This window comes from Flavobacterium azizsancarii, from assembly GCF_027980145.1.
Taxonomy (GTDB): domain Bacteria; phylum Bacteroidota; class Bacteroidia; order Flavobacteriales; family Flavobacteriaceae; genus Flavobacterium; species Flavobacterium azizsancarii.
This window is the reverse complement of record NZ_JAMZNK010000021.1, coordinates 1-57,671: the sequence shown is the minus strand read 5'-3', so window position 1 is coordinate 57,671 and position 57,671 is coordinate 1. Positions and strand designations below refer to the sequence as shown.

Genomic DNA, 57,671 nt, shown 5'->3' with positions numbered 1-57,671 from the left:
CAAAAAGTAGGTATCTGGCAGGAGGGTGATCCATATATGTCTATCCTGGAGCCTGGACCAACTGGTATAAACCAGCAGGGAACAGTAGTAGGATCAATAAAAGTTAAATATACAGGAGATTATAATGCCGATGGATCGCCAACACGTGCAATTAATGCAAGTGATAGACAAATCATTGATACTGATCCTGATTTTCAAGGAGGATTTAATACAAATCTAACGTATAAAGGTTTTGATTTTTCAGCTGTTGGAGCCTTTAAAAGCGGTGGGGTATTAGTAAGCACCCTTTATGGAGGAGCTGGTTACCTTAATTTACTTAACGGAAGAAGAAGTAACGTAGATGTGGACTATTGGACACCAGATAATAGAGATGCTGAATACCCAAATCCAAGAGGTATCAGAAGTGGTGATAATCCAAAATATATGTCAACAATGGGTTATTTTGATGCTTCGTATGTGAAAATAAGAGCATTAACTCTGGGATACACATTAGATCAGGAGTTTATGAGGAATTTAGGAATTGAAAAGTTGAGACTTTATTTTACGGCACAAAACCCTTTTGTTCTCTTCTCTCCTTATCATAAACAGTCAGGAATGGATCCGGAAACAAATTCATACGGAGATGAAAATCAGGCTGTAGCTTCTTATCAACGTAGATTCCTGGTCATTGGTACAAATACACCTACCACGAGAAATTATTTATTCGGACTTAATTTAATATTTTAATCAAGAAGAAACATGAAACGATATATTTTTAAAAATTTAATTATAGGATCAGCAGTTTTGTTCTCCTTAGCAGGCTGTTCAGATATTTTAGAAGAAAAACCACATGATTTTTATGAGCCTGGCTATTTTAAGACGGAGCAAGGAGTAATACAGGGATTAACCTCGCATTATGCCCATTTGAGATGGATATATGGACAAGCTTATTATTATAATTCTGTTGAAACCGGTACAGATGAAGCTACTTACGGACAGCAGGCAGATGGAAATTTTAAAGATCATGATTTATCAGGAGTAGGAGTTATTAATCCTACTTCGAGCCGAGCTGATGTAGTGTGGAATAATTCATACAATGATATCAATACGGCTAGCGGAATTATAGAAAATGGTGCGGCTGTAGGGGTTGCAAGCAGCTTAATTGCTGAGTCAAAGTTTTTTAGAGCCTTTGATTATTTCTTACTTGTACAGACATTTGGAGGTGTGCCTTTAGATTTAGGAACGGGTGAACTAAAATTTAACAGCAAGCCATCGAGATCTTCAAAACGCAATACAGTAACAGAGGTGTATACTAAGGCTATTTTTCCTGATTTAGTATCAGCTGTGAATGAACTACCTGATGCTCCCAGATTAACTGGTACTGCAACTAAAACTTTAGCTCGTTTAATCTTGTCAAAAGCTTACCTGACATATGCATGGTGGTTGGAAAACCCAAATAGTATTCCAACATATCCCGATACGCCAAGAACAGATCCAGATGGTCACAATGCACAGTGGTATTTTCAACAGGCTTATAATTTAGCCTTAGAGGGTATAAATAATCCTGGATCATATGCATTATTGCCATACTATTATGATGTGAATTTAGGATCTAATGACCGTAATAAAGAATTAATGCTTTATGCAGACCATACGGAGGCAAGTGAATATTACAATGGCGCAAGTCTTACCTATGGCAGCGGAGGTTCACCTGATAATTTTGCAGGCTGGATGGGGACATTTAATTATACGGCAATAAGAAGTAAAAATGCTGCCGGAGCTGCAGTTTCTACTGTGCAGCGTGCAGCTGATCAATTTTTGGGACGTCCCTGGGTTAGAATGGTACCGCCAATTGAAGTTTTTACAAAAACGTTTGCTGATAAAACAAATGATTCAAGATATGATGGAACCTTTGCGGCCGTTTACCATGGAAACTGGAATTTGATCGGAACTGGATTAACCGATGTTCCGACATTGTATAATGCAAATGGATTACCGGTAAAACCAGGTGACGCTATTATCACTTTTCTGAACAACGAACCAGGTACACCGATTGTATATCCTTCGGGAGCAGGTGATAATGGTGTAGGTGCCGGAGTTTTACCAGGCAGAGCTGATTATGTAATCTCTCCCTTAGGAATTAACCGAATAGTATATCCGGGTTTATGGAAATTAGGACCATATCGTACTGATAATGCCGGGGGATTAGGACAGCCAAATTCCGGCAGTACCAGACCATTTCCGGTTGCTAAATTTTCAGAACTTTATTTTGTTGCCGCAGAAGCTGCAGTAAAAGGGGCTACTGGTTCCATGACAGCAAGAGATCTTGTAAATGTAATAAGATCCCGTGCAGGGAAATGGCGCTGGGATAATAATGGTAAAGTAGCAAAAAGTGCCGATAATAGTGTCTTGTTGACAAGTACAACTCCTGCTATCATTGATATTAACTATATTTTAGCTGAACGTTCCCGTGAATATTACGGGGAAGGCTATCGTTGGTATGATTTAGTAAGAACTCAAAAATGGAACGAACTTGCTGGAACCTACTCTATTGGAGGCTCAAATTACGGTGATCATACACCACAGGTAGTTACAAGAACTATAGAACCACATCATTATTTGCGTCCGATACCGCAAGGCCAGTTAGATGGTATGGAAATGTCGCAAGCAGATAAGGCCGCCTACCAAAATCCAGGCTATTAATATTAATGCTAGAGTAAATTTTACCGCAATTGTAAGTGTTGATTTTACAGAATAACTTCTGTGAGTTGGTTTATAAATTTGCTTTAGTAAGAAGCCGGGGGGTAATTCCCTCGGCTTTTAAATTATGAATTCAGTTACAATATCCAGGTCTCTTAAACTTACATTTTAGCTTTTCAGAATTTTTAACAATAAATGAACAATTACAAATGAAGCCGCAAAAAATATTTTTCTTATTTCCATTATTGTTTCTCTTGTCTTTCAAAATAATAGGTGCAAATGACACTCTTATAAAAAAACAAAATAAAAAAACTCCTGTTTTCTCTAATGTTATCTACCAGGGTAATGATAACATTTATAGAAATAATCCATTAAAACCGGACGAATTTTATTCTCCAATTCTACAGGGATGTTATCCTGATCCTGCAATAACCAGAAAAGGAGATGATTATTATATGGTATGTTCGTCATTTGCGATGTTTCCGGGCGTGCCCATTTTCCATTCTAAAGATTTAGTAAATTGGACTGACCTTGGAGGGGTATTAAATAAGGTTTCAGAATTTAATCCACATGACACCGGTATCAGTCAAGGTGTATATGCCCCAGGTATTACTTATAACCCGCACAATGATACTTTCTATATGATTGTGACAGCATTTTCAGGAGGTCTGGGCAATATTATAGTAAAAACAAAAGATCCTCTAAAAGGTTGGGGAAGCCCTATAAAGTTAGCTTTTGACGGAATAGATCCCTGCATTTTTTTTGATGATAACGGAAAAGGGTATGTCGTACATAACGATGCTCCGGATAAAGGAAAAGAATTGTATCAGGGCCATCGTGTAATCAAAGTTTGGGAATATGATGTTGAAAATGATAAAGTAATTCCGGGTACTGACAAAATTATAGTGGATGGAGGTGTAGATCTTTCTAAAAAACCAATATGGATTGAAGCACCTCATTTGTATAAAAAAGACGGACGTTATTATTTAATGTGTGCCGAGGGTGGTACAGGAGGAAACCATAGTGAAGTTGTTTTTGTGAGTGATAGCCCCAAAGGGCCTTTTAAACCCGCATCAAATAACCCGATTCTTACACAAAGATATTTCCCTAAAGACAGAGCTGATAAAGTAGACTGGGCCGGACATGCAGACTTAGTATTAGGTCCCGATAATAAGTATTATGGAGTTTTTTTAGGTGTTAGGCCAAATGATAAGGACAGAGTAAATACAGGACGCGAAACTTTTATGCTGCCTGTAGACTGGTCGGGCATTTTTCCGGTGTTTGAAAACGGATTAGTTCCTTTGGAACCAAAAATTAAAATGCCTAAAGGAGTTATTGAAAATAAAACCGGCAAAGATGGATTTTTCCCTAACGGAAATTTTACGTTTACCGAAAATTTTACCGCTCAAAAGTTAGATTATAGATGGATTGGACTCAGAGGACCGCGTGAGAGTTTTGCTTTAGTAACTAAAAAAGGATTGGAGATCAAACCCTTTGAAGTAAATATCAAAGAATTGAAACCAACATCGACACTTTTTTACAGACAACAGCACAATACTTTTTCATTTTCAGCAACAATTGATTACAAACCAGCATCTGAAAAATATTTAGCTGGTATTGTATGTTTACAAAACGAGCATTTTAATTATGTTTTTGGTGTAACAAAAAAAGGAAAAGATACCTATATCTTGTTGGAAAGAACAGAAAAAGGACAATCAAAAATTTTAGCAAGTACTAAAATTGATATTAAGAAAAACATTCGTCTTCAGGTAAAAGCAGCAGGAGACAGTTATGAGTTTAGTTATGCTCTAAACGGCAGCGATTTTGTAAACTTAGGCGCGCCAGTTTCCGGAGATATTCTGTCAACAAATGTAGCAGGAGGTTTTACAGGAGCATTAGTAGGATTATATGCTACAGCTGCAAATGACGCTCAGCCGCAATAAGACATTAGAGAAATGAATATTAATCAAACCGTCACAGCTTTTAAGGGATAGATATTAAAAAAAACTTTCATATTTGAGTTTAGGAAACCGTATGTCTAACCATCATGCACTATTTGCCAAATTCTAAATTATTATAATAAAAATAGGTAATCATGATTCCATGCAATTTGAACTTTTACAGACTAATAGTAATGCTGTTCTTAGTGACCAATGCATTTGGCCAGTCAATTAAAACAAGTGACTATAAAAGCCCTTCTCAGTATGTTTTACATCAAAAAGAAGAGAAAGCTTTTACAATTGCTTCTACTGGTAAATCAGCTTCAATTTTTGTTGATTCAAAAGATTGGAAAGGCATTATTCGTGCAGCTAAAGATTTAGGAAATGATATTGGCAAAGTAACAGGTACAACTTCTATGGTTTTTGAAAATGCCAGACCGCAAAGCAACTCCATTGTTATAGGAACCATTGGCAAAAGTGCTAGTATTGATAAATTAATTGCAGCAAAAAAAATTGATGTTTCTGAAATAAAAGGACAATGGGAATCTTTTTTAATTCAAACAGTAGATGGCCAGTTAATAGTTGCGGGGAGCGATAAAAGAGGAACCATCTATGGAATTTATGATATTTCGGAAAAAATTGGAGTATCGCCATGGTATTTTTGGGCTGATGTTCCAATTCAAAAATCAGAACAGCTTTACGTAAAACAGGGCAGGTACATTCAAAGTTCGCCAAAAGTGAAATATCGCGGAATCTTTATCAATGATGAAGAGCCTTCATTTGGACAGTGGGCAAGAGAAGCCTATGGCGGAATCAATTCTAAAATGTATGTCAATATTTTTGAATTGCTGCTCCGCTTAAAAGCCAATTATTTATGGCCGGCAATGTGGGGGAAATCCTTTAATGAAGATGATCCTCTTAATCCTGTAACGGCTGATGAATACGGAATAGTAATGGGAACTTCACATCATGAACCAATGATGCGTTCACAAAAAGAATATACAGATAGAAAAACAGAAATTGGAGAATGGAATTATGCCACAAACAAAAAAAATATTGATCAGTTTTTTTATAAAGGGATAGAGCGCAATAAAAATTTTGATAATATGATTACCATAGGTATGCGTGGTGAAGGGGATGTGGCAATGGGCGAGGGAAATGACGTTGAAAACATCAAAACACTTCAAAATGTTATTAAAGGACAGCGGGAAATCATTCAAAAAATATATAAAGACAGTCCTGAAAATCATCCGGAGGTCTGGGCTATTTTTACAGAAGTACAGCGGTATTACGATGCGGAACTTACAGTGCCCGATGATGTAATCCTTCTGTTTTGTGATAATAACTGGGGCAATATACGCCGCACTTATCCGGAAAAAGAAAAGAATAGAAAAGGCGGAGGCGGACTGTATTATCACATTGATATGAATGGCGGTCCATGGAACGATCGCTGGATCAATACCACCACAATTCCTAAATTGCAGCAGCAGTTTAATTTAGCTTACCAGTCAGGAATCGATAAATTGTGGATTGTGAATGTAGGAGATCTTAAGCCAAAGGAACTTCCTATTGATTTTATTATGCGTTTTGCCTGGAATCCAGATGGAATTACTGCTGATCAGGTATGGAATTATACTGTTGACTGGGCGGGCAGAATCTTTGGAAAAGAACATGCGGAGGAAATTGCTGATATCGTATCAAAATATACTAAATATAATCTTTGGCGCAAGCCTGAAGCCCAGACAGCTAATATTTTCAGCATTGTCAATTACCAGGAATCAGACCGGGTTTTGAAACTATGGAAAGAGGTAGCGGACAAAGCAGAAAAACTGCAGTCAAAAATACCTGCTGAGGCTCAGGATGCTTATTATCAATTAGTATTGTATCCAGCTAAAGCTTCAGCCACAGTGGCTGAAATTTATCTTGCAGCAGATAAAAATATGCTTTATGCGAAACAAGGCCGGGTTAGTGCGAATGATTTTTATAAACGTGCTCAGGACCTTTTTGAACAAGATAAAAAGTGGAGCGACTATTATAATGATTCAATAGCAAAAGGAAAATGGAAATATATGATGAGTGATGTTCATATAGGTTATAAAATGTGGTCAATGCCAAAGGCCAATGCACTGCCCGAAATGAAAGAAATAAAACCATTACCTGAACCAAAGATTGGAGTAGCTATCGAGGGAACTGAATTGTCATGGCCTGATACAGCTGAAAAAGCAATACTACCCTTATTCGACGCATTGGCTAAATCAAGCTATTATATTGATGTATTTAACCGTGGTACAGGAAGTTTTGAATTTACAGCAAAAGCAGATAAACCCTGGATTAGATTGAGCCAATTTGGTGGAATTGTTCAAAAAGAAACCCGTATTCAGGTAGCTATAGACTGGAATACTTTATTGGACGGAACCTTTAACGGTAAGATCGAAATTAGCCAGGGAAAAAAAAGAGTTGAGGTACAGGTAACTGCTGAAAAAGGAGCGGTGCCAAAAGTGGAGGAACCTTATTTTGGAAGTTTGACTGGAGAATTTTCTATACCTTCAAACAAATACAATGCAAATATAGCGGGCAAGAATGCAAAGTGGATTGTTCTCCCTGATTTAGGAAGATCAGATGCCAGTATGGGAATTACTCCTGTAACCGCCCCAAGTGCAAATCCCGATACAGCGCCCAGATTAGAATATAAAATATTTCTCCCCAAAGCAGAAAAAGTAAAAGTCTGTTTAGGCATTCTTCCTACCCAGGATATTAATCCGGAGAGAGGACTTAGGATTGCAGCATCTTTAAATGATCAGGCGCCAAAATTTATTGATGCCAGAAAAGGACTCGTTGATACTTTTGGAGAGTATACACCATCAAATTTAGCGCATTCAAAAGTGCTAAAACCACTCCCGGCTTTAAATGATGACATTACTTTTATTGGCAATGGCAAACAGCGTCGAAATGAAGTTTTTGATAATTTAAGATGGCTCGATGTCGAGTTGGAAGTAGAAGAACCAGGTATGCATACCTTAAAAATTTTTATGATTGATCCGGAAATTGTACTGGAGAAAATTGTAGTGAATCCCGATAACAAACACCCAAGTTATTTTGGAGCTGTACCAATACAGCATAATGTAAAATAATTTAGGTGAAGTCTGCTAAAATAACGGCGGATAAAAAGAATAAAAATTAGTATTCAATCTTTAAAAAGAAACATGAAAAAGGAATATATCAAATTGTTACTGCTTTCAAATCTCTTCTTTTTGGTTTTGGGCTGTAAATCCGGCCAGACACAGGAAAAAGTATCAGCCAGGGCTGGTATTGAGAACTGGACTGGTACATGGGCTACTGCCCAGATGCTTGTGGAGCCCAATAATATGCCTCCTGAACCGGGGCTCTCAGAGAATACACTCCGACAAATTATTAAGGTTTCCATCGGAGGAAATAAACTGCGTCTGCATTTTTCCAACATATTCAGTGATCAGCCAACTGTTTTGAAATCCGTAAGTATTGCAGATGTTGCAGCTGCTCCGATTATTGACTTGAAAAGTCAGAAGATCCTTAGTTTTAATGGAAGTTCCGGTATAACCATAAATCCTGGAGAGGAAGTGTTTTCAGATGCTTTTAATTTTGATTTAAAGCCAGGTCAGCTTTTAGCAGTTACCATTTATTATGGAGCCACTTCACAAAAAACATCAGGTCATCCCGGTTCTCGTACGACTTCTTATATACTGAAAGGAGATCATCTTAATGATAAAGATTTTGCCGGAGCAGTAAAAACAGACCACTGGTATTCGATTATGGGAGTAGATGTTAGTGCTTCTAAAAATGCAGCTAATATCGTCTGCATGGGAAATTCTATTATAGACGGCCGAGGATCCGGCACAAATAAGCAGAATCGTTTTACAGATATTCTGGCGGCACGTTTGCTGGCAGATAAAAAAACGGAGCATATTGGAGTTTTAAATTTAGGGATTGGAGGAAATTGTGTGCTGCAGGGAGGATTAGGTCCCACGGCATTGAATCGTTTTGATAGAGATGTACTTTCTCAGCAAGGAACAAAATGGTTAATTCTTCTGGAAGGAATAAATGATATTGGTGGCATAAAGCGTGCTGAAGATGCGCCTCTAAAAGCCAAAGAACTTATTGAAGCGTATAAAATAATGATAGGTAAAGCACATGCTAAAGGGATAAAAGTGTACGGATGTACCATTTTACCCTTTCAAAAATCATTTTATGATGCGCCCTACAAACAAGATGCGCGTGATATTGTAAATGAATGGATTCGCTATAGCAACAGCTTTGATGCTGTAATTGATTTTGATAAAGTAATGGCTTCAGGAGTTGGCTCAAAAACGATTTTAGCGAACATGCATGACAATGACTTTCTGCATCCAAACGAACTGGGTTATCTCACAATGGGACAAGCTGTAGATTTGGATTTATTTAAATAAAAGTATGATGGGAACTAAATGTTTGAAAGCAATTTCTAAGTTCCCCACCGCTAAATGATTTTTTGACACTAAACAAATTATGTACTATGAAATCAATAATTAGATTTTTTGCATTTGCAGTCTTATTTTCAATCGGACAAAAAGGGTATTCTCAAGATCCTAATTTTCAGGTTTATTTAAGTTTTGGACAGTCTAATATGGAAGGCAACGCTAAAATAGAACCTCAGGATACCGTTGGGATCGATGATCGATTTCAGGTTTTAGAGGCCGTAGACTGTCCCGAAATCGGCCGTAAAATGGGGAATTGGTATAAAGCCGTGCCGCCATTATGCCGTTGTACGACCGGATTAACGCCAACTGATTATTTTGGTAAGACAATGACAGCAAATCTTCCGGAATATATAAAAATAGGCATTATAAATGTTGCCGTTGGAGGTTGTAAAATTGAACTTTTTGATAAAGATAAGTCTGAGGATTATACTGCAACGGCACCTGACTGGATGAAAGGAATGATCAAACAGTACAATGGCAATCCGTATCAAAGACTTGTGGATATGGCCAGAATTGCACAAAAAAAAGGAGTCATTAAAGGAATCTTGGTACATCAGGGTGAGTCGAATACAGGTGATACGCTCTGGACAAAGAAGCTAAAGATAGTCTACGACAATTTGATAAAAGACCTGAATTTAGACCCAAAAAAAGTGCCGCTGCTTTCTGGAGAAACGGTAAACGAAGACCAGAACGGTAAATGTGCCAGCATGAACAAAATCATTGCTACGCTTCCGCAGACCATACCTAATTCCTACGTGATTTCATCCAGCGGCTGTAAAGCAGCATCTGATAACTTACATTTTACTGCCGATGGTTACAGAGAATTAGGAAAACGCTATGCACAGAAAATGCTTTCCTTATTAGGATATAAATTTTACAACGGGAAAGAATTTTTTAGAATTCATGCCCCCATAGGTTTTGATCAGTTAAATTCAGATGTACCAGCTGGAAAAATTGAAAGCATCAGCTATGAATCTCAAACAGTAGGTGCTGTCAGAAAAGCAACTGTTTATACGCCACCCGGATTTGATAAAAAGAAAAAGTACCCTGTATTGTACCTTTTACATGGAATAGGCGGGGATGAAAAAGAATGGCTTAACGGAGGAAGTCCCCAGATAATATTAGATAATCTTTATGCAGAAGGAAAAATTGAACCTATGATTGTGGTGATGCCAAATGGCAGAGCTATGAAAGACGATAGTGCTTCCGGAAATATAATGTCTCCGGATAAGATACAAGCCTTTGCAGTATTTGAGAAGGATCTGCTCCATGATTTAATTCCTTTTATAGAAAAAAAATACCCCATTTTTAAAGATAGAGAACATCGCGCCATTGCCGGTTTGTCGATGGGTGGAGGCCAGTCCCTGAATTTCGGATTGGGGAATTTAGATAAATTTGCCTGGGTGGGCGCATTCTCTGCAGCTCCTAATACTAAAATGCCGGAGGAATTACTTCCTAATCCGCAAGAAGCAAAAAAGAAGCTAAAATTACTTTGGATTTCCTGTGGTGACGATGATGGTCTTATCGGTAACAGCAGGCGTACACATGATTATCTCTTTAAGAATGATGTACCTCATATTTATTATATAGAGCCTGGTGTTCATGACTTTAAAGTATGGAAAAATGGTTTATATATGTTCTCACAATTTTTGTTCAAAACTGTCGATCAGTCCACTTTTCCCGAATATACTATTTTAGGAGAGGCAGCTCAAACCAATATCCGTAACAGTAAATATCCTCGAATTCTGCCTGATAATAAGGTGGTTTTTAAAATCAAAGCACCAGAAGCTTCCAGATTACAAATTGATTTAGGCAGGAAATACGATATGACGAGAGATGAATCAGGATTATGGACAGTTACTACTGATGTTATAAATAAAGGATTTAATTATTATTCCTTAATTATTGACGGTGTAGCTGTAGCTGATCCGGCTAGTGAATCATTCTATGGTATGGGACGTATAGCCAGCGGGATAGAAATTCCAAATAAGGAAGGAGATTTTTATGATTTAAAAATGGTCTCACATGGCAATATTGTAATTAAAAAATATTTTTCAAAAGTAACTAATTCGTGGCGCGAAATTTATGTTTATACACCTCCGGATTATGAAAACGGTGCAGAGAAATTCCCTGTTTTATATCTTCTGCACGGCGGAGGTGAAGATCAGAGAGGCTGGACGGCTCAAGGCAAGGTAAATTTAATTCTCGATAATTTAATAGCACAAAAAAAGGCAGTACCAATGATAGTTGTCATGCTTGATGGTAACATACCTGGTGGTGGCGGATTGAAGGGTTTTAACGAAAATGTACTTAAAGCTTTTGAAAATGAATTGTTAACAGCAGTTATTCCTTTTGCTGAAAGTAATTTTAGGACTGCAGCAGGCACTAAAAACCGTGCTTTAGCAGGATTGTCAATGGGCGGCCTACAGGCTCTTTATACTGGAATTAAAAACACAGACATGTTCAGTTACCTGGGAGTTTTTAGTTCTGGCTGGTGGGCTGATAATCCAGCTTTATCAGATCCTCAGTATGAGTTTATGAAAAATAATGCAACAAAAATTAATTCAAATATCAGACAATTATGGATTTCAATGGGAGGGAGAGAAGATATTGCTTTCAATAATTGTAAAATAATGATAGGTAAATTTGATCAGATGGGAATTAAATATAAATACAGTGAATATTCAGGCGGGCATAGCTGGCCTGTATGGAGGCACGATTTATTTATGTTTGCTCCATTATTGTTTCAATAATAGTCTTTTAGATATGCTGAAAAAGAGATTATAAAAATAAAAGATCATTACGATTAATTGAATCATCTAATTTAAAAATACAATGAAAAGGTTCTCCATATTTATAATAATATTAATCCTAATCTGCACTTGTATTCCTTCAAGAGCAGCCCAGCCTTTTATAACAAAGGAAAGAACTCCTGATGTTATCGCTCTTAAAGAAAAGAATTCAAGTCTTTCTTTTCTTGTGAATAGCGGACTAGACGCAGGTATTTTTCGTGCAATTAATAATTTACAATCTGATTTTGAAAAAATTACCGGCAGCAGACCATTAATTTTTAATCAAAATCCAAATCAGTCTTCGCCCCTAATTATAATTGGAATGATAGGCACTAATTCGGTGATTGATGAACTAATAAAACAGAAAAAAATAGATGGAAAACTCCTCAAAGGAAAAAATGAAAAATTTATTATCCAAAACGTAAAAAATCCATTCAGAGGAGTAGAAGAAGCAGTTGTAATTGCAGGCAGTGACAAGCGCGGAACTATTTATGGAATTTATGAATTATCCAGACAAATTGGTGTTTCACCCTGGTATTACTGGGCAGATGTTCCCATAGAAAAAAAAGAAAATATTTATTTTCTAAAAGGAATATACAGCGATGGGGAACCTGCTGTAAAATATAGAGGAATTTTTCTAAACGATGAAGCTCCGTCACTAAGCGGCTGGTCAAAAGCGACATTTGGAGGTTTCAGCAGCAAGTTTTATGAAAAAGTTTTTGAATTACTGCTTCGTCTAAAAGCCAATTATATTTGGCCGGCAATGTGGGGAAGTGCTTTTTATGATGATGATCCGGCAAGCGGACCTTTGGCGAATGAAATGGGAATTGTAATGGGTACATCCCATCACGAACCGATGGCTCTGGCACAGACTGACTGGCATCGGTATATTAAAAAAAATAACCTTCCTAATATTTGGGATTACACCAAAAATAAAGAAGTTTTAGATCAATTCTGGAAAAGCGGTATCAAGCGCAGTAAAAACTGGGAGAAAGTGGTTACTGTAGGAATGCGCGGAGATGGAGATGAAGCAATGAGCGAAGGAACTAATATAAGCCTTCTGGAGAATATCGTAAAAGAACAGCGCCGTATTATTGCAGAAGAGACGGGTAAAAATCCTAAAAAAACCCAACAGGTTTGGGCTTTATATAAAGAAGTACAGGATTATTATGACCAGGGAATGCGGTTTCCTGATGATGTTACGCTGCTGTTTTGTGATGACAACTGGGGAAATGTGCGTAAACTACCTGATCTCACTAAGCCGCTTCACAAAGGCGGTTACGGCATGTACTATCACTTTGATTACGTTGGAGGTCCCAGAAACTCAAAATGGATTAACATAAGTCCGATACAGAGAGTTTGGGAGCAGATGAATCTCACTTATTCGCATGGAGTTGATAAAATTTGGATTGTAAATGTAGGCGATCTTAAACCAATGGAGTTCCCTGTCAGTTTCTTTTTAGACATGGCATGGAGCCCTGAAAAATTCAACTCTCAGAATCTTTTGGAATTTACAGAGAAATGGGCAGCCGAGCAATTTGGTGCAAAACATGCAAAAGAAATAGCAGGCATATTAAACACCTATCCAAAATTCAACAGGAGAGTTACCCCTGAAATGCTGGACAGCAGTACCTACAGTCTGGACAACTATAACGAATTTGAAACCGTTGTCAATGATTACAAAAATTTAGCACTCGATGCCTATCGAATTTACAACGATATTCCAACTGAATATAGAGATGCCTATTTTCAATTGGTTTTATATCCTGTAGATGCCTGCAGCAACCTTTATGAAATGTATCATGCACAGGCTAAAAATAAAAAACTCGCTGCTGAAGGAAATGTCCTTGCCAATAGTTATGCAGATAAAGTAAAAGTCTATTTTGAAAGGGACTCTATTCTTCAAAATAAATACAATAATGAAATTGCCGGCGGGAAATGGACCCATATTATGGATCAGATGAGAATTGGATACAAAGCGTGGCACGACTCTCCTAAAAACATATTGCCACAAATTACTTATGTTTCTAAACCGAATAAACCTGCAGCGAAAGTATTTCGCGAAAAAGACGGTTATGTTTCCATAGAGGCAGAACATTTTTCTCAATTAAATAACTCAGAGAAAATCCATTGGGAAGTGATTCCTGATTTTGGAAAAACAAAAAGTGGTATTACTACATTTCCACAGCAAATTTATCCGGGCACAGGAGAAAATATTTTTGTAGAATATGAAATTGATTTTGTCTCAACAGGCGAATTTAATGTCGAACTGCTTCTGGCTCCTACTCTTAATTTTAACAGTAATAAAGGCCTCCGTTATGAAATTTCTTTTGATGGAGAAAAACCAAAGCTTGTGAATTTTAATGGAAAATACCGCGGAGAATTGGGAAAATGGCAGGCAGAGCATTTAATACATTCCTCAACCAAACATATTATTTCAAAAGCAGGAAAACACACCATGCGTTTTCGGGTTTTAGATCCCGGAATTGTACTGGAGAAAATTCTAATAGATACAGGAGGATTAAAACCAGCATATTTGGGAGCTCCGGAAAGTGATATTTTTTACCAGGATAAATTCTAATTTTTTAATCGATTACTATTATTAACTAATACTATAAAGGTTATGAGAAAATTATACCAATTAAGTTTAATATTGATTGCGGTTTTATTTACATCATCTGTTGAGGTAAGTGCTCAAAATGCAAAAGTACAAATTGATAAAAACAAAACGTATCAAAAAATTACTGGTTTTGGAGGGTTTGTATGCAGCCCCCAATTTGGTTATAATTACATGTCTACAGATGAAATAAAAAAAATTTGGGGTACAAACAGTGAAGCAGAGTATAACATTATGCGGCTTTATATTCCGGCTGAGAATAACTGGCCCTCAACCCTTGCAACGGCAAAATTAGCCAAAAATGATTTAGGATTAAAGATTTTTGCCAGTCCCTGGACAATGCCAGCAGAATGGAAAACGAACAATAGCGAAGTTGCGGTTTATACAGATGCAAATGGAGTTCAGCAAATTGGCTACCTGAAAGAAGAGCATTATGAGGATTATGCCTTGTATCTTAATCGTTATGTAACATATCTTCGGGATAATGGAGTAGAACTCGATTATATTTCAATTCAAAATGAGCCTGATGAAAGGGCAACCTATCAAGGCTGTATATGGACACCTGTACAGATAGCTGCTTTTGTTAAAAATTACGGTCATCTGATTAATTGTAAAGTTATTGCGCCAGAAAGTGTAGGGTATTCAGATGCTTTTTCAGATGCTTTTTTGAATGCTGACACCATGCTAAACTTTGAAGTTTACGGAGTCCATCAGTATGGTGGCATTCAGTCAAAATACAAAGAATTTCAGAATTATAACAAGGAAATATGGATGACAGAATATTTAATTAACTGGAATTCCGGAGGTACAGTTCGTGATTTCAATTGGGGAATTGATGCTTTTAGTTTTGCAAATAGTGTCAATGATGCTTTATTAGGAAATGTCAATGCCTGGATCCACTACGCCGCTAAACGATATTATGGACTAATGGGAGATGGTACAAACGGAACACTGGACGGAGCAATTACCAAAAGAGGCTATATTCTTTCTCAATATGCAAAATTCACTACAGGTACAACGCGCATAGAATCAACATGGAGTGATGCTACTGCCCAACTTAAAGGGTCTTCGTATATAAATGATGCCGTTGATAAAATTGTTCTCACCATAATTAACCCATCGCAAAACACCTATAATCTTACTGTCGATTTACCATTTTATTCGGTAAAAGGCACTAAAACAATTACCAGTCAGAGCATTGATATGCAAAATACGGCAATGAATTTTGCTGAAACATTTCGTCCGGTAATAAGTATTGAGGCTTCGAGTTTTATTACATTGACATTTGAAAAGAATAAGGAAAAAATAGCTTCACAAATGAGCAGTAAAGAAGTTCATTACGCTAAAATTGAGAATCAATCTGTTACAAGTCCTACATTTGGAACAACGTATCAGATTAGTGGCAAAACAGTGACGTTTTCAAACGCAAGTCCCCTGATAAGTCCCAATATGAATGATGCTAATGGATACTTGAAATTAGATAATCGTTACAATAAATTTATAATGCATGTTAAAAGTTTTACTACTGCAAATCAGGGCAATACTGATAATACAACATTGTATTATATCAATGATAATGGAGAAGTAAAGTCTAAAAATTATGGAAAATTTAATTTTCCTGCAGGGGTTGAATTTGATTTGACATTTGATATTTCTAAATCCGTTCTTACAGATGGATGTACGGGAGTTATTGGCTTGCGAAACTCTAATTACAGTTCAGTACTTACTTTAAATTTGGGTGATGTATATTTTAATATTGCTGATGAAAAAGCAACCGAATTTGGAGGGATATATTCAGATGATGACAGCCTTCTGATGGATGCACTGCAAAGTATCAACTATGTATCATTAGATTTTAGAAACATCAGTGGCATCAGTTCATCCCAGAATTGGCGGGCCAAATCTGCAAATAAAAACAGTGTTTTTTATGTCACTGCCAATAACACTGCTGACAATGTAGTATCTGCAATGTCGTGTCAAAATTTAAATCTAATCGATCAGGGAGGTGATTTTAATGTTCCTTTCGGTTTTTCAGCTGTATCTGCATCCTTTTCCAAAACTATTGCAGGTTATGATGTTTTAGTTCTTCCATTTGAAGCCCATATACCTCAGGGTATAACAGCTTATACGATGCAGCCTTCATCTACTAAAATTACCTGCGATATAATTCAGGGTATAATTCCGGCAAATACACCTGTTTTATTGAGTGGCTCAGGTACATTTATTTTCAATGGAACCGGAAATGTCTCAACACCAAAAGCCTTAACTGTTAATCAAATGAATCCGGTTTACATTGGTATTAAGGCACCTGCAGGAAGTTACACATTAAAGACAGTAAATAATACTGCAGGATTTTATCCTGTGACAGTCGGAAGTGAGCCGCTAGTTTCATCATTTCATTTTTACTTAAGTGAAAAAAACGGATATAATGCCGCTGCGCTTCCGTTGGAGTTTACCACATTAGGCACAGTTCAAAATCAATTAGATGATCAGGTTGGTTTCAAATTATATCCAAATCCTGCTTTGGAGGAAATTTTTGTTGATAAGCTGTCTTCTGATTTTGATTATAAAATTTTTAATGCCCAAGGAACTTTAATGAATTCAGGAACTTTGAAAAGCGGGAATACCAGAATAAAAATAGAGTTACTTCCTGCCGGAGTTTATTTTATTAACGGAATCAATGGGACATCTACAATAAGTAGAAAATTTATAAAAAGATAAGACTTCAGGTTGATGAAACACTTGCAAAAGGCTTTTAAAGTTGAAAACAGCAGGCTTTTAATTACAAAAAAATATTATGAGAAATCTTTTATTGAAATACAAAATTTCATATTGTCTGCTGGGATTATTCATTGGATCCTCTGCCGTAGCTCAAATGCAGCCATTTAATTTAAGTGAAGTAAGATTAAAAGACGGGCCATTTAAAAATGCTCAGGATGTAGATCTTAAGTATATTTTTGCGCTTAATCCTGATAAACTTTTAGCTCCATACCTCATGGCTTCAGGACTTCCTGTAAAAGCAGATCGATACGGCAATTGGGAAAGTATAGGACTGGACGGGCATATTGCAGGGCATTATCTTTCTGCTCTGGCAATGATGTATGCTTCTACAGGAAATATTGAGCTTAAAAATCGGCTGGACTATATGGTTTCAGAGTTAGCGGTATGCCAGGAAAAAAATGGTAATGGTTATGTGGGCGGAATTCCACAGGGAAAGATTTTTTGGGATCGGCTTCACAACGGCGATATAGACGGAAGCAGTTTTGGCTTAAATAATACATGGGTACCGCTATACAATATCCATAAACTTTTTGCTGGCTTAAATGATGCTTATCATTATGCCGATAATGAAGAGGCAAAGGATATTTTGATAAAACTTGGAGACTGGTTTATAGAACTCATCCATCCTCTATCTTATGAGCAGATACAGAACATCTTAAAAACAGAACATGGCGGTATAAATGAATCTTTTGCAGATTTGTATATCATCACAAAGGATAAGAAGTATCTGGAAACAGCAGAAAAAATATCCCATCTGGCGCTTCTAAATCCGTTATTGAAAAAAGAAGATAAATTAACAGGACTGCATGCCAATACCCAAATTCCAAAAGTTATTGGCTTTGAAAAAATTGCAGTACTTTCCGGAAATAAGGAATGGTCAGACGTGGCAGAATTTTTTTGGAAGAATGTTACTCAAAAACGCAGCGTAGCTTTTGGAGGTAATAGTGTCGGGGAACATTTCAATCCAACGGATGATTTCAGCAGTATGGTCAAGTCAAATCAAGGGCCTGAAACCTGCAACTCGTACAATATGGAACGTTTAAGCAAGGCCTTGTTTCTGGATAAAAATGATGTGAGTTATCTCGATTTCTATGAACGCACGCTTTACAATCACATTCTTTCAAGCCAGCATCCCCAAAAAGGAGGTTTTGTATATTTTACTCCTATCAGGCCCAACCATTATCGTGTTTATTCCCAGCCTGAAACCAGTATGTGGTGCTGCGTAGGTTCAGGGCTTGAAAATCATTCTAAATACGGGGAGTTAATTTACAGTCATACAAACAATGACGTTTTTGTAAACCTTTTTATTCCTTCAGTATTGCAATGGAAAGAAACAGATATTCAGATAGAACAAACCACAAAATTTCCGTTTGAAAATAATACCGATTTAGTGTTGAAACTAAAAAAAGCGAAAACATTTTCATTGAATATCCGCTGTCCGCAATGGGCTGAAAATTTTGAAATTTCAATAAATGGAAAATCTCAAAAGATAGAAGCCAAGCCCTCTGACTATGTGGTACTGAAAAGAAAATGGAAATCCGGTGATCACATAAGGGTTAAATTCAAAACTTCTACACATTTAGAAGGTCTGCCTGATGGTTCAAACTGGAGTGCTTTTGTCAACGGCCCTATTGTACTGGCCGCTAAAACATCTGCAAAAGATTTAGATGGCTTGTTTGCTGACGACAGTCGAATGGGGCATACCGCAAGCGGCAAATATTACCCACTGGATCAAGCGTATACTTTGGTAGGGGATAAGGCAGATTATATTAAAAAACTTAAGGAATTAGGCCATATGCGTTTTAGTTTAGATTCATTAGAATTAGAACCTTTTTTTGAGGTACATGATGCACGTTATCAAATGTATTTTCAAAACTACTCAAAAGAACAGTTCAAAGAAAAACATGACGTATTGAAACAGCAGGAAATTGATGCAATGGCTATTGAATCTAAAACTGTAGATAAAATTAACTGCGGCGAGCAGCAGTCAGAAGTAGATCATTTTTATAAAGGCAAAAAAAGCAATTCTGGCTACGATGATGGAAAGTCATGGAGAAGTACCCGTTCCTTTATTTCATATCAATTATTAAATAAAAATAAGTCAGGTAAATTTTTAGATATAAGTATTATAGATGAGTTTAAAATGGATAACATGACAATTCTTGTAAATGATAAACCTGCTCAGATCGTGTCTTTGGAAAATAATGTAATGAGGCTAAATATAGATAAAATGGAAATGATAAACATCAAATTAATAGCTAAAGAGGATCATAATAGTCCAAAGTTTTATCAGCTAATAATTTTAAAATTTTAAAAAAAACAGAAATGATGCGAAACCAGCTTATGGTACTTTTTTTGATTTTTTTCTCTGTTTCATCTGCACAAAAAAACGATACAGCAAAAAAACTAAAAACAAATGAGGCCGAAAAAGTATTTAAATATACAAATCCCATAACAAGAGATTCTCTACTTTCCATGCGTGATTATATGATTAATAAAGTAGGTGAAAAGTGGTATGCCACAGGAACTTCTAATCCTGTATGGACAGGACCCAATCCGGGCGTTAAACTCTTAGTTTCAGATGATCTGATACATTGGAAATTTCATTCCTATTTAATTGATGCCAGGAAACTGCAGGAAGACTGCCCTTATAATGGCCGTTTCTGGGCACCTGAAATTCACTTTATTCAAAATAAATACTGGCTTACTGTAAACAGCGGTAAGGTTACCAAGGAAGATCCAAAAGGAATGATTACACACAGTATTTGGCTTTTTTCGGCAGATAAAATTACAGGACCCTATAAATTAGTAAACGGTCCGCTGACCAATCAGTATAATAACGATGCTACTTTATTTGAAGATGATAATGGCGACACCTATTTATACTGTAGTGGTAACGGGCTTTTTCAGGCAAAAATTGATTTGAGAACAGGAAAACTAACCACTCCAATAGAGAAGTTTTTAGACAAAAAACAGCCGGGTTATCCCGATTGGATGATCGGTGGAATTGAAGGTCCATTTGTAATTAAAAAGGAAGGAACTTATTTCATGTTTTTCTCTACCTGGACCCGCGGATATGAAGTAGGATTATTAAAATCAAAATCCCCAATGGGGCCTTGGGAATTGGTTTCCCGCGAACCTATTTTTGGAACCCGAAAAAAAGGGTATCGTCCAGAATTAGCAATCAGCGGAGGATACGATAATGGACAATTTACAGACACTCAGGATCCCTATGAGGAAACAGGTCACAATGCTTTGTTTGAGGGACCCGACGGCAATTTATGGACATCGTGCCATTATTTAATGGATGAAAAAAGACCTTATCCGTATAGTCAAAGCTTTCATTCATGGGAAAAACTTCCTCAATTGGGGATTGAACCTGTACACTATGCTGATGGTAAGTTTTATATCAATAGTCCAACCTGGACAGAACAGATTGTACCTCTGAAAAAATAGATCATGATGAGGTATTTATTTCTAATTCAATTCTAAGATAAAACGATGAAAATAAGAAACGCTTTTTTATGCATTATTCTGGTTGTTGGCTTGGTCAAAACCAATTACGCACAACAAAACAGAGCACAAAATTCAGTCATTTTTGCTGATGTTCCCGATATGTCCATAATTCGTGTAAACGATATTTATTACATGAGTAGCACGACCATGCACATGAATCCGGGCGTGCCCATTATGAAATCTAATGACTTAGTAAATTGGAAAATAGTCAATTATGTTTATCAAACATTAGAAGATGATAATGATAAACTAAATCTGGATAATGGAAAAAATGATTATGGCCGAGGTTCATGGGCCAGTAGTCTGCGTTATCATAATGGCATTTATTATGTGAGTACTTTTTCCGGAACAACTGGTAAGACCTATATTTTTTCTACAAAAAACATTGAAAAAGGCCCTTGGAAAAGAACTGTTTTAAATGATTCGTATCATGATCACACGATTTTTTTTGATGACGATGGTAAAGTTTACATGGTTTGGGGAGCAGGAAAACTGCAGATTATAGAGTTGAATTCAGATCTCTCGGATGTAAAAAAAGAAACACAAAAAGTGTTGATTGAAAATGCCAGTGCTCCTGCCGGAAACAATATCATGCTTCAGTCTGAGGGTTCACAGCTTTTTAAAGTCAAAGGGAAATATTATTTGTTTAATATAACCTGGCCAAAAGAAGGTATGCGCACTGTTATCATACATAGAGCAGATCGTATTTCAGGGCCTTGGGAAGGGAAAATAGGTCTGCAGGATTTGGGAGTTGCACAAGGCGGGCTTATTGATACACCGGATGGAAAATGGTTTTCGTATTTGTTTAAAGATTCCGGAGGTGTGGGCCGTATTCCTTATCTGGTTCCTGTGCAATGGAAGGAGGGCTGGCCAATTCTGGGCGAAAATGGTAAAGTACCGGAATATCTGGATTTACCCGCCAGTAGAGGTTTGATTCCGGGGATTGTTAATTCTGACGACTTTAACCGCAAAAAAGGAGATAAAGAACTGCCATTAGACTGGCAGTGGAACCACAATCCTGATAACTCCCTGTGGTCTGTTAAGGAAAGAAAAGGATATTTAAGATTAAAAACAGGCCAGATAGACAGCAGTTTTGTTCAGGCTAGAAATACCCTTACACAAAGAACTTTCGGACCTGAATGTGCAGCAGCTACAGTATTGGAAGTTTCAAAAATGAAAGAAGGCGACCTTGCGGGGATTTCTTTGCTGCAAAAAGAATATGGACTTTTAGCCGTTAAGGTTGAAAATGGTGCGAAAAAATTGGTCATGATTGATGCTGTTAAAGGCAATCCGCGTGAAGTTGAAAGCATTCCTTTAACCCAGGATAAAGTGTATTTCAAAGCAACATGTGATTTTAAAGAGAAAGCAGATACCGGAAGATTTTTTTACAGTTTGGATGGTAAAAAATGGATCAGTATCGGAAACGATATAAAACTGCCTTATACAATTCCTCATTTTATGGGGTATCGATTTGGGTTGTTTAACTATGCCACTAAAAATAAAGGAGGTTATGTAGATTTTGATTATTTCAATATTGAAGGTCAGACTCAAAAATGAAATTTACCAGTTTTAACAGTATAATACTTCGTACATTAATTTCAATAGTAAAAATATGAAAATCACTTGCCTGTATATTTTAAGTTTAATGTCTTTTTTTAGTGTAAACGCGCAGCAATATCCTTACAAGAATCCCTCGCTCAGTTCAGCAGAGCGGGCAAAAGATTTAGTTTCGCGATTAACTCTTGAAGAAAAAGCGGTATTAATGTGTGATCAAAGTGATGCGATACCCAGACTTGGAATCAAAAAATTCAATTGGTGGAGTGAAGCGCTACATGGGTATGCCAATAATGACAATGTTACTGTTTTTCCGGAACCTATAGGTATGGCAGCCTCGTTTGATGATCAATTACTATATCGCGTTTTTGATGCGGTATCAGATGAAGCGCGCGCAAAATATAATCAATGGATTAAAAACGGTAATGAAAACAAACGTTTTTTAAGCCTCTCGGTCTGGACTCCTAATGTTAATATTTTTCGGGATCCGCGTTGGGGCCGTGGTCAGGAAACCTACGGAGAAGATCCTTATCTTACTTCCCGAATGGGAATTTCAGTAGTCAAAGGACTGCAAGGCCCGGCAGATGCTAAATACCGTAAACTTTTAGCCTGTGCAAAACATTTTGCTGTTCACTCAGGACCAGAATGGAGCAGGCATGAATTGAATTTAAATAACGTAGATCCTCGCGAGTTGTATGAAACTTATCTGCCGGCATTTAAAGCACTTGTGCAGGATGCTGATGTGCGCCAGATAATGTGTGCTTATCAACGTTTAGACGATGAGCCCTGCTGTAGCAATACCAGATTATTACAGCGTATTCTAAGAGATGATTGGGGATTTAAATATCTGGTAGTTTCAGATTGCGGTGCTGTAACTGATTTTTATACAACTCACAAAGTTTCATCAGATGCGGTGCATGCTGCATCAAAAGCGGTCCTTGCCGGAACAGATGTGGAATGTGTCTGGGAGAAATATCCCTTTAAAGAACTCCCGGCAGCTGTTGCTAAAGATCTGATAAAAGAAGCGGATATTGATAAGAGCCTGCTTCGCGTATTAGTTGGCCGTTTTGACTTAGGTGAAATGGATGATGATGCCATAGTGCCGTGGGCTCAAATTCCCACATCGGTTCTTAATAGTAAAGAGCATCAGCAACTAGCACTTGAAATGGCTCAAAAGTCCATGACGCTTTTACAAAATAAAAACAGCGTGCTTCCTTTAAATAAATCAATAAACAAAATAGCAGTACTAGGACCAAATGCTAATAATGAACCCATGTTATGGGGAAATTATAATGGAACACCCGTTAAAACAATTACCATTAAAGACGGAATAGAGTCAAAAATTCCGAAAAATAAAATCTTTTATGATAAAGCGTGCGATCTGGTAGAAGATAAAGTAAACCAAAGTTATTTTAACCAAATCTCATTTGAGGGAAAAAAAGGAATGAAAGCAACCTATTGGAATAATCCAAATAGAGAGGGGAGCAGTATAATATCCCGGCAGATTTTAAATCCTATTAAAATGACTACTGCCGGTCAGCATGAATTTGCCTCAGGGGTTAAACTAGAAGGCTTTTCAGCAAAATATGAAACAGAATTTTCAGCACAAGCAAATGATATACTTGTTTTTAAAACAGGAGCTACTGGTGTTTTTGAATTACTGATTGACGGAAAATCAATTGCAAAATATACCAATTGGCGTACTGTTCCAGGAAATATTTCATTTCCGGTTCAGGCGGGTAAAAAATATAAAATCGAACTTCTTTTTGCCCAGTCAAACAATTGGCAGGCGAATCTTGAATTTGATTTTGGAAAAGAATTTGATATTGATTTCAGTTCATTAATTCAAAAATTAAAAGGTATCGATACTGTAATTTTTGCAGGTGGGCTCTCTACTTTGCTGGAAGGAGAAGAAATGCCTGTTTCTTCGCCGGGTTTTAAAGGCGGTGACCGTACAGATATTGAACTTCCGGCCGTGCAGAGAAAATTTTTGAAAGAACTTAAAGCAGCAGGTAAAAAAGTAATTTTTGTAAACTGCTCGGGCTCTGCAATTGCCTTAACGCCAGAAACGGAAAGCTGTGACGCTATTCTCCAGGCATGGTATCCGGGTGAAGCCGGAGGTCAGGCCGTTGCCGACGTTCTTTTTGGAGATTATAATCCTGCCGGAAAACTACCTGTTTCATTTTATAAAAACTCAGATAAATTAGGTGATTTTGAAAATTATTCGATGAAAGGGCGCACCTATAGATATACAACAGATGTTTTGTTTCCGTTCGGTTTTGGCTTAAGCTACTCTAAATTTACTATTGGTGAGGCAAAATTGAATAAAGCCAATATAAAACCTAATGAAAATACGCAATTAAGCTTTCCTGTAAAAAACATTAGTAAACGTGACGGAACAGAGATCGTACAGGTTTATGTTAGAAAAGAAAATGATACCGATGGCCCCTTGAAAACATTGAAAGCATTTAAAAGAGTCAATTTAAAAGCGGGTGAAAAGCAACTTGTAACTATAGATTTACCAGCTTCTTCATTTGAGTTTTATGATGCCACTACTATAGCAATGAAGGTAACATCAGGCCTGTACGAGGTCTATTATGGTAATAGCTCGGAGACCAAAGATCTAAAAATGATTAAAGTATCTGTTCAATAAATCTATGAACAGCAATTAACAAATAAATGCCAGATTGAGAACTGGTGTGACAATGGTTAATTATCAGTAACAAAAAAAAGATTCGTTTGTAATAGGTTTACAATTAATGAAATAATTATGATACTCTGCGTTTAATAAAAAATGGCTAAATGATGAAAAAATCGAATTTCTTACTACTATTTTATTTGTTTATGACTGTAGTTTTTAATGGCAGCGCCCAAAGTAATATCAAACAGCGACCTATAATTCAAACAAAATATACTGCTGACCCTGCCCCGATGGTGTATAAGGACACCGTTTTTTTATATACATCACATGATGAGGACGATGCAAACGGCTTTAAAATGATCAACTGGCTTCTTTATACTTCAACTGACATGGTTAACTGGACTGATCATGGTGTAGTTGCATCCTTGAAAGATTTTAATTGGGTAAAGCATGATAATGGAGCATGGGCCGTACAAGCAATTGAACGAAACGGGAAATTCTATCTCTATTGTCCCATGCACGGACAGGGGATAGGCGTATTGGTAGCTGACAGTCCTTATGGACCTTTTAAGGACCCACTTGGAAAACGATTGATTGACACCAATCATTTATGGAATGACATTGATCCAAATCCATTTATTGATGATGATGGCCAGGCCTATCTTTATTGGGGGAATCCTGATTTGTATTATGTCAAACTAAACCCTGATATGACATCTTATTCAGGTGAAGTTATCAGTGTACCTTCAAAGCCGAAGAACTATCAGGAAGGGCCTTGGATCTATAAGCATGAAAAACAGTATTATTTGTCTTACGCATCTACGTGCTGTCCTGAAGGAATTGGGTATGCTATGAGTAATTCACCCACGGGACCTTGGGAATACAAAGGCATGGTGGTTGAAGCAAGTGAAAAAACCAGGGGAAATCATCCTGCAATTATTGATTACAAAGGAAAATCATATTGTTTCGGACATAGTTACGATATTTTAAAGAGAGAAACCTCTACTTTTTATGAAAGACGTTCAGTAGACATGGATGAAATAGTTTATAACCAGGACGGAACAATTAAAACATTATTTTATTGGTCAGAAGATGGACCCAAGGCAGTAGGTACCATAAATCCTTTTAAGAGGGTTGAGGCTGAAACTATGGCATGGAGTGAAGGGTTGAAATCTGATATAAATAGTGAAAAAGGAGTTTTTGTAACCCAAATAAGCAATAATAATTTTATTGAGGTGCAGGCTGTTGATTTTAATAGAACTGCTAAAAAATTTGAAGCCAATGCTGCTTCAATCAAAGGAGGAAAAATAGAAATCCGTTTGGATAATAAAGAAGGCCAGATTATTGGAGTCTGCGAAATTGGGAGTACAGGAAATTTAAATACCTGGAAAGAATTTCAGTGCAGTGTAAAGAAAGTAAAAGGATTACATAGTGTTTTTTTTATTTTTAAAGGAAACGGAGAATCACTTTTTAATTTAGACTGGTGGAAGTTTATGTAGCGTTCTCAAGCTGTGATTAAAAGTAATAGGCAGATAAGTAAATTTTCAAGAGAAAAATAAACAATATGTATTTTAAAAAAAATAACCTTGCAGCAGTATTATTTATAATTTCTATAATCGGATTTGCTCAGAATCCTATTATACAAACCAATTATACAGCAGATCCTGCCCCAATGGTATATAACGGAAAAGTCTATTTATATACGACCCATGATGAAGACGAATCGACCTGGTTTACTATGAATGACTGGAAATTGTATACCACTGAGGATATGGTAAATTGGACAGATCATGGTACGGTTTTGAATTATAAACATTTCAACTGGGCTAAGATGAATGCATGGGCTGCTCAATGTATAGAACGCAATGGAAAGTTTTATATGTACGTTCCTATAACCAATAAAGAAGGTCAGGGATCAATAGGAGTTGCCGTTTCTGATAGTCCTTACGGACCTTTTATTGATCCGTTAGGAAAACCACTAATTCGAAATAGTAATGCTGATATTGATCCGTCGGTTTTTATCGATGATGACGGACAGGCATACTTGTTTTGGGGTAATCCGGAATGTTATTTTGTGAAATTAAACGAAGATATGATCTCTTATAACGGAGAGATAAAAATAATTCCCAATACTATTGAATCTTTCGGAAAACGTGATGGAAAAGAAGATCCCCGAAGACCTACTACCTACGAAGAGGGACCCTGGCTTTATAAGAGAAATAAATTATATTATTTGATTTTTGCAGGCGGGCCTATTTCAGAGCATATTGGGTATTCGACCAGTAAAAGCATAACCGGTCCTTGGAAATATCAGGGCATTGTAATGTCTACACAGGGAAGTAGTTTTACCAATCACCCAGGTGTAATTGATTTTAAAGGCAAGTCCTATTTTTTCTATCATAACGGAGCATTGCCTGCAGGTGGAGGTTTTACCCGATCTGTATGTGTTGAGGAATTAACATTCCAGCCAGATGGAAAAATTAATCAGATCAATATGACCGAAGGAATAAAAAAAGGTATCAAAACCATTAATCCTTATCTTAAAACCGAAGCCGAAACAATAGCATGGTCAAACGATGTAAAGTCAATGCAGAATGAGCAAGTTGGCGTTTTTATTACAGCAATGAAAAATGATGCTTTTACGAAGGTAAGAGATGTCGATTTTGGTAAAGAAGGTGCTTCAAAATTTACAGCGCGTGTAGGGACTGTCCATAATGGTAATGTCACTATGGAAATAAGATTGGATAAAGTAGATGGGGAATTGATTGGTACAATTCAGGTTCCAATGACTGGAGGAAATGATCGATGGGCCTTAGTGAAAAGCGATGTAAAGAAGGTGTCTGGGATACGTGATCTTTATTTTGTATTTAAAGGAAAAGCTTCGGGACAAATTTTATATTTTGATTATTGGATGTTTTCTAAGGGAGTATAGCCAATTATCGAAATGCAGTGATACGGAAATTTATATTACAACCGAATCTTTTTCTTTAATTTAGACTGCAGTCTGTTAAGAAAAATGATTCCATATTATGATGTAGCACGTCTTTTTGCAAATAAAAATAAATTAATAAACCAATAACCAGTATAAGTTATGAAATTTAAATATGCATTATGTTTATTTCTCTTTAGTTTTTTGAAATTAAATGCACAATCAGTGGTGAAAAGTCCAGATGGAAAGCTCATAGTAGTTTTGGCTGTAGATAATAATATGCCGGTATACAGTGTTTCCTATAACGGGAAAATTTTCCTGAAAAATTCTCCCCTTGGTTTAAAAACAAATGTTGGGGATTTTACCACAGGATTAATTTTGCAGGCCAATGTACATCAAAAAAATATTGAAGAAATCTATCAGCTTCCTAATATAAAACAGCAAAGCGTGCATTATGCAGCTAATGAGGCTGTATTTTCTTTTACTAAAGGAGGGAAAGAAGCTATTGATGTCATATTTAGAGTAAGTAATAATAATGCAGCTTTTAAATATAAAGTATATCCTCAAAAAGAAGCCCGCTCCTGTGTGGTGCAGGAAGAAGCATCTGGTTTTGTTTTACCGGATGGTACCACTACATTTCTTTGCCCGCAAAGCAAACCCATGACAGGATTTGCCAGAACTGCGCCAAGTTATGAAACATCCTATACACTAGATGCTCCAATGGGAAAGAACGGAATAGGAGAAGGGTATACCTTTCCATGCCTTTTTAAAGTAAATAATCAAGGATGGGTTTTAATCTCAGAAACCGGCGTAGACAGTGGTTATTCTGGCAGCAGGTTAATTGGTCACGATAAAGGACTGTATACGATAGGATTTCCAATGGAAGGAGAAAACAACGGAAACGGCACAACTGCTCCGGGGATATCACTATTTGGTGAAACTCCATGGCGCACCATTACTATTGGAGAAACCTTGGCTCCTGTTGTAGAAACTACTATCCCTTTTGATTTGGTTAAACCAAAATATAAAGCCTCTAAGGAGTACCAATATACTAAAGGTTCATGGAGCTGGATTATCAAAATGGATAACAACACCACTTTTCCGGTTCAAAAACAATATATAGATTTCAGTGCGGCGATGGGATACCAGACTCTTTTAATTGATGCACTTTGGGATACTCAGATAGGAAAAGATAAAATTGCTGAACTGGCCCGATTTGGAGAAGCAAAAGGGGTAGGTTTGTATTTATGGTACAACTCGAATGGATATTGGAATGACGCACCCCAAGGACCACGTGGAATGATGGATAATGTAATACTGCGTCGTCAGGAAATGGCATGGATGAAAAGTATCGGTATAAAAGGAATTAAAGTTGATTTTTTTGGGGGAGATAAACAAGTAACCATGAAATTATATGAAGAGATCCTGACAGATGCTAATGATTTTGGACTAATGGTTGTTTTTCATGGTTGTACCTTACCGAGGGGATGGGAACGTATGTATCCAAATTTTGCCTCTAGTGAAGCTGTCCTGGCAAGTGAAAATCTGCATTTTGGACAAAAAAGCTGTGATAACGAAGCTGTTAATGCTGCAACACACCCTTTTATTCGAAATACGGTCGGAAGTATGGACTTTGGAGGAAGTGCTTTAAATCAGTTTTATAACAGTGAAAATGAGCCCAATAAAGGTTCAAAACGTATAACTTCTGATGTATTTGCCTTAGCCACCGCGGTGCTTTTTCAAAGCGGTGTACAGCATTTTGCATTGGCACCAAATAATTTAATCGATGCTCCTGCCTGGGCTATAAACTTTATGAAAGAAGTTCCCACGACTTGGGATGAAGTTCGTTTTTTAGAAGGTTATCCCGGTAAATTTGTAGTGCTTGCCCGCCGAAAAGGAGTTAAGTGGTACATAGCAGGAGTGAATGCTCAAAAAGAAACGGTAAAATTAAAAATCAAGCTGCCAATGATTGCTTCAGGGGAAACTTTAAGATGTTACCTTGATGATGACCATTTAAAGGGAACTGTAAAAACAATGAAGCTTAAAAATAGTCATGAAATTGAAATAGCAATTCCTTGTAATGGAGGAATGCTGCTATTGAATTAGCTCTAAATTATTGCCGTCATAAAGGAGCAACCGATAAAAATTTAATATTTCTGAAATTTTTAAAACTATACCAATTATAAAAGGTATTAGTTTTAGAAAATTAAAAACAAAAAACTAATCCATTTATAAATATGAAACGAATTTGTTTTATGCTCGTTCTTCTGGTGCTGTCCGTAAACGGACTTGCACAGTCTTTTCAGAAGACTAAACTGGGAGTGAAAGCCAGTGTCGACGGCAGTAATGTAGAAGTACGGTTCTATTCGCCTTCAATAGTTAGGGTTATTAAAGTGCCTAATGACAAAATATTCTTAAAAGAAAGTCTATCAGTAATAATGCAGCCATCAAAAACTGCTTTTACAACCAAGCAAAATGGCACTATAGTAACGCTGAAATCCAATAAAGTAACGGTTACTGTTGATCTTACTGATGGGAGCATTGAGTTTTCTTCCGTTTCTGGCCAGGGGCTATTAAAAGAAAAGGTTAACGGCACAAAATTCACCCCATTCGATGATACCGGTGCTGCCAGTTACAATGTTTATCAATCTTTTAGTCTCGATAATGATGAAACCATTTATGGACTAGGACAGCATCAGAGAGGAGATCTTAATCAACGAAATCAGAAATATCATCTGGAACAGGGTAATGTAGAAGATGCTATAACCTTTTTTCAATCGGTAAAAGGTTATGGTCTGTTTTGGGATAATTATTCTCCAACAGAGTTTACAGATAATGCCACAGAGACTTCTTTTAATTCCCAGGTGGGCGACGGAGTAGACTACTATTTTATGTATGGGGGAAGTGCTGATGGCGTAATAGCCGATATGCGCGAACTTACAGGTAAGGTTCCTATGTTTCCCTTGTGGACCTATGGCTTTTGGCAAAGTAAAGAGCGATATAAGAGTCAGGACGAACTGGTAAATGTAGTAAAAAGATACCGGGAATTGGGTGTACCACTCGATGGCATTATACAGGACTGGCAATATTGGGGAAATAACTATCTGTGGAATGCCATGGATTTTTTGAATCCCGATTTTCCTGACGGGAAAAAAATGGCTGAAGATGTACATGCTCAAAATGCACATTTGATAATTTCGATCTGGGCTTCATTTGGGCCGAAATCTAAGCCGTATCGTGATATGGATAAAAAAGGAATGCTTTTCAATATTGCTACCTGGCCCGAATCAGGTTTAGAGCAGTGGCCTCCCAATATGGATTATCCTTCCGGGGTAAGGGTCTATGATGCCTATAACCCTGAAGCGCGCGATATTTACTGGAAATATGCCAATGATGGACTTTTTTCTAAAGGGATAGACGGCTGGTGGATGGATTCAACCGAACCCGACCATCTACAGGTAAAACCCTCGGATTATGATACAAAAACTTTCTTGGGTTCCTTTCGTAAAGTGCGTAATGCTTTTCCGCTTATGACAGTTGGAGGGGTTTATGACCATCAGCGTATGACTACATCAGATAAGCGTGTATTTATTCTTACCCGTTCTGCATTTGCAGGCCAGCAGCGTTATGGTGCCAATACGTGGTCGGGTGATACCGGCTCGAGCTGGGAAACACTCCGAAATCAAATACCTGCGGGATTAAATTTTTCATTGACCGGAATACCACATTGGAATTCAGACATAGGAGGTTTTTTCGCCGGGGTTTATAATAAAGGAAGATATACTGGTTCCGGGGCTAAAAATCCGCTATATCAGGAATTATATGTCCGCTGGATACAATTTGGGACTTTTAATCCCATGATGCGTTCACATGGTACAGATGTACCTAGGGAAATTTATCAGTTTGGGAAAAAAGGAGAACCTATATTTGATGCCATTGATAAATTTATTAATTTGCGTTACACGCTTCTGCCTTATATATATTCGACTTCTTGGGATGTTAGTGCGAACCAATCTACTTTTATGCGTGCTCTATTTATGGACTTTGTAAACGATAAAAAAGTATGGGATATCAATAATGAGTATATGTTTGGAAAATCAATATTGATAGCTCCTGTAGTAAAAGCCCAATATACTTCTGAAACTGTAGTAAAAGTCGATGAACAAAGCGGATGGAACAAACAGGGAAATAAAGCAGGAAAAGATGAAGCCGCGATAGACTTTACCACTGAAAAAACGACGCAGGTATATCTCCCATCAGGTACTAATTGGTATGACTTTTGGACCAATGAAAATTTTAAAGGAGGGCAGGAAATTACAAGGAAAACCACTATTGATATGATTCCGCTTTACATCAGGGCAGGTTCTATACTGCCATTAGGGCCACAGGTGCAATATGCTGCCGAAAAAAAATGGGACAACCTTGAAGTGAGGGTATATCCGGGTTGTGATGGATCATTTGTATTATATGAAGATGAGTTTGATAACTATAATTATGAAAAAGGAGCGTACACTGAAATAGCGTTTTTGTGGAATGATTCAGTAAAAAAGCTTACCATATCCAGCCGAAGAGGGGCTTATAAGGGAATGCTCCAAAATAGAAAATTTACTATTGTTCTGCCCTCAGGTGTAAGGAAAGATGTTGCCTACAATGGTAAAAAAATAGAAATAAAATTTAAATAGAAAAGAGTATAATATAAAAAAACCTAAAGTCTGTCTACAGGCTTTAGGTTTTTAGAATATAATGTACTGCAGTCTATCATTTATAAAGATCATGAAAGTAGTATGGACAAATTTTGAGTAATCATTATTTGAGCTTATTTAGTAATTAATAGTATTCATGTTCAATCAAATTTACAGATTAAAACAAGCATAATGTATATGTAAATGAAGTTGGGAGGGCAAAAACCTGATATTGCTCAAGTGGTCTTGGACCACAGCTAGCCGATCCTACGCCTAGTGTTTTAGTTGAAAGACAGAACACAGTTGAGGTACTGGGAGGTAAGTCAATTTTATATTCTACTGGATACATTTGCTCATCGGTATGGGGAAGAGCAGAAACCTGCATCAATTTTTCATCCGCTTTCACCATCACCCAGGGCATATCTTTACCGCTTAGTTTTGCCCAACTGACTTCTTCATGGTTACCGTGTTCCATCGGTTTTTCATATTCATATTGTTCATTTACACCCAATTCGTACAGGCCAACATGGGCAGAACTCTTGCGATCGGAATAATTCTCGGATGGCCCGCGACCTAAAAAAGTCATGTGATCAAGCTTTTTGTCGAGTAACATCCGCACACCAATTCGGGCTAAGTTGATACTTAAACCAATAAAATGAACCTGATTATCAACTTTTATTGACCCATCGCCTTTAATGGTATAAGTTGCTGTATGATAAACGCCAAAACCTTCTTTACCATCTGCTTTTGTTACAGAAGTTACTTTCACGCAGGCTTTATCAATGACTTCTACTTTAAAATTAACTACTTTATATTCAAGTGTCGTTACTCCGTACTTTTGCCATTGCTGGTAAGCCCAATCATCGTCGTTACGGTGAGAGGCGCGCCATAAGTGCAGTTTAGGTGAACCATCTGAAGCTAAAATATTAATTCCCTTTTTTGTCAGCTGATTTATAAACCCCGTTTTTTTATCAAAACTTACAGAAAAGTCTTTTCCGGAAATCACGGCTGATTGCTGGTTTTGAGCTAGTTTTACAGGCTGAGTGACTTTTAATTCTTCTACAGAAAATGTGTTTACAGGAAGTAAAAACTGCTCTGTTGCAACTTCAAAACCTTTATGAGCCCAAAGTGTTTTTTCTTTTAAGCGGTATGAAACGCGCAAATAGTATTTAGCGCCTGCTTTTGGATGCTCTATTTTATAAGGAATATTTGCTGCAAAAACTCTTTTTTCTCCCCATGTAGGACGGATTTCAGTTTTACCATTATCAATTTCCTGCCCGTTTTCGCTTAGACTCCAAAGGAGCTCAAAACCATCAAGGGAAATAAATTGGTATTTGTTCTTAATTTTAAGACCGCCATTAGCAGGATCCGTTAGTTCGGTATCGACCCATTGAAATGCTTTTTTCATTTCAGGATAATGTGGCTTTACATTGTTTCCTTCGGTTGCACGATCGTAAGAAACCACTCCTTTATGAATGAAATAATGATCATTTGGATATTCGCCAAAACCTCCTCCATAGGCTAAGATTGGGTGGTTCGGATCGCGCTTGTTCCATAATGCCTGATCCTGGAACTCCCAGATAGCACCACCCAAAATTTCAGGATTTTGATCAAAAGCTTTAGAGTATTGTTCAAGAGAGCCCATAGAATTAAACATAGCATGAACAAACTCACAGATATAAAGTGGTTTAGTCAAACCCCAATTTCTGGCCATATCAACATAATCTGCTGCACTGCCATACATACGGCCATCCAGGTCGGCAGGATTATTTTTACCGCTTCCAAATCTTTCGTAGTGAACAAAACGAGTAGAGTCGATAGCCTTAACAGCAGACATAGCAGCCTTGAGATTCGTACTGATGCCGCCGCCTTCATTTCCAAGCGACCAGATAATCACCGATGGATGGTTTTTGAAATTCTCAACATTGGCCACATTGCGATCAATAATAGCTGCTTTTATTGTTGGTTCTTCATCAAATCGGGTATCATAACCATGGTATTCCATATTGGCTTCAGCAACCAGCCAAATTCCCCATTCGTCACAAAGCTCATACCAGCGTGGATCATTTGAATAATGACTGGTGCGGATGTGATTACAATTTCCTTGTTTAATTACTTCCAAATCACGAATCATCTGTTCTTCAGTTACGGCATGACCTACATCGGACCAATGCTCATGACGGTTTACGCCTTTCAATTTGATTGGTACTCCATTTGCCATGAAAATTCTTCCGTTGATTTCTACTTTCCGAAAACCTATTTTTGACGATATTATTTCGCCTTCTGAACTGGTCAATACAACGGTGTACAGATTAGGGGTTTCAGCAGTCCATTTTAACGGATTATCTATCTTGATTTTTACATTTAATAATTCTTCGTTATTGGGTTTAATTATATTTCCCGTGGTATTGCCTCTGGCTATTTCTTTGTTTTGGTTGTCGTAAAGTGTTACGGTAAATTTTTGTGCTTTGGTAGTTTTGTCACTATAATTTTTAATTTTAGCAGATACATCCAATGTTGCATTTTTATAGTCTCTATCTAAATCTGTTTTTACAAAAAAATCGCGAATATGTACTTGTGGGGCGCTCCAGAGCGTTACATTGCGAAAAATTCCGTGTAGACGCCACATATCCTGGTCTTCCAGCCACGTACCGGAACTATATTGATATACCTCTACAGCAATCATGTTTTTACCAGGCTGCAGATATCGGGTTAGGTCAAACTCGGCGGCATTACGGCTATTTACGCTAAAACCTACTTTTTTACCATTTACCCATAAAAAAAATGCACTATCCACACCATCAAATGTAATAAAATTACGGCGCCCTATCCATTGTTCAGGAATAGAAAATTCCCTGCGATAACTTCCCACAGGGTTTCGCTCATTATATGCTGTATAAGATTTATCAGGCTCACTCATCACATGTGGATAATCTTTTTTGATGGTATAACCTAAGTTTCTGTAAAACGGTGTCCCGTAACCTTGCACCTCCCAGTTAGAGGGAACAGTAATTTCTTTCCAGCTGGAAACATCATAATCAGGCTCATAAAAATCCGCAGGTCGTTTTTCCGGTGTGTTAACCCAGTTAAATTTCCAATCCCCATTTAGACTTTTGCAAAATGAGGAAGCATGTCGCTTGGCAGTCAAAGCTTCCTGGAGGCTGCCATAGGGCATTAATGTAGCGTGATAGGCTTCTTTGTTTATACCAAGTAATTCGGGGTTTTCTATTTCAGGTGGAATTAGATTTTCTACGGCAGTAGTTTGGGCAGCGGTAGGGTTTAAGAAAGATATCGACAATAAAATAAATAGTAAGAAAGTGTTTTTTTTCATTGGTATTTAATTGTTTTTGCAGTTTGACGCAATGTTATCTTTAGGACAATAGCTGGGTCTGTAATTTGTAGTTATTCAATTACGACTAAAGTAAAAAAAAATAGTATATGATTTTTTTTCTGGATTGATTATCAGAACTGACAAATAAAACAGGTGCAATAATTTGAGTAAGTTGAAAAAAGGTCTAAAATTTATTATGGAAACTCTCGCCAGTATAACAAATGTTATTATATTGAAAAACAGCGCATTCTCATGCGCTGTTTGACCAAATTACTAACTTAAACTACCAAAATTTAATTCCTTAATAACCCGGGTTATTATCACTTGATTTTATATTAGGATTTGAAGATGTTTCCCTGTTTGGTATTGGCCATAATTCGCTTTTACCAGCCTGAAAACCAGTGCCTGCTAATTCTGTACTGGCGTTACCCCATCTTATAATGTCATCAAATCGGCTTTGCTCGCCGGCAAATTCTACTTTACGTTCATGAACAATTGCGGTAAAAACAGCCTCTTTTGTTGGGGCAATAGTAGTTGTTAAACCTGCGCGGTCTCTAACTTCTTTGATATACGCTATGGCAGTTGTTTGAGAACCTCCTGCTCTTTGGTTTTCACATTCTGCTTTCATAAGCAATACATCTGAATAACGCATAACTTTGAAATTTATACTTGACTGTGTAGCTTCATCCTCTCTTTTATAATAGTTTTGGTATTTTTTCCAGCCTGCATTTCTAATACCTGCTGATGTACTAAAGTTTTGCGCTGTCATAGTACGGGTTCCGTTTAAATATTTAGAGCCTGGTACATAAAAAGTATCTCCAAAACGCAAATCTCCTGCCTCAAATGAGTTTAACAAATTGTCTGGCGGATAGACATTGTACCAGCTTAAATTGCCATATTCCTGACCTCTAAGCGTTGATTCGGCAAATCCAGTTCCGCCACTATTACCAGCATCATCCCATTTATTACCTGTTCCGTTGTTTTCATTAAATTCAATTTCAAAAATTGATTCTTTACCATGTTCAGTTTCGTCCATAAAGTTATTATAAAAATTACCTTTATCTTCAAGACTAAACCCTGTAACACCATTAAAGGCAACTAAAGCTTCATCATATTTCTTTTGGTATAAAAGTACTTTACCCAAATAGGCATAAGCAGCTTCTTTGGTTGCTCTTCCAACTACTTCAGCACTTTTGGATAATAAATTTTGAGAAGCAAATTCAAAATCTGCTCTAATCAAATCATAAGCTTCTGCTTTAGGACTTCTTGCGGCACCTATGATAGTTCCTGTTTTATAAATTGGTAAATCACCAAAACGTTTCACTAAAAGAAAATAATAATACGCTCTTAAAAAGTGGGCTTCTCCTAAAAATTTATTTTTTTGCTCTTGTGAAAGTACGGCACCTGGTAAAGCATTAATTTTTGCTTCATTATCTAAAACAAAATTAGCCCTTGATATCCCTAAATAACAGGATTCCCAATAGTACTGAATAATATCATTGCCTGCATTAAAAGAAAAATCCTGAAAAGGCTTTTTATTTCCCTCTAATTGTGGATTTCCTGCAGCATCCTGTCCAATTAAATCCATTGCAAAGGAAAAATTTCGTGCATAAAGTCCTCTTGTCTGCAAATTTGCATAGGCTGCATTTACAGAAGATTCAACCTGCGCTGCTGTTTTAAAGAAAGTATCGGGCGATAACGTGTTTGGATTAGTTAATTCTAAATCTGCCGTGTCGCATGAATTGATAACTAAAATTCCGAACATTGCTGCAACTATATATTTTATTTTTTTCATCATCTTATATATTAAAATTTAACATCAAGTCCAAAAATTACTGATTTAGGCTGTGGATATCTCCCCAAGTCAATACCTGCGGAATTTGCGTTAGTATCTGCACGTGCAATTTCAGGATCCAGACCGGAATATTTCGTAATTGTAATAAGGTTTTGTCCGCTTACATAGAATCTTATATTTGAAAAATGGCTGCCGAATGTTTCTCCTGATAGGGTGTATCCTATAGTAACATTTTTTAATCTGGTATAAGAACCATCTTCTATATAACGCTGATTAGCTGTTGACCAGTTTACATCTGCACCCTGAGCTCTGGGTAAAGTAGCAGATGGATTAGTCACTACACCGTTTACAACATTTGCTCTGTCTAAAACATCTGTACTGGCATTAAACAAACGATTCATTCCTTTTAAATCAAAGGTGTTGGCATTATAAATGTCGTTACCCTGAACTCCTGTTATGAAACAGTTGAAATCGAACTTTTTATAGGCTGCCGTAAGGTTTAAACCATAGGTGAAATCCGGATAAGGATTCCCGATATTTGTTTTGTCATCTGAGTTGATTACTTTATTGCCATCACGGTCAACAATTTTAATATCACCTGGTTTCACAATAGTCTGTCCCGGGCCAAAAACAGCATCTACTTCTGCCTGATTTTGATAAATTCCATTGGTTTGGTACCCGTAAAAATAGAATAATGGCTGACCTACTTCAAGTCTTGAGAAGTTTTCTAAACCAGCTCTTGCAGTTGGGCCGCCCAATACACTAGTCACTCCCGGTGCTAAACTTGTTACTTCATTTTTACTTGTTCCTAAATTAGCGATGGCTGACCATGTAAAATCTCCTTTTCTATCATTATAACCTAATGATATTTCATAACCTGTTACTTTTACATCGGCAATATTTTGAATCTGAGTTCCGCCACCGGCAGATCCTACAGAGGCAGGTAATGGAACAGCAAAAAGAATATCACTGCTTTTATTATTGAAATATTCAAACGATCCGGTAAATTTCTCGTCAAACAAACCAAAATCCAAACCTATGTTTCGGTCATTTTTAGACTCCCATTTTAAATCAGGATTAGAGGCAACTCCAAGAGAAACACCTGGAGCATTTCCTCCATTAATAGGATAATTATAATCAGCAAGTAATGTAGCGGCATATTGATAATTATCTATTCTGTCATTTCCTGTTGTTCCTGTACTGGCCCTAAGTTTTAAGGTACTAAAAACAGAGTTTGCCATAAAACTTTCCTTGGCTATATTCCATCCTACTGCAACTGAGTAGAAGTTCCCCCAGCGGTTGTTTGCACCAAAACGGGAAGAGGCATCCCTACGTCCTGAAACAGCAAATATGTATTTATCATCGTAATCGTAGTTGATACGGGCAATATATCCAATATTTTTTTCAACATAGTTAGCAGAACTCAAGCTTCCTTCATTGTATCTCAGCTGATCTATTTCATCTGAAATATTATAACGGCTTCCGGCTACTAAATTTTGTGATTTTCCATCAATTTTAGTGATAACCCCCAATACTTCAATGTTATGTTTAGCAGCAATAGTGGTTTTATAGGTTAAGCTATTATCAAAAACAATGGTTTGTCCCTGAGTATTTGTTTCATTAGTGGTCGAATAGGCTTGTTTATGATAGGAACCATCGCTATAACTAGGAACAAACGTATGATCTTTACCCGTGTAGTAATCTAATGAAACCTGCGATCTGAATTTTAAGCCTTTATAAATTTCTAACTCAGCGTAAATATTTCCTATGATAGATAAATTATTAATTTTTTGATATCCTAAATTTGCTACTCTTACAGGGTTTTCGGCGTCATTACCGTCAACAGCACTTGGTCCTTGATATCCGCCTAAATTTGTATCATTGTAAATAGGTAAATAAGGTGCCATTTTAATAGCATGTTCCAATAGTGTTCTTCCTCCCGAACTACGCTCGGGATTGATTGTACTAAAAGAGATCCCAATATTACTTCCTACTTTAAGTTTTCCTATATCCTGTGTATTATTAGCTCTAAAAGAATAGCGTTCAAAACCTGTATTGATAACAGCTCCTTCCTGCTTTAAATATTCGGCAGAATAACGGCTTGTAGATGTCTCGGTACCATTTGAAAAACTCAAATTATAATCCTGCATCAAACCACTTTGAAAGATTTGGTCTTGCCAATTGGTATTTATATTTCCAAATTCAGCAGCTCTTGCTGTTAAATCACTTCCTAAATCTTTAGCATATTGAAGATATTGTTGTGTATTTAAAACATTATATCTTTTGGTAATAGTCTGTGATCCTATGTAAGTGCTAAAATTTAGCTGACCCGGGCCTTTTTTTCCTTTTTTAGTCGTTACCATAATTACTCCGTTAAAAGCTTTTGAACCATATAAAGCCGTTGTTGAAGCATCTTTTAAAACAGACATTGACTCTATATCATTAGGACTTAATCCGGATAAATTACTGGTCAACACACCATCAATTACATATAAAGGAGCACTGTTTCCCATGGTAGCCAAACCTCTAATCGTAACTGTAGGATTAGAACCCGGAGCACCATTTACAACAGTAACACCCGCAGCTCTACCCTGTAAAGCTGATTCTGCATTAGTAATAGGCACTGCTGCAATATCTTTTGAGCTTACTGTTGAGATTGCTCCGGTTACTTTTGTTCTCTTTTGAGTTCCGTAACCTACTATAACCTCGTTTAAGGTTTGGGTGGATAACGCTAATACAACATCAATTGTAGTTCTGGTACCGACAGTTATGGTCTGCGAAATCAGGCCTACATAAGAGTATGTTATTTTGTCTGTAGGATTAACTCCTTTTAAAGAGTATTTACCATCAAAATCTGTTGAGGCGCTATTTTTTGAACCTTCTACATTAACACCCGCACCAGGCAAAGGAAATCCCGAAGGATCAGTAATCACCCCCTGTACCGTCTTTGATTGCGCCATTATATTCTGACTGCTAATTATTAGCAATGCGATTATTGCAAATTTAAATTTTAACATCATTTTAATTTGGTTTTTTGATTAGTTTAAATAGTTTGTTAGGTTGTAAAGTTTAGTTATTATAATAATTATAATTTTAGCTCATTTGCTTTTTATAATTTTTTTTAAGTACTACTACTAAGAAGAATCGTCTAAAATTTTAATAAAAAAAAAAGGAGCTTTTAACTATATTATTTTTGGTTTTCAGTTCATACTTTAAAGGGTTTTAAATTGTTAATAATAGTGTTTAAGTTTAGTTGATCGTGTTAGGTCAAAAGTATAATGTTAACATAAAATTTACATACCAAATTTGTAGCAAAAATTATAAAATTTGTAGCATAAAGTTTATAATAGTGTAGTATTATGTATTTTATCGTTTATTTAAAATTAATAAGTCAAAAAAAATATTAATATTTTCTGTATATAGTTTTTTTATTATTTATAAAAAAGAAAGACTATTTGTGTTGATTTAATGATTAGTTCCAGGAAAAGTGAAGTTGATTTAAATGCAAAAAGCAGCCTGATTATTTTTTTAATTAAATAATGGCATTAATCTCGAAAACTCAAATTTTTGAAACTGAAGAAGAAGTTTAGTTATTTATGAAGCAAAAAAAAGACGGTATAAACCGTCTTTGATATTTCTTTAAAATTTTATTGTTTGTTATTTTGGGTGGGCAAGTATCCGTATTTTTCTTTATAGCATTTTGTGAAATAAGAAGGAGAACTAAAACCAACCTTAAAACTGATTTCGGTTATGGTGTCATTACCGAGTTCTATTAATTCTTTCGCTTTTTCTAAACGAACATTACGAATAAATTCAGTTACAGTTACTCCTGTAAGTGTTTTAGTTTTTCGATACAATTGGCTTCTGCTTAAAAATACTTTCGATGCCAAAACTTCAACACTTAACTCCGGTTTACTTATGTTTTCAGTAATGTAATTCAGAATGTTTTTTATAAATTCATTATCTAAAGTGGTTGTTTTTTCTTTTGCTTTTGGAGTAATTCCGTTATAAAATTTATTAAACATAATTTGCCTGCTGTTAATGAGCTGGACCAGGCTGGATCTTAAAATATCCATATCAAAAGGTTTACTCAAATATAAATCTGCACCAGAGTCAATCCCTTCTAATTTATCTTTAATTAAGGCTTTTGCAGATAGCATCATTAAAGGAATATGGCTCGTTTTTAAATCAGCTTTAATGTTTTTGCACAATTCTAAACCATTCATGACCGGCATAATTACATCTGTTAATATTAAGTCAGGCAGTTTTTGTAAAGCTAGTTGTAAACCAACCTGACCGTTTTCTGCTGTTATAACTTTATATTCTTTTTTGAGTTCGTTTTTTAGATAATTTCGAAGTTCTACATTGTCTTCCACGATCAAAATGGTATGAACCCTATCTTGTTTCTCCTGGTTATCCTGTGATGGTATTGATGCTTTTTCCTCAATAGGCGTAAAGCTTATTTTTTTCTCGTTTTTAAATTCTTCAATTAGTATTTCGTTTTCATTAAAAAATTCCTTTCCGATAGGAAACAATAGTTTAAAAATAGTGCCGATGCCCAGTTCACTTTCTACTTCAATTATTCCTTTATGTAATTCTACGAATCCACGCACCACTTCCAATCCTATTCCTGTACTTCCGTAATAAGTTTTATTTAAATTATTTACCTGATAGAAACGGTCAAAGATTCGTTTAATATCTTTTTTATCTAATCCCGTTCCTGTGTCTTCAACAATAACCATAAAGTAAGAATTAATACTGGTGGAATTTATTAGCGGAAAATTTCTTAATTCTTCATTAACTACTATTTTGATTTTTATTATCCCATTATCTGGTGTAACTTTAAAAGCATTGGCAATAAGATTAAAAATAATTTTTTCAAACATTTTGGGATCTATCCAGTCTTTTAATGCTGATGTGTCAGACTCAAAACCGAGCTTAATTCCCCGGCTTAATGCTTCTTCGTCAAAATAACTCACAATTTCTTTTGTAAAATCAATTACCTCAATTAGCTGTAATTGAAGGGGCATTTTATTAAACTGCAGTTGATTAAAATCCATTAACTCATTGATTAATCTCGAAAGCCTTTCAGAACTTTTCTGAATGGTCTGCAGTTTATGTAATACAGTGCCTGATAAATCTGGACTATTATTTTTAATTATATCTGCTAAAGGATTTAAAATCAAAGTCAGGGGAGTCCTGAACTCATGTGAGATATTGGTGAAAAATTGTAATTTTTTATTATTTAACTTTTCAATTTGAATGGCTTTCTGTTTTTCAAATTGTATAATTTGCTTTTGTTTAAAACGATTTTGATAGTATTGATTACCAAAATGTACCGCAGCCAATAGTAGTAGGGCATAAAAGAGATAAGCAAAAGATGTTTTCCACCAAGGGGGTAAAACTTCTATTTTTAGTTCTAATGGTTGGCTCCAGACTCCATTTTTTTCGGCTGCTTTAACCTTGAAAACATAGTGGCCCGGGGCTAAGTTCGTATAAGTTGCCGAGCGTTTATTACCAACGTAATTCCATGAATCCTCGAAACCTTCCAGATAATAAGCAAATTCATTTCTGGCCGGAAAAGAATAGTTAATGGCAATAAAATCAATTGTAAATACAGACTGATCATGTTTGAGGATTATTTTTTTTGTTTCTGATATTACTTTTATTAAAGGTGAGTTTTCTTCAAGCGGGCCAATTGACTTATTAAAAATTTTCAGATCACTTAAATAAATTGGAAGCTGTTTTTTACTTTTTACTAAATTTGCAGGATTGAGGTAGTTTAAACCTTCATAACTTCCAAAATAGAGTAATCCGTTTTCATCTTTAAGAACAGCATTATTATTGAAGTCATTTCCCGGTAAGCCGTCATAGGTGGAGTAATTTATGGCAGTCTTGTTTTTTAAATTTAGTTTTGTGATACCTTTCTTTCCGCTTAACCAAATGTCGTGATCATTAGATTCTACAATCGACGAAATTGATTTTTCACGAAGCCCTTCAAAATTGATATACCACTTGAGTAAATCTGTTTTTTTATTGTAGCTGAATAATCCGGCTCCATCAGTACCAATCCAGATTTCTTTGTTTCCGGATTCATATAACGTATTAATGGTATGTGTGCTTTTATGATTTTTAAGTTTTTCGGACATTTTATCCCGAAAAGAAATTACTGAAAAAGAAACGTAATCGTTTGTTGTGACCTTGTATAAACCCGTTGTTGAACCAATCCAGACTGCATCATCAGAATCTACCATTACCTTTCTAATGTCTAAATTGACTATTCCATTTCTATAAAAAGGTTTGGCATTACAATGATGAAAACTACCATCTGAAGGAGTATAATAATGAAGGCCTTTTGAAAAGGTTCCTATCCAAATCACACCTTGCGAGTCTTCATCAATACTCATAATATTGTCTGAGGTCAAATCAGTTGTATTTTTTGTGTTGTAATTAATAAAGTTTCTGCTTCCTTTCTTTAAAAGAAAAATCCCCTCATTCCAGCTGGATAACCAGATATTCTGCTTTTTATCAATAAAAACATTTGTGATATTATCATTGGTTAATCCGGAATAAAAACTGTTATTCGATTTTGTAATATGCCCAAATATTTTGTTCTCAGGGTTATAAATATCGACACCGCCGCCTTCCATAGAAATCCATAACTGGCCCTTATGATCTTTTGCAACACTGGTAACACAATTGGTTTGTAATGATTGGGAGTTTCCGGGTAAACTTTCGATTACGCTTACCTTACTGTCTGTTTTATCAAAAATTCCTAAACCCTTGTTGTAATACCCCAGCCAAATTCTATTTTCTTTGTCTAAAAATAAAGACCAGACAGAATTAGAACTTAAACTACGGATATTGAATTTGTTGTTTACATATTTTTTTTGAACAATACCCTGATCGTTCACAACAATTAAACCGTCATTTTCTGTAGCACAAAGAATCGTTTTAGTATCTGTAGCCAGAATCGACATAATCCTTTTTTTTGTAATGGGATAAGAAACAACCTGTTTTTTTTTAGAATATAAGTCTACTTTAAGAAGACCTTTGAATCCATTTCCAATCCACAAGTTTTGATTACTGTCAAAAAACATCGAAATGATAGTTGAAGAGCGCAATTCAGTGTCTTTGTAGATGTTTACTTTTGTAATCTCATTTTTTATTGGGTCAACTACTTTTAAACCGAAGGTAGTACCCAAATAAATAATTCCTCTTTTGTCTTTTACCAGGCAGTTAATAAGGTAATTTGTAGTATTGGGAACCTCTGGCTTAATTTTAGTGATTTCTCGTGATTTTATATTGAGCCTGAGTAAACCGCTATTGAATGTTCCTAAATATAGATTACCCAGATTGTCCTCTATAATACTTTTAACAGAAATGACCGTTTCTTTCTTGATTTTTTTTTGAATATCAATACTTTCAAAAGTATTTAAATTCCGATTGTAAAGACATAAGCCTTCATCAGTCCCTACCCACAACCGGTTGTGTTTATCGACGTAAGTAGCGTAAATTAAATTGCTATTAATAGAATTACGAAGCTTGGAGTTTTGCTCGTACGCTTCATAATTTATACCATCATATTTATATAAGCCTGCACCATTTGTTCCATACCACATAACGCCAAATTGATCCTGTGTAATGGTATAAATGCCGCTCTTTGAAGTCTCATTAGTGAGTAACCGAAATTGATAGTTTTCAAATGTATTTTGAGAAAACAAATTATTTATTATAAAAAATAATATGACGCTGACTCTAAAATATTTTTTTTGGGACATTATAAAATGATTAGTAAATTAAAATTAAATATATAATATTAAATCCAAAACCAATTATTTGTTTTTCAAAAGAATACATAATAATGACAATTTTTAAGTTTTAAAAAAGGTATTGTGTGTGTTCTTTACTGGTAGAGAGAGGAATTATAAAGCTGGTTTTACACTCTATCTTAATTTGAAAATTAATTTAAAAGTTAAGTTTTATTCTAATTTAACCCTTCGTTTTTTTCTCATTATTCCTTCTTTCATTTAAATCTTTTTCAATCTGAATTTCTAATTTTTTATCTATTACATAAAAGCACAAAAGAACTGCACTTATGATAAATATAAAGCCAGGATAGATACTTATAGAAAGTTTGATTCCTTCTACTGCTGCTGGTACCTGATTGACCTCTTCGGCTACGTAGCCATATTTAGATAGAAAAGCAGCGCCTAATGCACCACCAATACTTATCCCTATTTTTAATCCAAAAAGCATAGCCGAAAAAACAGTGGCAGTTGCTCTTCGATTGTTCTTCCATTCGCTGTAATCAGCTACATCAGCCATCATAGCCCACAATAGCGGAATCGTGATTCCGTAAATAAATCCATGCAGTAACTGGGTTATAAAAACCAGCGCAATAGCTGTTCTGCTGTATAAATTAAAAACCAGTAAACTAATAGCGGATAAGAAAATAAAGAGGATGTAAATGTTTCTTTTACCAAAGGAATCGGCAAGCGATCTGGAAGAAATAATCCCAAAGATCATGAAAATAATTCCTCCGGCATTAAAGAGGCTAAATGCTGAAGTAGGAACGTCTTTTGGCCACTGAAAATCTACAAATCCCATTGCTGTTAAGGAATTATTCAGTCCATTAACGAGTGAAGTAAAACCAATATCATTCAAAAATTCAGTTTGAGCAGCTGGATCTAAATAATATTTAAAGTAGAAAACATACATTCCCCCTTTTAACGACAAGGTTATAAAAACCAGAATGGTAACTAGTAACATCACCAGCCACGGTCCGTTTTTAGATAAATCAATAAAATCCTGCTTAACTGAAGATTCCTGATTCTTTGTAGGTATAATTCGTTCTCTGGTTGTAAAAAAAGTAATGAGTAAGCAAATCACTCCAACTACAGCAAACAGTATCATCGTATTTTTAAAACCAATTGCTTTATTACCATGTCCCAAAATTAGAACCAATGGTAACAAAAGGGACTGAATTATAAATTGGGCTATCATAACAGCTACAAAACGATAGGAAGAAAGGCTGTTTCGCTCTTTCATGTCGCCAGTCAATACACCACTTAAGGCCACATAAGGTAAATTATTGGCTGAATATATCAGGACCAAAAAAAAGTAAGTCAGCAAGGTATAGATGATCTTACCGTTTGTTCCAAAATCAGGAGTTAAAAAAGAGAGCACAGAAGCAATTCCGAAAGGTAAAGCTGTCCATAATATCCAGGGTCTGAACTTCCCCCAGCGCGACTGAGTACGATCAGCAATAACTCCCATAATGATATTAAAAAAAGCACCAATAAAGCCACCAACAAAAATAATTATACTAGCTGTTCCGGCAGGAATTTTATAAACATCTGTATAAAAGAAGGCCAAAAAAGTCAGCAGGGTTTGAAAAATCAAATTAGCTGCAAAATCACCTAAACCGTAGCCTATTTTTTCTAGCACAGAAAGTTTTTGCGATGTATTACTCATAATGTATACTGGTTGTTTTGTTCTTTTTCTACCTATTGTTTTACTTTAAAAATATTTTGACTGATTGTTTATCAAAAAAAAATGAAACCCTCAATTTGTATTTCAACATTTGCAAAATCAAAAGAGTAAAAATAGTTTGAAATCTCAAAAGCGATTATCATTTTTGAAGCCTTTAATAGTTCATTTGAAGCATCATTTAGTTTAGTAAATCTATTATATAAATTGCTATGGCAATTTATTATCTTGAGAAAAACTTTTCATTATTCTTATTTAGATCTATATTATTTATTGATGGTTGTTTAAAATACATTAGATGGTATGACAGCAAGCCCATTTATGCCTAATTTTTCCCCCGATAAAGAAATAATTCCTTGATTGTTTAATGAAGGATTAGCAAAAGAAAAGTACTCTTTTAATGATTCTTTAACCAGGTATTGTTAATCTGAAAAATGACATAAATAGGGACCAGTTTACATATTCTTCCCTGTCCTGTTCTAATCTAAATCAACCAATTGTAGCTACAAAAATCACTTTATAATGAAGTTGGTTAGGTGTGTTTAGTCTATTTTTTTGGCTTTAAAAATAGATATAATGTTTTTTATTTGTGCTTTTTTTGATAAAATGTTTATTTAAAAATTAAACAACCGATTGTTCTTTTGATATTTTTTTTATATTTGTATTAAACACACTTGTTAAGTTAGTCTTGGAAATGTTTTTAAAGAAGGGTAGTTTATAACTATAGGTTAGGACTAGTTTTTTACAGCAAAAGGCGGAAGTTAAATTCCTTTCGGCTTTTTCATTAGTTTTGAATTAGAGCTATTTAGAATTCGATTTCCATTATTTTAAAAGATTGGCAAAATGCTGCATTTTCCTGGCCTATTTGAAGGAGTCATATGCTCAAAATATATTAGATCAAAAATTATTTATAGATTATGAAAAAAATATTTTCAATGCTCTTATTCCTTTTATTCCTTATCGGATTTTCACAGGATAATCCGAATCTAAAGCTTTGGTACAATGAACCATCAGGTAATGTATGGGAAAATGCCCTTCCTATTGGTAATGGGTTTTTGGGTGCCATGGTCTATGGCAATGTTGAGCATGAAGTTATACAGTTAAATGAAAATACGGTCTGGAGTGGTGGCCCCAATAGAAATGATAATGCGGATGCCTTGGCAGCTTTGCCAAAAATCAGGAATATGATTTTTGAAGGAAAACATAAAGAAGCTGAAAAATTAGCAGATCAGACTTTTATTTCTAAGAAATCACAGGGACAAATATTTCAACCAGTGGGAAATCTTAATCTAAATTTTGAAGGTCATCAAAAGTATTCTAATTACAGACGGGAACTTGATATAGAAAAGGCAATTTCAAAAACCAGCTATAAGGTTAATGATGTTAGTTATACCCGGGAGGCTTTTGTCTGTTTTTCAGAACGGGTAGTTGTAATTCATCTGACAGCAGATAAAAAAGCAAGTATTTCTTTTACTGCAAATTATAGTACACCTCATAAAGTAAATAATTTTGCTGTAAGTACTTCAAATGATCTTGAGATTACCGGCACTTCCAGCGACCATGAAGGAGTAAAGGGGGCGATTAACTTTAAAGGAATAACCCGAATAAAGTTAGATAAAGGAAAATTAGAACAAACTGATAGTTCGCTTATTGTAAAAGATGCAGATGAAGTTACTATTTATGTATCGATAGCTACCAATTTTAATAATTATCATGATGTTAGTGGCAATCAAGACAAAAAAGCTGCTGACTATATGGATAGGGCTTTTAGTAAATCTTATGAAAGAATTAAAAAATCTCACATCGTAGCCTATCAACAATATTTTAATCGTGTTAAATTTAATTTAGGACAAACTCCTCAAAATGATTTACCTACTGATGTAAGGTTGAAAAATTTTAGAGACACAAATGATCCGCAATTTGTGACATTATATTATCAGTACGGCCGTTACCTGCTCATATCTTCCTCTCAGCCTGGAGGCCAGCCAGCCAATCTGCAGGGTATTTGGAACAATAATCTTAATCCTGCCTGGGATAGTAAATATACAATCAATATAAATGCCCAAATGAATTATTGGCCAGCAGAAAAAACGAATCTTTCAGAGTTGCATGAGCCTTTTTTAGAGATGGTAAAAGATCTGGCAGCAACGGGACAGGAAACAGCCAGAACCATGTATGGTGCAAGAGGATGGATGGCACACCACAATACAGATATCTGGCGTTCTACTGGTGCCGTAGATGGTGCTTTTTGGGGATTATGGACTGCTGGCGGTGGGTGGGCAAGCCAACACCTATGGGAGCATTATCTTTATACAGGTGATAAAGAATTTTTAAAATCTATTTATCCAATATTAAAAGGAGCGGCATTATTTTACGTAGATTTTCTTGTAGAGCATCCTTTGTATAAATGGCTTGTAGTGAATCCGGGAAATTCACCTGAAAATGCACCGAAGGCTCATAATGGTTCATCGCTTGATGCAGGAACTACGATGGATAATCAAATTGTTTATGATGTTTTTACAACTGCAATTCGGGCAGCAGCAATTTTAAAAGAAGATGCTGTTTTTGTTGATACTTTACAACAGCTACGCAGTCAACTCCCACCAATGAAAGTAGGGAAATACAATCAGCTTCAGGAATGGCTTGATGATATTGATGACCCTGAAGATCATCATCGGCACGTGTCTCATTTGTATGGATTATTTCCTTCCAATCAAATAGGAGCTTATAAAACACCTGAGTTATTTGCGGCTTCGAAGAATACTTTAATGCAACGCGGAGATGTTTCAACAGGTTGGAGTATGGGCTGGAAAATCAATTGGTGGGCTAAACTGCAAGACGGGAATCATGCTTATTTGCTTATAAAAAACCAACTCACTCCTCTGGGAGTAAATATAGAAGGCGGAGGTACTTATAATAATCTTTTTGATGCTCATCCTCCATTTCAAATTGATGGAAACTTTGGATGCACTTCCGGGATAACCGAAATGCTTGTGCAGAGTTCTGATGGAGCTGTTCATTTGCTTCCTGCCTTACCGGATCTCTGGCAAGAAGGAAGTATTAAAGGAATACGTGTAAGGGGGGGATTCGAAATAGTTGAAATGAAGTGGGAAAATTATCAGCTTATTAAATTAATTGTAAAATCAGAATTGGGAGGAAATTTAAGACTACGGATGCCTAATAATTTAATACTACAATCTGGTGGTAAAGTGACAGCGGCAAAAGGAGAAAATCCTAACCCCTTTTATTTTGTTGATCAAATACCAAAAGCTGTTATCTCTGAAAAATCTAATATAAAACCACTTGAACTTAAGCCTACAATATTGGTTGATGTTGCAACAAAAAAAGACAATTTATACAGATTTGTAAACAAGTAAAAACAATTTAATAAAGTTTAAAATTAAATCAATTAAAAAAAAACATGGTTATAAATAATTTACTAAGTGAACCTCTGGTTAAAATCCGACTTTTAATGATTTTTTTTATGGTAATTATTCCAGCTTTTGTTATAAGTCAAAATAAAAATAAAATAGAAAAATCAGAATATAAAAGACCTTATTACCGGAATCTTTTTAAGGAAGCAGGTTACAGCCAAATTGAAATAGACAAGAAATTAGCCAAAGCTTATTATGATGTTTTTGAAGGACCCAATCGAGTGTATTTTGAAGAAGGCGATTCGCTAGGATATGTTTCTGATGTAAAAAATAAGGATGCCCGTACCGAAGGAATGTCTTATGGAATGATGGTAGCGGTTCAGCTCAATAAAAAAGAAGTTTTTGATCGTCTATGGCGATGGTCAGTAAAATATATGCAGCATCAAAACGGACCACGAGAAGGTTATTTTGCATGGAGTGTGAATCCGCAAGCCAAGATACAAAATTCTCCCGGTTCTGCCTCAGACGGAGAATTGTATTATATAACCAGCCTGCTTTTTGCATCTAATAAGTGGGGCAATGCTACAGGAGTAAATTACTACAAAGAAGCCAGAAGAATATTGGATGCCATGTGGGAAAAAGATGGGACTGCCAATGTACATAATATTATAAATACTGAACATAAACAGATCTCTTTTGTACCTGAAGGAGGTGGATACCACTGGACAGATCCGTCCTATCATGTTCCTGCATTTTACGAAATATGGGTGTTGTATGCTAAAGATGGACATGAGAAGTTTTATAAAGAATGTGCCGATGTTTCTCGTGATTTTCTGCATAAAGCCTGCCATCCTTTAACGGGGCTGACTTCAGATTATTCGGAATTTAATGGCGAACCGCATCCCACACCTTGGATGCCTCCTGCATTTCGCTATGATTCCTGGCGTGTTCCTATGAATATAGCTATGGATTATACCTGGTACGGAAAAGATCAAAAATGGCAGGAAGATTATGCTAAAAGATTTCAATATTTCCTTAGGTCTAAGGGATTAGATACTTATAAGGATCAATTTAATCTGGACGGTTCTACTCCTGATTTTATTCTTCAGGCCGGTCCGGTCAAGAAACTCAGACACTCGATAGGTTTAGTATCAACAGCGGCAACTGCATCATTAGTCAATCAAGATAAAGAGAGTATGGATTTTGTTCATGCTGTCTGGAATGTAAAACTCGAACCATATGATGACGGTTATTTTGATCCTTACTATGACGGACTCATGTATCTCTTTAGTCTTATGCATCTTAGCGGAAAATATCAAATTATAGTTCCGGAAGTAAAATAATTTTTTTAAAAAAAAATATGAAACAGTATACAATTGTTCTTTTAGGGGCGTTGATTTTATCAGGTGTCGTAGGTTTTGCGCAGACAAGTCCGGCTTCTATTATAGAAGATTTTAAACCATCAGCAGTTAATCAGCCAGGACAGGAATATCCAAAAGTGAATTCTCAGGGTTATGCGCGATTTCAAATTTTGGCTCCCGACGCTAAGTCTGTTGTAATAAGTCTGGGACTGGGGGGAGCAAAAGGAGGAACGGTTCTTATAAAAGAGCAGGATGGTTACTGGAGGGGTACAACAGCTGGTTCACTGGATGAAGGTTTTCACTATTATCATCTCACCATCGATGGCGGTATTTTCAACGATCCGGGCGCACTCAATTTTTATGGTTCAACTCGTTGGGAAAGCGGTATCGAAATACCAGCCCATGATCAGGATTTTTATGCGCTCAAAGATGTTCCGCACGGAAATTTACAGCAGATTTTTTTTCCCTCAAAAAGCACCAATACATCACGCAGGGCTTTTGTGTATACGCCACCGGATTATCATAAAGATAAGACAAGTAAATATCCGGTTTTGTATTTACAGCATGGATGGGGAGAAGATGAAACGGCCTGGAGCAATCAGGGACGTGTCAATTTAATTATGGATAATTTGATTGCAAGGGGCAAAATAAAACCATTTATTATCGTCATGACATACGGTATGACAAATGAGGTTAAATACGGCGGTCTGGCAAGTTTCAGGATAGAACCATTTCAGACTGTCCTTGTAGAAGAGCTAATCCCCTATGTTGATTTAAATTTCAGAACGCTTTCTAATCAGTCAAATCGAGCAATGGCGGGCTTATCAATGGGAGGAATGGAAACGCATAGCATCACAGTCAATAAACCCAATGTTTTTTCTCATTATGCGCTTTTAAGCGGAGGAATTTATAAACCTGAGGAAATTAAAGATAAATCAAAGATTAAGCTGATTTTTATAAGCTGTGGTAGCCGTGAAAGACCTGAATCTGTGCAGGCTGCAGTAAAAACGCTGAAAGATGCCGGATACAATGCTGTTTCTTATATTTCTGAAAATACAGCTCATGAATTTCTAACCTGGCGTCGCAGCTTCAAAGAATTAGCGCCACTTTTATTTAAAGACTAGAGATTGTTCAATATAACAAATCCATTGATTTAATATACAGTATCTGGCGGTGAATTGAATTTAACCTAAAACATGACAAATAAAAAGTTCATCAGTCCAGGTACTTGTTGCTGGGTTGCAACATTAAATATATAATTATGCGCAAACTTACTAGCATTTCAACGGTTATTTTCAATAGAATTTCATTAAAAAAAGTAATTATATTTCTTTGTTTATTTAATCTGGCAAACAATTCTTTTTCTCAAAATTTGCTGTTAAATGAAAAAGAGTATTTTGAAACGTTGGGTCTGAATATATGGGTTTTTAATAATGAATACAATGGAATGTTTTTTGACGAAAAAGCAGCAGGAATAGAGTTTATTCATCACGGTGTAAGAACGGTAACTGGCGGTGCAATAAGGCTTCAAAACACACCGGAACAATGGGATTTAATTCCTAAAATGATCAGTCGAAAAGTCAACAGGGCTATCAATTCTATTGAAGTCACACTCAGATATGAAGATTTTGACTTTGATTCCAAAATTATAGTTACGCCACAGGGAAAAGGTTTTGTAATAAATGTTATGTTGGATAAACCAGTTCCAAAACAGTTAGAAGGCCGGGCCGGGTTTAATTTGGAATTTTTACCAACTTCTTATTTCGAAAGTAATTATTTGGTTGATGGAAAAGCCGGAACATTTCCCAGATATCCTTCTGGCAACACTCAAGTTTGGCCTTCTTCTCAAAAAATACCACAGTTTGCAGGGCACAATACATTTGATGATCGCGGAAAAAATGAATTTATAGTTGCCCTGCCTCTGGAATCTGGTAAAAATTTGATCCTGGCACCTGAAAACCCTGAGCGTACTGTAAATATTTACTCTGAAGATCAGGATGTAATGCTCTTCGATGGAAGAAATTTGGGGCAGAACGGATGGTTTATAGCCCGCAGTATTCTTCCTGCCAACAAAAAAGGAAAAGTGCTCACCTGGTATGTAGAACCAAATGTCATCCCGAGTTGGACAAGAGAACCCATAATAGGATTTTCGCAAGTAGGCTACATGCCAAGCCAAAAGAAAGTTGCTGTTATTGAGCTTGATATAAACGATAAGGCTTTAGGTAGTGCATCGGTTTTTAAACTTGGTGATGATGGAAAATTTATAGAGAAACTAAAAGCTGATGTCAAAGTTTGGGGAAATTATCTTAGATATAGTTATGCAAAATTTGATTTTAGTACTGTAAAAGAAAAGGGGCTTTATTACATTCAATATGGAGACCAAAAAACAAATACTTTTCAAATTGAGGATGATATTTATTCAAAGACATGGCATCCCACCATGGATGTATGGTTTCCTGTGCAAATGGACCATATGGAAGTAAACGAGGCGTACCGGGTTTGGCATGGAAAACCTTTTTTAGATGATTGTCTTCAGGCACCACTAAATCACGATCATTTTGATGGCTATAAGCAAGGCCCAACTACAGATACTAAATATAAGCCATTAGAGCGTATTCCGGGAATGGCAGTAGGGGGCTGGTTTGATGCAGGGGATTTTGATATACAAACTTTTTCTCATGTTAGTGTTATCAATAGTTTTGTAGAATCATGGGAAGCATTCAAAGTAAACAGGGACGAAACTTATATCGATCAAAAGACGCAATTTGTAGACATCCATCGCCCTGATGGCCAACCCGATTTATTACAGCAAATTGAGCATGGGGTATTAAACCTTGTGGCACAAGTTGAAAATATTGGCCATCCGGTAAGAGGCATAGTGGTGCCCAACCTGCATCAGTATCATCATCTTGGTGATGCCTCTACTGAAACAGATAATCTGCCCTATAACGCATCTCTTAAGCCATATGAATCTAATGGAGGTTCAAGTGGAACACTTGATGACAGATGGGCATTTACAAACCGAAGTTCATTTTTAGATTATAGGACTGCAGGAGCACTAGCTGCCGCAAGCAGGGCATTAAAAGGGTATAATGATAAACTCTCTGTAAAGTGTCTGTTTATTGCTGAAAAGTTAATGAGAGAAGCAACTGCTTTAGAAAAAGAAGGAAAACCTGATGAGGGGCCAATGTCAAAAAGGGGCAGAGGTAGTGATATGATTGCCATGCTTCAATTGTACTTAAGTACAAATAATGAGCAATATAAAATGGGTTTTTTAGATAAAATTTGGAAATTGCTGGATGAAAATTTGGAAGTTAATATTAATTCAGCCCTATTGGCTTTGCCATCTATGAATGATCAGTATAGAATAAAATTACGCGCTTATGTGCTTAATTATAAGAGTAAAACTGATATGGAAAATACTGCAAATCCTTATAATGTTCCTATTGCACTCAGAGGATGGGGAGGTAGTTCACAGGTTATTAATTGGGCAATTAGCAATTATTATATTCATAAAAGTTATCCGGATATCATGGACAAAGAATATGTTTACCAGGGATTGAACTATATTTTTGGATGCCATCCTTATTCTAATTTATCTTTTGTAAATGCGGTAGGAAACAGATCCAAAAAAGTAGCTTATGGATGTAATCGGGCTGATTTTACAACAATAGCAGGAGGAGTAGTTCCGGGGCTTATTTTTCTAAAACCGGACTATTTAGAGAACAAGGATGACTGGCCATTTTTTTGGGGAGAAAATGAGTGTATCATAGATGGTGGTGCATGGTATATTTTTCTCGCAAATGCAGCAAATGACTTAGCACAAAAAAAGGGATAAACTAAAAAAAATCATATGAAATTATTTCTTAGTACAGTTATTATAATTTTCAGCTTATCTGCTCAGGCCGCATGGAGTCAGGAAAAACAGATTGTTGTTGAAGATTTTAAACCTTCATCTGTCAATCAGCCAGAAAAAAAATTTCCTCAGGTTAATTCGCAGAGACGTATACGTACAAGTATTCTGGCACCAATTGCACACAGCGTGCAGCTTGATATTGGAGGTGTAAAATATGATATGCAAAAAGACAGTAATGGGATATGGATTGGAGAATCCAATCCTCAGGACGAAGGTTTCCATTACTATCAGCTGAATATTGATGGAGCTTCGGTTCCTGACCCGGGAAGCCTTTATTTCTACGGCGCAGGGAGACTGGGCAGCGGTATAGAAATTCCGTCATCAGATCAGGATTTTTTTGCTTTGAAAAACGTGCCCCATGGTCTTGTAAGCGAAAATATTTACTTCTCAAAACTGACTAATTCTCACAGACGTTGCCTTATATATACTCCTGCAGGTTATAATGAGAATGAAAAAACACGCTATCCTGTACTTTATCTGCAGCACGGAAGTTTTGAGAACGAAACAGGCTGGACTACTCAAGGTAGAGCAAATTTAATTTTAGATAATTTGCTTGCCTTAAAGCAAGCGATACCGATGATCATTGTGATGGACAATGGTTATGCCTATAAATCTCAAAGTAATAAAGTCAAAGAGGGACGAGAAGAATCTGTCTTTGAAGAGGTGCTTATTACAGAAGTTATTCCAATGATTGATGCTAAGTTCCGTACTATATCTAAACGGGAGAGCAGGGCCATTGCGGGTCTTTCGATGGGTGCCAATCAGACCATGAGAATTATGATGAATCATCTTGATACTTTTTCATACTACGGCGGATTTAGCGGTACGGCAAATTATCCCAGTACAGATGTCATTAACGTTTCTACCTTTTTAGATGGGAAATATAAAGAAGGCAATGCACTGAATAAAAAAATTAAGCTTTTTTGGCTGGGTTTAGGCACTAAAGAGCCTATTCCTTTTCCTGGATCAGTTGGAGCATTTCGAGCAATGCTGGAGCAACAAGGAATTAAGTATGAATATTACGAATCACCTGAAACTGCTCATGAATGGCTTACATGGCGCAGATGTCTGAATCAGTTTGCATCTAAATTATTCAAATAGCATTTTAATTCTAAAATGATAAAACAATTTTAGTTTAATCGACATATTTTGCAAGCTGGAATACGATAGGAGTAGGTTACTTACACTTGGTCAAGATTAAAATATATTGTTTCAAGTCCAAACTCATCTTCTCTTCTGAATTTTTCTAAAAAGCCAATTTTCAAAAGTACTATTTCGGAAACTCTATTAGCAGGATCTATTGATGCAAAAATCGTTTTAATTTTTAATTTTTCAAAACCATATTTGACTATAGCATTTGCTATTTCTGTTGCTAAACCTTTTCCCCAATATTGCTTATCTAAAGCATAAATTAATTCATAATCATTGATATCTGACGATAAAATCAAACCGCAGTATCCAATAAGTGTATCATTCTCCTTAGAGAATACTCCGTACATGCCAAAACCTTTCAATTTATAATTTAAAATTGAAATGTCTATCTGGCTTTAATCACTTTTAATTTGCATTTTTGGCTATGTCACGATTCTGCCACAAAATTTGGAAAGCGTAATATTTGTGGCGCAGGTACGCTCACTTCCGAATGCGCCACGAATGTGCCACAAAACGGATGAAGCGCAAAGCTTGGGGAGGAAATGTCAAAATAAAATAAGAACTTTGTAATCTAAGAATTTTATATGACCCCTATAGAACTTTTGAAGTTTATGCTTCCTGATTTT

At 36.1% G+C, this 57,671-nt stretch carries 27 protein-coding genes (1 of these 27 running past the window's edge); 21 read left to right on the top strand and 6 right to left on the bottom strand.

The features are described from left to right. The 16 genes from NJT12_RS13600 to NJT12_RS13525 form a co-directional block, all read left to right on the top strand. On the top strand, window positions 1–726 hold the 3' end of the coding sequence (locus tag NJT12_RS13600) for a SusC/RagA family TonB-linked outer membrane protein (RefSeq protein WP_271336468.1). It extends 2,364 nt beyond the left edge of the window; only the last 726 of its 3,090 coding nucleotides appear in the window; its start codon lies off the left edge, out of view; the stop codon is at window positions 724–726. 12 nt (window positions 727–738) lie between these two features. Continuing rightward, entirely contained in the window at window positions 739–2,682 is a 1,944-nt protein-coding gene (locus NJT12_RS13595; protein WP_271336467.1) for a RagB/SusD family nutrient uptake outer membrane protein, read from the top strand. A 206-nt stretch (window positions 2,683–2,888) separates the two neighbouring features. Further along, the gene (locus NJT12_RS13590; RefSeq protein WP_271336466.1) at window positions 2,889–4,622 is read left to right on the top strand and encodes a glycoside hydrolase family 43 protein; all 1,734 of its coding nucleotides are present in this window, start codon (window positions 2,889–2,891) and stop codon (window positions 4,620–4,622) included. A 152-nt stretch (window positions 4,623–4,774) separates the two neighbouring features. Beyond that, window positions 4,775–7,750 (top strand): glycosyl hydrolase 115 family protein, encoded by a 2,976-nt coding sequence (locus NJT12_RS13585; RefSeq protein WP_271336465.1) that lies wholly within the window; start codon window positions 4,775–4,777, stop codon window positions 7,748–7,750. 72 nt (window positions 7,751–7,822) lie between these two features. Continuing rightward, window positions 7,823–9,061 carry an SGNH/GDSL hydrolase family protein gene (locus tag NJT12_RS13580; protein ID WP_271336464.1) on the top strand — a complete coding sequence of 413 codons (1,239 nt, stop codon included), beginning with the start codon at window positions 7,823–7,825 and terminating at the stop codon, window positions 9,059–9,061. Window positions 9,062–9,147: 86 nt separating this feature from the next. Next, window positions 9,148–11,865, top strand: coding sequence for an alpha/beta hydrolase-fold protein (locus NJT12_RS13575; protein ID WP_271336463.1), 2,718 nt, complete (start codon window positions 9,148–9,150; stop codon window positions 11,863–11,865). A gap of 82 nt (window positions 11,866–11,947) precedes the next feature. After that, entirely contained in the window at window positions 11,948–14,485 is a 2,538-nt protein-coding gene (locus tag NJT12_RS13570; RefSeq protein WP_271336462.1) for a glycosyl hydrolase 115 family protein, read from the top strand. Window positions 14,486–14,527: 42 nt separating this feature from the next. Continuing rightward, on the top strand, window positions 14,528–17,242 hold the full coding sequence (locus NJT12_RS13565; protein WP_271336461.1) for a T9SS type A sorting domain-containing protein: 2,715 nt from the start codon (window positions 14,528–14,530) through the stop codon (window positions 17,240–17,242). A 76-nt stretch (window positions 17,243–17,318) separates the two neighbouring features. Continuing rightward, a complete protein-coding gene (locus NJT12_RS13560) occupies window positions 17,319–19,616 on the top strand; it encodes a glycoside hydrolase family 127 protein (protein ID WP_271336460.1) in 2,298 nt (765 codons plus the stop codon). Window positions 19,617–19,627: 11 nt separating this feature from the next. Then, window positions 19,628–20,758 carry a glycoside hydrolase family 43 protein gene (locus tag NJT12_RS13555; RefSeq protein WP_271336459.1) on the top strand — a complete coding sequence of 377 codons (1,131 nt, stop codon included), beginning with the start codon at window positions 19,628–19,630 and terminating at the stop codon, window positions 20,756–20,758. Between the two features lie 45 nt (window positions 20,759–20,803). Then, window positions 20,804–22,375 (top strand): glycoside hydrolase family 43 protein, encoded by a 1,572-nt coding sequence (locus tag NJT12_RS13550; RefSeq protein WP_271336458.1) that lies wholly within the window; start codon window positions 20,804–20,806, stop codon window positions 22,373–22,375. 55 nt (window positions 22,376–22,430) lie between these two features. Next, window positions 22,431–25,025 (top strand): xylan 1,4-beta-xylosidase, encoded by a 2,595-nt coding sequence (xyl3A, locus tag NJT12_RS13545; RefSeq protein ID WP_271336457.1) that lies wholly within the window; start codon window positions 22,431–22,433, stop codon window positions 25,023–25,025. Window positions 25,026–25,174: 149 nt separating this feature from the next. Beyond that, the gene (locus NJT12_RS13540; RefSeq protein WP_271336456.1) at window positions 25,175–26,512 is read left to right on the top strand and encodes a glycoside hydrolase family 43 protein; all 1,338 of its coding nucleotides are present in this window, start codon (window positions 25,175–25,177) and stop codon (window positions 26,510–26,512) included. Window positions 26,513–26,577: 65 nt separating this feature from the next. Continuing rightward, complete coding sequence (locus NJT12_RS13535; RefSeq protein ID WP_271336455.1) at window positions 26,578–27,945, top strand: glycoside hydrolase family 43 protein; 1,368 nt, start codon at window positions 26,578–26,580, stop codon at window positions 27,943–27,945. Between the two features lie 159 nt (window positions 27,946–28,104). Next, on the top strand, window positions 28,105–30,048 hold the full coding sequence (locus NJT12_RS13530; protein WP_271336454.1) for a glycoside hydrolase family 97 protein: 1,944 nt from the start codon (window positions 28,105–28,107) through the stop codon (window positions 30,046–30,048). Between the two features lie 131 nt (window positions 30,049–30,179). Then, entirely contained in the window at window positions 30,180–32,624 is a 2,445-nt protein-coding gene (locus tag NJT12_RS13525; protein ID WP_271336453.1) for a glycoside hydrolase family 31 protein, read from the top strand. 178 nt (window positions 32,625–32,802) lie between these two features. Here NJT12_RS13525 and NJT12_RS13520 read toward each other — a convergent pair whose 3' ends face one another. The 5 genes from NJT12_RS13520 to NJT12_RS13500 form a co-directional block, all read right to left on the bottom strand. Then, the gene (locus tag NJT12_RS13520; protein ID WP_271336452.1) at window positions 32,803–35,955 is read right to left on the bottom strand and encodes a glycoside hydrolase family 2 TIM barrel-domain containing protein; all 3,153 of its coding nucleotides are present in this window, start codon (window positions 35,953–35,955) and stop codon (window positions 32,803–32,805) included. Window positions 35,956–36,256: 301 nt separating this feature from the next. Then, window positions 36,257–37,750, bottom strand: a complete 1,494-nt coding sequence (locus NJT12_RS13515) for a RagB/SusD family nutrient uptake outer membrane protein (protein ID WP_271336451.1) — start codon at window positions 37,748–37,750, stop codon at window positions 36,257–36,259. Between the two features lie 11 nt (window positions 37,751–37,761). Further along, window positions 37,762–40,770, bottom strand: a complete 3,009-nt coding sequence (locus NJT12_RS13510; protein ID WP_271336450.1) for a SusC/RagA family TonB-linked outer membrane protein — start codon at window positions 40,768–40,770, stop codon at window positions 37,762–37,764. A gap of 627 nt (window positions 40,771–41,397) precedes the next feature. After that, window positions 41,398–45,531: a hybrid sensor histidine kinase/response regulator transcription factor gene (locus NJT12_RS13505; RefSeq protein WP_271336449.1), complete on the bottom strand. Its 4,134-nt coding sequence runs from the start codon at window positions 45,529–45,531 to the stop codon at window positions 41,398–41,400. A gap of 211 nt (window positions 45,532–45,742) precedes the next feature. Then, window positions 45,743–47,227, bottom strand: a complete 1,485-nt coding sequence (locus NJT12_RS13500; protein WP_271336448.1) for an MFS transporter — start codon at window positions 47,225–47,227, stop codon at window positions 45,743–45,745. 932 nt (window positions 47,228–48,159) lie between these two features. Here NJT12_RS13500 and NJT12_RS13495 point away from each other — a divergent pair. The 5 genes from NJT12_RS13495 to NJT12_RS13475 all read left to right on the top strand — a co-directional run bounded on the left by NJT12_RS13495 (window position 48,160) and on the right by NJT12_RS13475 (window position 56,994). After that, window positions 48,160–50,619: a glycoside hydrolase family 95 protein gene (locus NJT12_RS13495; protein WP_271336447.1), complete on the top strand. Its 2,460-nt coding sequence runs from the start codon at window positions 48,160–48,162 to the stop codon at window positions 50,617–50,619. Between the two features lie 107 nt (window positions 50,620–50,726). Further along, the gene (locus NJT12_RS13490) at window positions 50,727–51,959 is read left to right on the top strand and encodes a family 8 glycosyl hydrolase (protein WP_271336446.1); all 1,233 of its coding nucleotides are present in this window, start codon (window positions 50,727–50,729) and stop codon (window positions 51,957–51,959) included. Window positions 51,960–51,976: 17 nt separating this feature from the next. Further along, entirely contained in the window at window positions 51,977–53,101 is a 1,125-nt protein-coding gene (locus tag NJT12_RS13485) for an alpha/beta hydrolase-fold protein (RefSeq protein ID WP_271336445.1), read from the top strand. A 137-nt stretch (window positions 53,102–53,238) separates the two neighbouring features. After that, a complete protein-coding gene (locus tag NJT12_RS13480) occupies window positions 53,239–55,815 on the top strand; it encodes a glycoside hydrolase family 9 protein (protein WP_271336444.1) in 2,577 nt (858 codons plus the stop codon). A gap of 15 nt (window positions 55,816–55,830) precedes the next feature. After that, entirely contained in the window at window positions 55,831–56,994 is a 1,164-nt protein-coding gene (locus NJT12_RS13475; protein ID WP_271336443.1) for an alpha/beta hydrolase, read from the top strand. Window positions 56,995–57,074: 80 nt separating this feature from the next. Here the strand turns inward: NJT12_RS13475 and NJT12_RS13470 are convergent, their stop codons facing one another. Next, a complete protein-coding gene (locus NJT12_RS13470; RefSeq protein WP_271336442.1) occupies window positions 57,075–57,407 on the bottom strand; it encodes a GNAT family N-acetyltransferase in 333 nt (110 codons plus the stop codon). Window positions 57,408–57,671: the final 264 nt, after the last annotated feature.

What these genes read in the sequence shown, in the direction of transcription:
- NJT12_RS13480 (WP_271336444.1), top strand. Translation starts at nt 53,239, where the DNA reads ATGCGCAAACTTACTAGCATTTCAACGGTTATTTTCAATAGAATTTCA.
- NJT12_RS13585 (WP_271336465.1), top strand. Translation starts at nt 4,775, where the DNA reads ATGATTCCATGCAATTTGAACTTTTACAGACTAATAGTAATGCTGTTC.
- NJT12_RS13490 (WP_271336446.1), top strand. Translation starts at nt 50,727, where the DNA reads ATGGTAATTATTCCAGCTTTTGTTATAAGTCAAAATAAAAATAAAATA.
- NJT12_RS13540 (WP_271336456.1), top strand. Translation starts at nt 25,175, where the DNA reads ATGATGAAAAAATCGAATTTCTTACTACTATTTTATTTGTTTATGACT.
- NJT12_RS13570 (WP_271336462.1), top strand. Translation starts at nt 11,948, where the DNA reads ATGAAAAGGTTCTCCATATTTATAATAATATTAATCCTAATCTGCACT.
- NJT12_RS13530 (WP_271336454.1), top strand. Translation starts at nt 28,105, where the DNA reads ATGAAATTTAAATATGCATTATGTTTATTTCTCTTTAGTTTTTTGAAA.
- NJT12_RS13565 (WP_271336461.1), top strand. Translation starts at nt 14,528, where the DNA reads ATGAGAAAATTATACCAATTAAGTTTAATATTGATTGCGGTTTTATTT.
- NJT12_RS13505 (WP_271336449.1), bottom strand. Translation starts at nt 45,531, where the DNA reads ATGTCCCAAAAAAAATATTTTAGAGTCAGCGTCATATTATTTTTTATA.
- NJT12_RS13475 (WP_271336443.1), top strand. Translation starts at nt 55,831, where the DNA reads ATGAAATTATTTCTTAGTACAGTTATTATAATTTTCAGCTTATCTGCT.
- NJT12_RS13575 (WP_271336463.1), top strand. Translation starts at nt 9,148, where the DNA reads ATGAAATCAATAATTAGATTTTTTGCATTTGCAGTCTTATTTTCAATC.
- NJT12_RS13595 (WP_271336467.1), top strand. Translation starts at nt 739, where the DNA reads ATGAAACGATATATTTTTAAAAATTTAATTATAGGATCAGCAGTTTTG.
- NJT12_RS13525 (WP_271336453.1), top strand. Translation starts at nt 30,180, where the DNA reads ATGAAACGAATTTGTTTTATGCTCGTTCTTCTGGTGCTGTCCGTAAAC.
- NJT12_RS13510 (WP_271336450.1), bottom strand. Translation starts at nt 40,770, where the DNA reads ATGATGTTAAAATTTAAATTTGCAATAATCGCATTGCTAATAATTAGC.
- NJT12_RS13500 (WP_271336448.1), bottom strand. Translation starts at nt 47,227, where the DNA reads ATGAGTAATACATCGCAAAAACTTTCTGTGCTAGAAAAAATAGGCTAC.
- NJT12_RS13590 (WP_271336466.1), top strand. Translation starts at nt 2,889, where the DNA reads ATGAAGCCGCAAAAAATATTTTTCTTATTTCCATTATTGTTTCTCTTG.
- NJT12_RS13560 (WP_271336460.1), top strand. Translation starts at nt 17,319, where the DNA reads ATGAGAAATCTTTTATTGAAATACAAAATTTCATATTGTCTGCTGGGA.
- NJT12_RS13515 (WP_271336451.1), bottom strand. Translation starts at nt 37,750, where the DNA reads ATGAAAAAAATAAAATATATAGTTGCAGCAATGTTCGGAATTTTAGTT.
- NJT12_RS13520 (WP_271336452.1), bottom strand. Translation starts at nt 35,955, where the DNA reads ATGAAAAAAAACACTTTCTTACTATTTATTTTATTGTCGATATCTTTC.
- xyl3A (WP_271336457.1), top strand. Translation starts at nt 22,431, where the DNA reads ATGAAAATCACTTGCCTGTATATTTTAAGTTTAATGTCTTTTTTTAGT.
- NJT12_RS13580 (WP_271336464.1), top strand. Translation starts at nt 7,823, where the DNA reads ATGAAAAAGGAATATATCAAATTGTTACTGCTTTCAAATCTCTTCTTT.
- NJT12_RS13535 (WP_271336455.1), top strand. Translation starts at nt 26,578, where the DNA reads ATGTATTTTAAAAAAAATAACCTTGCAGCAGTATTATTTATAATTTCT.
- NJT12_RS13555 (WP_271336459.1), top strand. Translation starts at nt 19,628, where the DNA reads ATGATGCGAAACCAGCTTATGGTACTTTTTTTGATTTTTTTCTCTGTT.
- NJT12_RS13495 (WP_271336447.1), top strand. Translation starts at nt 48,160, where the DNA reads ATGAAAAAAATATTTTCAATGCTCTTATTCCTTTTATTCCTTATCGGA.
- NJT12_RS13485 (WP_271336445.1), top strand. Translation starts at nt 51,977, where the DNA reads ATGAAACAGTATACAATTGTTCTTTTAGGGGCGTTGATTTTATCAGGT.
- NJT12_RS13550 (WP_271336458.1), top strand. Translation starts at nt 20,804, where the DNA reads ATGAAAATAAGAAACGCTTTTTTATGCATTATTCTGGTTGTTGGCTTG.